58 protein-coding genes, 1 pseudogene and 1 CRISPR repeat array (2 of these 60 cut by a window edge) are annotated in these 57,671 nt (G+C 39.9%); of the genes and pseudogenes, 27 read left to right on the top strand and 32 right to left on the bottom strand.

The features are described 5' to 3' along the window. Positions 1-334, top strand: the 3' portion of a protein-coding gene (gene cas6f, locus ABE954_RS13710; protein ID WP_042844252.1) for a type I-F CRISPR-associated endoribonuclease Cas6/Csy4. It extends 302 nt beyond the left edge of the window; only the last 334 of its 636 coding nucleotides appear in the window; its start codon lies off the left edge, out of view; its stop codon occupies positions 332-334. A gap of 130 nt (positions 335-464) precedes the next feature. Beyond that, positions 465-1,273: direct repeats of the CRISPR family, unit length 28 nt; unit sequence GTTCACTGCCGTATAGGCAGCTTAGAAA. A gap of 378 nt (positions 1,274-1,651) precedes the next feature. Here the strand turns inward: cas6f and fliR are convergent. The 13 genes from fliR to fliF all read right to left on the bottom strand — a co-directional run bounded on the left by fliR (position 1,652) and on the right by fliF (position 12,591). After that, positions 1,652-2,431 carry a flagellar biosynthetic protein FliR gene (gene fliR, locus ABE954_RS13705; RefSeq protein ID WP_042844251.1) on the bottom strand — a complete coding sequence of 260 codons (780 nt, stop codon included), beginning with the start codon at positions 2,429-2,431 and terminating at the stop codon, positions 1,652-1,654. 2 nt (positions 2,432-2,433) lie between these two features. Beyond that, the gene (gene fliQ, locus ABE954_RS13700; protein WP_042844250.1) at positions 2,434-2,703 is read right to left on the bottom strand and encodes a flagellar biosynthesis protein FliQ; all 270 of its coding nucleotides are present in this window, start codon (positions 2,701-2,703) and stop codon (positions 2,434-2,436) included. A gap of 8 nt (positions 2,704-2,711) precedes the next feature. Next, positions 2,712-3,431 (bottom strand): flagellar type III secretion system pore protein FliP, encoded by a 720-nt coding sequence (gene fliP / locus ABE954_RS13695; protein WP_173424801.1) that lies wholly within the window; start codon positions 3,429-3,431, stop codon positions 2,712-2,714. A 36-nt stretch (positions 3,432-3,467) separates the two neighbouring features. Beyond that, a complete protein-coding gene (gene fliO / locus ABE954_RS13690) occupies positions 3,468-3,926 on the bottom strand; it encodes a flagellar biosynthetic protein FliO (protein ID WP_129465773.1) in 459 nt (152 codons plus the stop codon). A 22-nt stretch (positions 3,927-3,948) separates the two neighbouring features. Beyond that, complete coding sequence (fliN, locus tag ABE954_RS13685) at positions 3,949-4,365, bottom strand: flagellar motor switch protein FliN (protein WP_042844248.1); 417 nt, start codon at positions 4,363-4,365, stop codon at positions 3,949-3,951. Continuing rightward, a complete protein-coding gene (fliM, locus tag ABE954_RS13680) occupies positions 4,358-5,365 on the bottom strand; it encodes a flagellar motor switch protein FliM (protein ID WP_042844246.1) in 1,008 nt (335 codons plus the stop codon). The genes fliN and fliM overlap by 8 nt, the downstream gene beginning before the upstream one ends. A gap of 5 nt (positions 5,366-5,370) precedes the next feature. Then, positions 5,371-5,850: a flagellar basal body-associated protein FliL gene (fliL, locus tag ABE954_RS13675; protein WP_042844245.1), complete on the bottom strand. Its 480-nt coding sequence runs from the start codon at positions 5,848-5,850 to the stop codon at positions 5,371-5,373. 164 nt (positions 5,851-6,014) lie between these two features. Continuing rightward, positions 6,015-7,388, bottom strand: a complete 1,374-nt coding sequence (locus tag ABE954_RS13670; protein ID WP_371025484.1) for a flagellar hook-length control protein FliK — start codon at positions 7,386-7,388, stop codon at positions 6,015-6,017. Then, positions 7,389-7,832 (bottom strand): flagellar export protein FliJ, encoded by a 444-nt coding sequence (fliJ, locus tag ABE954_RS13665; RefSeq protein WP_042844242.1) that lies wholly within the window; start codon positions 7,830-7,832, stop codon positions 7,389-7,391. 11 nt (positions 7,833-7,843) lie between these two features. After that, positions 7,844-9,208 carry a flagellar protein export ATPase FliI gene (gene fliI, locus ABE954_RS13660; RefSeq protein ID WP_129465775.1) on the bottom strand — a complete coding sequence of 455 codons (1,365 nt, stop codon included), beginning with the start codon at positions 9,206-9,208 and terminating at the stop codon, positions 7,844-7,846. Continuing rightward, positions 9,205-9,924 carry a flagellar assembly protein FliH gene (fliH, locus tag ABE954_RS13655; RefSeq protein ID WP_042844240.1) on the bottom strand — a complete coding sequence of 240 codons (720 nt, stop codon included), beginning with the start codon at positions 9,922-9,924 and terminating at the stop codon, positions 9,205-9,207. Before fliH ends, fliI begins: the two co-directional genes overlap by 4 nt. Then, a complete protein-coding gene (gene fliG / locus ABE954_RS13650; RefSeq protein WP_042844239.1) occupies positions 9,917-10,909 on the bottom strand; it encodes a flagellar motor switch protein FliG in 993 nt (330 codons plus the stop codon). Before fliG ends, fliH begins: the two co-directional genes overlap by 8 nt. Next, positions 10,906-12,591 carry a flagellar basal-body MS-ring/collar protein FliF gene (gene fliF / locus ABE954_RS13645; RefSeq protein WP_131679923.1) on the bottom strand — a complete coding sequence of 562 codons (1,686 nt, stop codon included), beginning with the start codon at positions 12,589-12,591 and terminating at the stop codon, positions 10,906-10,908. The genes fliG and fliF overlap by 4 nt, the downstream gene beginning before the upstream one ends. 244 nt (positions 12,592-12,835) lie before the next feature. Here fliF and fliE point away from each other — a divergent pair, with 244 nt between their 5' ends. The 4 genes and pseudogenes from fliE to ABE954_RS13625 form a co-directional block, all read left to right on the top strand. Further along, positions 12,836-13,147 (top strand): flagellar hook-basal body complex protein FliE, encoded by a 312-nt coding sequence (gene fliE / locus ABE954_RS13640; RefSeq protein WP_042844236.1) that lies wholly within the window; start codon positions 12,836-12,838, stop codon positions 13,145-13,147. A gap of 870 nt (positions 13,148-14,017) precedes the next feature. Continuing rightward, entirely contained in the window at positions 14,018-14,425 is a 408-nt protein-coding gene (locus ABE954_RS13635) for an ASCH domain-containing protein (RefSeq protein ID WP_042844226.1), read from the top strand. 347 nt (positions 14,426-14,772) lie between these two features. After that, complete coding sequence (gene cspA / locus ABE954_RS13630) at positions 14,773-14,985, top strand: RNA chaperone/antiterminator CspA (RefSeq protein ID WP_042844225.1); 213 nt, start codon at positions 14,773-14,775, stop codon at positions 14,983-14,985. 7 nt (positions 14,986-14,992) lie between these two features. Continuing rightward, positions 14,993-15,115, top strand: a pseudogene (locus ABE954_RS13625) (cold-shock protein); the annotation flags it as partial. A 231-nt stretch (positions 15,116-15,346) separates the two neighbouring features. Here the strand turns inward: ABE954_RS13625 and ABE954_RS13620 are convergent. Next, positions 15,347-15,478, bottom strand: a complete 132-nt coding sequence (locus tag ABE954_RS13620) for an entericidin A/B family lipoprotein (protein WP_048606810.1) — start codon at positions 15,476-15,478, stop codon at positions 15,347-15,349. Positions 15,479-16,034: 556 nt separating this feature from the next. On the opposite strand from ABE954_RS13620, the gene ABE954_RS13615 reads away from it, so the two are divergent. From ABE954_RS13615 to ABE954_RS13605, 3 genes are all read left to right on the top strand, one after another. Continuing rightward, on the top strand, positions 16,035-16,352 hold the full coding sequence (locus ABE954_RS13615; RefSeq protein WP_129465787.1) for a hypothetical protein: 318 nt from the start codon (positions 16,035-16,037) through the stop codon (positions 16,350-16,352). 431 nt (positions 16,353-16,783) lie between these two features. After that, on the top strand, positions 16,784-17,143 hold the full coding sequence (locus ABE954_RS13610; protein WP_042844222.1) for an MmcQ/YjbR family DNA-binding protein: 360 nt from the start codon (positions 16,784-16,786) through the stop codon (positions 17,141-17,143). 108 nt (positions 17,144-17,251) lie between these two features. Next, positions 17,252-17,749, top strand: coding sequence for a hypothetical protein (locus ABE954_RS13605; protein ID WP_210787178.1), 498 nt, complete (start codon positions 17,252-17,254; stop codon positions 17,747-17,749). A 444-nt stretch (positions 17,750-18,193) separates the two neighbouring features. On the opposite strand, the gene ABE954_RS13600 is transcribed toward ABE954_RS13605, so the two are convergent. After that, positions 18,194-18,646 (bottom strand): DUF1097 domain-containing protein, encoded by a 453-nt coding sequence (locus tag ABE954_RS13600; protein ID WP_042844220.1) that lies wholly within the window; start codon positions 18,644-18,646, stop codon positions 18,194-18,196. Between the two features lie 737 nt (positions 18,647-19,383). On the opposite strand from ABE954_RS13600, the gene def reads away from it, so the two are divergent. After that, a complete protein-coding gene (gene def / locus ABE954_RS13595) occupies positions 19,384-19,893 on the top strand; it encodes a peptide deformylase (protein ID WP_042844218.1) in 510 nt (169 codons plus the stop codon). A gap of 65 nt (positions 19,894-19,958) precedes the next feature. Here the strand turns inward: def and fliT are convergent, their stop codons facing one another. The 3 genes from fliT to fliD are packed head-to-tail and all read right to left on the bottom strand — an operon-like array spanning position 19,959 to position 22,178. Then, a complete protein-coding gene (gene fliT, locus ABE954_RS13590; protein ID WP_042844217.1) occupies positions 19,959-20,348 on the bottom strand; it encodes a flagellar protein FliT in 390 nt (129 codons plus the stop codon). Further along, positions 20,338-20,736: a flagellar export chaperone FliS gene (gene fliS / locus ABE954_RS13585; RefSeq protein WP_004909969.1), complete on the bottom strand. Its 399-nt coding sequence runs from the start codon at positions 20,734-20,736 to the stop codon at positions 20,338-20,340. Before fliS ends, fliT begins: the two co-directional genes overlap by 11 nt. 5 nt (positions 20,737-20,741) lie before the next feature. Beyond that, positions 20,742-22,178 (bottom strand): flagellar filament capping protein FliD, encoded by a 1,437-nt coding sequence (fliD, locus tag ABE954_RS13580; protein ID WP_129465790.1) that lies wholly within the window; start codon positions 22,176-22,178, stop codon positions 20,742-20,744. Positions 22,179-22,545: 367 nt separating this feature from the next. Between fliD and ABE954_RS13575 the strand changes: the two genes are divergently transcribed. Beyond that, positions 22,546-23,640 carry a FliC/FljB family flagellin gene (locus ABE954_RS13575; RefSeq protein ID WP_166686875.1) on the top strand — a complete coding sequence of 365 codons (1,095 nt, stop codon included), beginning with the start codon at positions 22,546-22,548 and terminating at the stop codon, positions 23,638-23,640. Between the two features lie 450 nt (positions 23,641-24,090). After that, positions 24,091-24,804 (top strand): RNA polymerase sigma factor FliA, encoded by a 714-nt coding sequence (locus ABE954_RS13570; protein WP_042844212.1) that lies wholly within the window; start codon positions 24,091-24,093, stop codon positions 24,802-24,804. A gap of 426 nt (positions 24,805-25,230) precedes the next feature. On the opposite strand, the gene ABE954_RS13565 is transcribed toward ABE954_RS13570, so the two are convergent. Both ABE954_RS13565 and ABE954_RS13560 read right to left on the bottom strand, forming a co-directional pair. Beyond that, a complete protein-coding gene (locus tag ABE954_RS13565; RefSeq protein ID WP_187550470.1) occupies positions 25,231-25,950 on the bottom strand; it encodes a DNA-binding protein in 720 nt (239 codons plus the stop codon). Positions 25,951-26,087: 137 nt separating this feature from the next. Continuing rightward, entirely contained in the window at positions 26,088-26,534 is a 447-nt protein-coding gene (locus tag ABE954_RS13560) for a GNAT family N-acetyltransferase (RefSeq protein ID WP_129465793.1), read from the bottom strand. A 259-nt stretch (positions 26,535-26,793) separates the two neighbouring features. Between ABE954_RS13560 and cbpA the strand changes: the two genes are divergently transcribed. The 3 genes from cbpA (at position 26,794) to ABE954_RS13545 (ending at position 28,764) form a co-directional block, all read left to right on the top strand. Continuing rightward, positions 26,794-27,735, top strand: a complete 942-nt coding sequence (cbpA, locus tag ABE954_RS13555; RefSeq protein WP_042844368.1) for a curved DNA-binding protein — start codon at positions 26,794-26,796, stop codon at positions 27,733-27,735. Continuing rightward, positions 27,735-28,028 (top strand): chaperone modulator CbpM, encoded by a 294-nt coding sequence (locus ABE954_RS13550; RefSeq protein WP_042844210.1) that lies wholly within the window; start codon positions 27,735-27,737, stop codon positions 28,026-28,028. The genes cbpA and ABE954_RS13550 overlap by 1 nt, the downstream gene beginning before the upstream one ends. A 142-nt stretch (positions 28,029-28,170) precedes the next feature. Further along, positions 28,171-28,764, top strand: coding sequence for a hypothetical protein (locus tag ABE954_RS13545; RefSeq protein ID WP_042844209.1), 594 nt, complete (start codon positions 28,171-28,173; stop codon positions 28,762-28,764). A 64-nt stretch (positions 28,765-28,828) separates the two neighbouring features. On the opposite strand, the gene ABE954_RS13540 is transcribed toward ABE954_RS13545, so the two are convergent. Both ABE954_RS13540 and ABE954_RS13535 read right to left on the bottom strand, forming a co-directional pair. Next, positions 28,829-29,446 carry a bifunctional 4-hydroxy-2-oxoglutarate aldolase/2-dehydro-3-deoxy-phosphogluconate aldolase gene (locus ABE954_RS13540; protein ID WP_042844207.1) on the bottom strand — a complete coding sequence of 206 codons (618 nt, stop codon included), beginning with the start codon at positions 29,444-29,446 and terminating at the stop codon, positions 28,829-28,831. A gap of 2 nt (positions 29,447-29,448) precedes the next feature. Beyond that, the gene (locus tag ABE954_RS13535; protein ID WP_042844206.1) at positions 29,449-30,402 is read right to left on the bottom strand and encodes a sugar kinase; all 954 of its coding nucleotides are present in this window, start codon (positions 30,400-30,402) and stop codon (positions 29,449-29,451) included. Between the two features lie 226 nt (positions 30,403-30,628). Here ABE954_RS13535 and kdgR point away from each other — a divergent pair, with 226 nt between their 5' ends. Beyond that, positions 30,629-31,408, top strand: coding sequence for a DNA-binding transcriptional regulator KdgR (gene kdgR / locus ABE954_RS13530; protein ID WP_042844205.1), 780 nt, complete (start codon positions 30,629-30,631; stop codon positions 31,406-31,408). A 20-nt stretch (positions 31,409-31,428) separates the two neighbouring features. On the opposite strand, the gene ABE954_RS13525 is transcribed toward kdgR, so the two are convergent. Then, entirely contained in the window at positions 31,429-32,349 is a 921-nt protein-coding gene (locus tag ABE954_RS13525; protein ID WP_166686063.1) for a chitinase, read from the bottom strand. A gap of 487 nt (positions 32,350-32,836) precedes the next feature. Here ABE954_RS13525 and ABE954_RS13520 point away from each other — a divergent pair, with 487 nt between their 5' ends. Next, positions 32,837-33,193 carry a hypothetical protein gene (locus ABE954_RS13520; protein ID WP_166686064.1) on the top strand — a complete coding sequence of 119 codons (357 nt, stop codon included), beginning with the start codon at positions 32,837-32,839 and terminating at the stop codon, positions 33,191-33,193. 54 nt (positions 33,194-33,247) lie between these two features. Here the strand turns inward: ABE954_RS13520 and ABE954_RS13515 are convergent, their stop codons facing one another. Then, positions 33,248-35,290, bottom strand: coding sequence for a choline transporter (locus ABE954_RS13515; RefSeq protein ID WP_042844202.1), 2,043 nt, complete (start codon positions 35,288-35,290; stop codon positions 33,248-33,250). 209 nt (positions 35,291-35,499) lie between these two features. Here ABE954_RS13515 and betI point away from each other — a divergent pair, with 209 nt between their 5' ends. From betI to ABE954_RS13495, 4 genes are all read left to right on the top strand, one after another. Next, positions 35,500-36,102: a transcriptional regulator BetI gene (gene betI, locus ABE954_RS13510; protein ID WP_042844367.1), complete on the top strand. Its 603-nt coding sequence runs from the start codon at positions 35,500-35,502 to the stop codon at positions 36,100-36,102. A gap of 22 nt (positions 36,103-36,124) precedes the next feature. Further along, positions 36,125-37,603 carry a betaine-aldehyde dehydrogenase gene (gene betB / locus ABE954_RS13505; RefSeq protein ID WP_042844200.1) on the top strand — a complete coding sequence of 493 codons (1,479 nt, stop codon included), beginning with the start codon at positions 36,125-36,127 and terminating at the stop codon, positions 37,601-37,603. A gap of 39 nt (positions 37,604-37,642) precedes the next feature. After that, positions 37,643-39,322 carry a choline dehydrogenase gene (gene betA / locus ABE954_RS13500; RefSeq protein ID WP_042844198.1) on the top strand — a complete coding sequence of 560 codons (1,680 nt, stop codon included), beginning with the start codon at positions 37,643-37,645 and terminating at the stop codon, positions 39,320-39,322. 384 nt (positions 39,323-39,706) lie between these two features. Further along, entirely contained in the window at positions 39,707-41,968 is a 2,262-nt protein-coding gene (locus tag ABE954_RS13495) for a TonB-dependent receptor domain-containing protein (RefSeq protein WP_071547946.1), read from the top strand. Positions 41,969-42,025: 57 nt separating this feature from the next. Here ABE954_RS13495 and ABE954_RS13490 read toward each other — a convergent pair whose 3' ends face one another. Both ABE954_RS13490 and cutA read right to left on the bottom strand, forming a co-directional pair. After that, entirely contained in the window at positions 42,026-42,367 is a 342-nt protein-coding gene (locus ABE954_RS13490; protein WP_042844196.1) for a carboxymuconolactone decarboxylase family protein, read from the bottom strand. 350 nt (positions 42,368-42,717) lie between these two features. Then, the gene (gene cutA, locus ABE954_RS13485) at positions 42,718-43,068 is read right to left on the bottom strand and encodes a divalent-cation tolerance protein CutA (protein ID WP_042844194.1); all 351 of its coding nucleotides are present in this window, start codon (positions 43,066-43,068) and stop codon (positions 42,718-42,720) included. Positions 43,069-43,754: 686 nt separating this feature from the next. On the opposite strand from cutA, the gene ABE954_RS13480 reads away from it, so the two are divergent. Continuing rightward, positions 43,755-45,227, top strand: a complete 1,473-nt coding sequence (locus tag ABE954_RS13480; RefSeq protein WP_042844193.1) for an anion permease — start codon at positions 43,755-43,757, stop codon at positions 45,225-45,227. Positions 45,228-45,297: 70 nt separating this feature from the next. Here the strand turns inward: ABE954_RS13480 and ABE954_RS13475 are convergent, their stop codons facing one another. Continuing rightward, entirely contained in the window at positions 45,298-45,510 is a 213-nt protein-coding gene (locus ABE954_RS13475; RefSeq protein WP_166696792.1) for a 3-oxoacyl-ACP synthase, read from the bottom strand. Between the two features lie 343 nt (positions 45,511-45,853). Here ABE954_RS13475 and ABE954_RS13470 point away from each other — a divergent pair, with 343 nt between their 5' ends. Both ABE954_RS13470 and ABE954_RS13465 read left to right on the top strand, forming a co-directional pair. Beyond that, positions 45,854-46,726, top strand: a complete 873-nt coding sequence (locus ABE954_RS13470) for a DMT family transporter (RefSeq protein WP_048606911.1) — start codon at positions 45,854-45,856, stop codon at positions 46,724-46,726. Between the two features lie 236 nt (positions 46,727-46,962). Then, positions 46,963-47,283: a hypothetical protein gene (locus ABE954_RS13465; protein ID WP_042844190.1), complete on the top strand. Its 321-nt coding sequence runs from the start codon at positions 46,963-46,965 to the stop codon at positions 47,281-47,283. Between the two features lie 60 nt (positions 47,284-47,343). Here ABE954_RS13465 and ABE954_RS13460 read toward each other — a convergent pair whose 3' ends face one another. After that, complete coding sequence (locus ABE954_RS13460) at positions 47,344-48,435, bottom strand: NADH:flavin oxidoreductase/NADH oxidase (RefSeq protein ID WP_042844189.1); 1,092 nt, start codon at positions 48,433-48,435, stop codon at positions 47,344-47,346. 594 nt (positions 48,436-49,029) lie between these two features. Here ABE954_RS13460 and ABE954_RS13455 point away from each other — a divergent pair. The 4 genes from ABE954_RS13455 to ABE954_RS13440 all read left to right on the top strand — a co-directional run bounded on the left by ABE954_RS13455 (position 49,030) and on the right by ABE954_RS13440 (position 53,504). After that, on the top strand, positions 49,030-50,346 hold the full coding sequence (locus ABE954_RS13455) for a CitMHS family transporter (RefSeq protein WP_042844188.1): 1,317 nt from the start codon (positions 49,030-49,032) through the stop codon (positions 50,344-50,346). A gap of 265 nt (positions 50,347-50,611) precedes the next feature. Further along, complete coding sequence (locus tag ABE954_RS13450; protein WP_042844187.1) at positions 50,612-51,430, top strand: VanW family protein; 819 nt, start codon at positions 50,612-50,614, stop codon at positions 51,428-51,430. A gap of 227 nt (positions 51,431-51,657) precedes the next feature. Next, positions 51,658-52,365 (top strand): RNA ligase family protein, encoded by a 708-nt coding sequence (locus tag ABE954_RS13445; protein WP_042844366.1) that lies wholly within the window; start codon positions 51,658-51,660, stop codon positions 52,363-52,365. Further along, positions 52,365-53,504, top strand: coding sequence for an AAA family ATPase (locus tag ABE954_RS13440; protein WP_371025903.1), 1,140 nt, complete (start codon positions 52,365-52,367; stop codon positions 53,502-53,504). The genes ABE954_RS13445 and ABE954_RS13440 overlap by 1 nt, the downstream gene beginning before the upstream one ends. Before the next feature lie 45 nt (positions 53,505-53,549). Here the strand turns inward: ABE954_RS13440 and ABE954_RS13435 are convergent, their stop codons facing one another. The 4 genes from ABE954_RS13435 to citX all read right to left on the bottom strand — a co-directional run. After that, positions 53,550-54,602, bottom strand: coding sequence for a 4-oxalomesaconate tautomerase (locus tag ABE954_RS13435; RefSeq protein WP_071547949.1), 1,053 nt, complete (start codon positions 54,600-54,602; stop codon positions 53,550-53,552). Between the two features lie 252 nt (positions 54,603-54,854). After that, positions 54,855-56,288 carry an anion permease gene (locus ABE954_RS13430; protein WP_048606916.1) on the bottom strand — a complete coding sequence of 478 codons (1,434 nt, stop codon included), beginning with the start codon at positions 56,286-56,288 and terminating at the stop codon, positions 54,855-54,857. A gap of 205 nt (positions 56,289-56,493) precedes the next feature. Beyond that, positions 56,494-57,426 (bottom strand): triphosphoribosyl-dephospho-CoA synthase CitG, encoded by a 933-nt coding sequence (gene citG, locus ABE954_RS13425; protein WP_131679932.1) that lies wholly within the window; start codon positions 57,424-57,426, stop codon positions 56,494-56,496. Beyond that, positions 57,413-57,671 carry the 3' portion of a citrate lyase holo-[acyl-carrier protein] synthase gene (citX, locus tag ABE954_RS13420; protein ID WP_042844183.1) on the bottom strand. It continues 281 nt past the right edge of the window, so the window shows 259 of its 540 coding nt (coding positions 282-540); its start codon lies off the right edge, out of view; its stop codon occupies positions 57,413-57,415. Before citX ends, citG begins: the two co-directional genes overlap by 14 nt.

Raw genomic sequence — 57,671 nt, 5'->3', positions numbered from 1 at the left:
TCCTGTCAGTTATATTCGACGACATGTAAAAGGTCAAAACCGGATAGAAGCCGATATGCAGCAAAAGGCACGTTTATGGTCTGAAAAATCAGGTCAGTCAGTGGCGCAGTGCTTGGAAGTGTTATCTAAAAGTCGGCCGAAAGCCAATAACCGTTTACCGTTTATTTGGGTTACAAGTTTACATGCAAAGAATGAGAAAACCGGAAGCCGGCCTTTTCCACTTTTTATTGAAAAAGTGATAGCAATACAAATGCAAGCTGGGATGTTTAATTGCTATGGTTTAAGCCAGCTTTCAAATGACCAAACGTTGGTTGCAACGGTTCCTCATTTTTAACCATTATTTTTTGCTCTTTAAAAAATAACTTTTAAATCAGTATGTTATAATTATTTATAAATTAAAGGGTATTTTATAATAAATACCCTTAACTAATTGTTATAGCATGATTATTATATTAAATTGCATAGTTCACTGCCGTATAGGCAGCTTAGAAAAATTGCTTTTAAATGCCATTTCACAAGAGAAAGTTCACTGCCGTATAGGCAGCTTAGAAATTTATAAAAATCAGATGTATACATTCTTGATGGTTCACTGCCGTATAGGCAGCTTAGAAAGAGTCAGTGACCTTAAAGATTGATCCGTCGGTGTTCACTGCCGTATAGGCAGCTTAGAAAGAGCTCACTAGTTTGGAACTCACATTGTATGTGTTCACTGCCGTATAGGCAGCTTAGAAAGGCCGCCATTCACTACGCTTTTAGCTCTAATAGTTCACTGCCGTATAGGCAGCTTAGAAATGCATTAATGTACCTGTTGAATTTGGAAGAATGTTCACTGCCGTATAGGCAGCTTAGAAAGTAAATACCATCCTTTTCTTCATCAAACCAAAGTTCACTGCCGTATAGGCAGCTTAGAAATTAAATCACGGCAAATCGGGGCGACATGGTATGTTCACTGCCGTATAGGCAGCTTAGAAAACAGCGCCTAAACGAACACCGGAAATAGCTAGGTTCACTGCCGTATAGGCAGCTTAGAAATGTTGAACCGCTGCCGGAAAAAGGATCTAAAAGTTCACTGCCGTATAGGCAGCTTAGAAATACGGCGCTGTGATTCTTCGAATGAAATATCAGTTCACTGCCGTATAGGCAGCTTAGAAAGATAGACTTCGCCGCATCTTCTGCGAGCTTTGCGTTCACTGCCGTATAGGCAGCTCAGAAAAGTGGATTAAAGAGCTTAATTTATCAACTTAAGTTTACTGCCATATAGGCAGTTTAGAGAAGAATATTAAAGAATAGATATCTAGATTCTCTAATTGGTGAAAAAAATAAATGTGAGTTAAAGCTAGTTTTTTGTGAAATAAGTAGTTATACCATCTTTATCTTAAGTTAAATTTAATATCAAATATAATACGTATCTATCATTCGATAGCTTAGAAATGAAATATAGAACGGGTATTATATTACTGCCACAAAGGCAGATTTTGATTAGAGATAAATTCCTGAAAAATAGATCGGATAACCAGATAATAATAGGGATAACTAGGAGGGGTTATGAGCTTTGAGTTTGAAATAAATTGTTATTGGTTTTCAATCATCATTCGATTTTATAAATAATTTTATAAACCTGCATTTAATTAAAAAATACAAACATCACGACTCAAATAAACAAATTAAACATCAATGACAATTGCTCAAAAGCTTGGTGGATAAGGCGTTCAGTATATCGGGGAAGGATGGAGATAATTACCCCTAACATACTGATACCTATAGTTAAGGTGAGGGGGAAACCTACCACAAATACGGACAGTTGTGGGGTCATACGGTTTAGGATACCGAGCGCAAGGTTGAGAATTAAAAACAATGTAATAAAAGGCAGCGCTAACATTAACCCATTAATAAATAAGGTATTGGCAAATTGAACAAATACCCAAAAACCGTCTCTATTCAGTGGGGCTGTTTGAATGGGGATCAATTCAAATGAATTGACGATAATATAAATTAACCATAAATGGCCATCGAAGGCGAGAAACAATAAAATAGTAATCACATTGAAGATGCGCCCTAAAATAGGCATATTGGGCCCACCGGTTGGGTCAAAAAAGGTCGCGAAAGATAACCCCATTTGCAAACCAATGACTTCTCCTGCATGGCGAACTGCGGCAAAGGCGATTTGCATGGTTAAACCCATCGCCACACCAATCACAATCTGTTGCACAATGACCCATAACCCCATTGCAGAAAATAGGGGAATATTTACCACGGGAAGTTGCGGGGAAACAATCAACACGACAAAAAAAGCAAGGGCAACTCGAACCTTGGTAATGGCTTGTTTTTCATTAAAAAAGGGCGCTGTTCCGAGCAGCGCCAAAAGGCGTATGAAAGGGTAAAAACCTTGGCTCAACCAGAGCGTGAGCGTTTCACTGGTAATGGTTAACATTGTTAGCCAATAATAAAGGGTAAATTACTAAGCAACGTTCGCATATAGTCGGTTAGTAGGTTGAGCATCCAAGGCCCCGCAATGATGATCACTGAAATGACTGACAAAATTTTAGGGATAAAAGATAAGGTCATTTCGTTAACCTGTGTTGCGGCTTGCAGTAAGCTAATAATCAACCCTGCGGCTAGTGCCGCCAGTAATAATGGAGCCGCTAGCATTAAGGCAATTTTCATTGCTTCAGTGCCCATTGCCATGACAGATTCAGGTGTCATCGTTACTCCTAATTAAAAAAGCTTTGCGATAATGAACCAAGTAATAATTGCCAGCCATCGACTAATACAAACAGCATTAATTTAAAGGGAAGTGAAACGGTTGCCGGTGGAACCATCATCATCCCTAAGGCCATTAACACGCTAGCAACAACCAAGTCTATGATTAAAAATGGAATAAAAATGGTAAAGCCGATTTGGAATGCCGTTTTTAATTCACTGGTGATAAATGCGGGAACGAGGATCCGTAAAGGAACATCCTTCGCCTCTTGAATCTCCCCCACTTTGGCAATACGAGCAAAAAGCGCTAAATCGGATTCGCGAGTTTGCCCTAACATAAAGGTCCTTAACGGGGCAGTCCCTTTTTCTAGTGCGACTTCAAGGCTGATTTTATCTTCGCTAAAGGGTTGGTATGCTTCACGATAAACTTGGTCGGCAACGGGGGACATAACGAAAAAGGTCAAAAACAACGCTAAACCTAATAATACTTGGTTTGGTGGTGCAGAGGGTGTCCCTAAGGCATTTCGTAATAAACCGAGAACAATAATGATGCGTGTAAAACTGGTCATCATTAAGAGTAAGGCGGGTATAAAGCCTAACAGGGTTAAAAATAGTAAGGTTTGAACGGGTAATGACCAAGTTTGGCCTCCATCGGCTAAACTATGGCTGATAACGGCAGGGAGTGCTGCTGATGCAGAACTTGGCAATGCAAATAGAAGCACAGCAATCATCAGTAGGGATTTACGTGGTAACATGTGTGCTTCCAATTACTTATACAAAGGTGTTACTGATGCCGCATGATCCGCCGCATCTTGTTTTTTCTTTAATACGGATTGGAACGTAAGGGGCTCAATAACTGAAGATACAGTGGTTTTATTTTGTGCAGGGTATTGATGTAACAGGCTAATATTTTGAGCTGTCACACCTAATACTAAACACTCATTATTGACTTCAACCACGACAACCCGTTCTTTATTGCCTAATGAGCAACTGCTTGTCACTTTCACAATTTGCTCTTTCCCCATTTTCTTCGGGGCAAAACCCAATTTTTTAACCAACCAAGCGCCAATCAGAATCAATAAAATAATGACCCCCAATGAGCCTGAAATTTGCGTTAAGCTATTACTATGGTCGATAGCTGGCGCATTCAATTCACTGGAAGGAACGCTAGTTGACAAAAAAGGCACGGATGCTGGTGCCTGTTCAGCTTGGTTGGTTATTGCCATTTTCAGTGACTCATATTGTCTATTAACGGCTTAAGCGGCGCATACGTTCGGATGGCGTAATGATATCTGTAATGCGAATACCATAATTATCTGAAACGACGACGACTTCCCCTTGAGCGATTAAATAACCGTTAATTAAAATGTCTAATGGCTCGCCAGCTAAACCATCGAGAGAAACGACAGAGCCTTGAGACAAACTGAGTAATTTTTTGATGGTCATTTTAGTACGCCCTAGCTCAACGGATAGGCGAACTGGGATATCCATAATCATATCGATGTCGGACAACTGATTTAATGGATTCTGCCCATCAAGGTTATCAAAAGCCTGTGCACCAGCTGAGGCGGATTCCGCTTTTTTTTGCTGTTCCAGCGCTTCAGCCCATAGGTCTTCACTAGCGTGATTGGTTGATGCATCAGGAGAGTTCTTCGCCTCACTCATTGGTACTTTCCTCATCTAGAGTGTTTAAAACAGGGTTAATCAAATGTTCTACACGCAACGCATATTGGCCATTTTGAGTTCCGTATTGACTGGTTAGTACAGGAACGCCATCAACATTGACAATGAGGCGGTCAGGCTTCTCAATAGGGAGCACATCCCCTTTTTGCAGTTGCAGTAAGCGAGAAATTCGCATTGGAATGTCAACAAAATTGGCAACCAATTCAAGTTCAGAACGTTTTACTTGTGTGACGAGATTTGTCACCCAAGTTTCATTTTCTTGGTGCCCTTGTTCCATTGGTGGGTTAATTAAACGCTCACGCAATGGTTCAATCATGGCAATGGGAATACAAATACTAAATTCACCAACCGTATTGCCTATCTCAACTAAAAATGGCGTGGTTACCACAATGTCATTTGGTGATGTGGTGATATTAGTAAATTTAACTTGGATTTCGGAGCGTACATACTCCACTTCTATATCCGCTATTGGTCTCCAAGCATCGCGATAAGCCCCTAATGCTAACTTCAACATTCGGTTAATAATCCGTTGCTCAGTATTGGTAAATTCTTTACCTTCCTGACGAACAGGAAAACGACCGTCTCCCCCAAATAGATTATCAACCGCGATATAAACGAGAGCAGGCTCAAAGGTAAAGAGCGCAGTGCCCCGCAATGGTGGCATGTGAATTAAATTTAGGTTGGTTGGTACTGGTAAGTTACGAGCAAACTCGTGATAAGGTTCAATTTTAATTCCGCCCACCGTGATATCCGGACTACGGCGTAACATATTGAATAACCCCATACGGAATTGGCGCGCAAAACGTTCGTTAATGATTTCAAGAGACTGCATTCGCTCCCTGATGACCCGACGTTGCGTATTTGGGTCGTAAGGGCGAATATTATCTTTTCCTTGATTCTCTGGCACCGGCGTATCGTTTGAAGGCGCATCATCATTAAGAAGCGCATCAATTTCAGCCTGAGATAAAATATTATCGCTCATGAATATTACCGCAGAATAAAAGTAGTAAATAACACATCAGAAATATCCTGATCGGTATCCCCCGGGATCAGGGTAGGGGTGAGTGTTTGCTTAATGTCTTTCATTAGCTGCAACTTGCCTTCATGAACTTCAATATTTTTTGATTTTTGTTCTGATAGTAATAGTAGTAAGCGACTACGTACTTCAGGGAGATATTCATGAAGTTGTTTACGAGATTTTTCATTTGCAAGTCGCAAGGTTATATGAATATAGAGCACACGATCAGGGCCATTATCAGCACCGGCTAAATTCACGGTAAATGGCTCTAACTCCATAAAAATGGGTTGTGGCATGTTCGGACGTTTTTCTTCTTCACTAGCCGTTTGAGTGTTTTGCTGTGTCGTCCACCAGGTGTAACCACCAAAACCAGCCCCTGCTAAGGCAATAAGGGCAAGCAGAATGATCAACCCTTTATGAGAACTTTTTGATTCTTTGCGTGACGACATGTTAGCTGAATTCCTGTTTCTTGGATGCTAAACCCAAATGGGTTTTTTACTTTATGATCTCTAGCATTATCGCTTGATTGCTAAGAGTTAAAGGAGTGAAAAACGAAACAAAAAGGCGGTAACTCGGCGCTTTAGCTAGGAAATTACCGCATTTCGTTTACTTATTATGCAAAAGTGTTAATCCCACCTTGCCTAGATACCGACTTTTGAGCGGCAACAGAAGCTTTCGCTTCACTGATACCAACGGCACCGACCGTTGCATGAGTAGCTTGAATATGGCCATCATGTTGATGCGTGTTGTGCTGTTGATTATCTGATGAGTTACCCAAGTTATCTTGCCCCACAGAGCCTTGAGCTAAGTGAATGCCACTTTCTTGTAGCGCATTACGTAATACAGGCATCATGGACTCCATCGTGGCGCGAACATGGCTGTGAGGCGAAACAAAGTGCATGACGGCTTGGTTATCTTCAATGCGTAAATGCACATTGAGTGAGCCTAACTCTTCAGGATGTAAGCGAATTTGCGCCTGAGAAACACCTTGTCGGGAGAAAAATAACATGTGTTGGCTTAACTGTTGTTGCCAAGCTTCGCTGCCTAATTGGCTAGTGAGATGCAAGGTTGGCGCTGCGGTCGGAGCGTTCATTGCAGAGGCTTGTGCGACAGAGGTTGTTGGCATCATGCTAATTGGTTGAGTTGATGTCTGGTGTGTTGTGGCCGTGGTAAAGGCACTCGTTTCGCTTTGTGTGACAAAAGCACCTTTCCCGTTTGAACCAAGCATATCAGTCGAAAAAGTGGGTAGGCCAGACTGCGGCTCTTTATCGCTCACTTTTTTATTTAATGGCATAAAATCCGCTGTCAGGTTTTTACTACGAACGTCACGTTGATTATCTAAAGGTAAAAGGGGCTGATCGCGACGCTCATCCTTTTCGTTTTTAATAAACGCCGTTATTGCCGGTTTATCTTCTTGTTCATCAAGCACTAATTGGCTCTTATCTAGCAGTTTGTCACTAGTTAGTGTGATATCTTCAAGGTCACCATTTAGTTGCTGCATCTTTTGGTTAAACGCGCCTAACTTAGGGAGCGACTCAGCGGCAAGTTGCCCATTAGCTGATGGATGTATTTGACTAGAAAGCGATAACTTTAAATTATTGAGCCAAGGTTGTTCGCTTGAATTTTCCCCGACTAACAGCTCAGATTGTAGAGCGGTTTGTACGCCGTCACCTCTAAGATTGCGGGTGAAATTAAGCTGCTCAAGGGTGTTCTCACCATGAGTGGGTGTTTTGCTTGCCGGAGACGCGCTTGTTTTATCTGAAACCGCTAACTTATCGGCGACAATTTCTTTATTCAGCGCTTGTTCATCAACGGCCGTGTTTACAGCCGTATTTTTGGGCGCGGGTTGTTGGTTATCAAGTAGCGCTTGAAATGGTAATGCGGGAGCTTGGTTTTCGTCATCCTTGGGGCCATTTTGCTGTTCATTAGCACTTTTTATGGTCTTTGCTGGCGGTGCAACAGGTACGATAGTCGCGTTGATGTCCATTTATTGTGGTCTCCGTAAAGTCGCTCGTTGGGCAAATTCATCCATTTGTTTTTGCTCTATACGATTTTGACGTTGATGTTCGGTGTGTTCAGCGCGTTGTATCAAAGTATCAAACGCATTGACCCGTTGTTGTTTTTCTTGCCAATGACGATTAGCCTCATCCACTTTTTGTTCCCACAAATTAAGTTGTTGCTGCTGTTGTTCAATGGTTAGCTCTAACGTGACGAGAAATTGCTGGTAATTTTGCCATTTATCGGAGGCCATTCCGCTGTGCAATGTCTGGTTTAATGTTTGCCGATATTCGGTTTGATAATTCTCCAGCATGGTTAATTGTTGCGCCATTTGTGTATGAGTTTGGCGTACTTGCGCTAACACCTTTGCTGCCTCTTCGGAGGCTTCTACGGCTAAACTGAGTAATGTCGTTAAGGCATTGTTATTGGCCATTTATCCCCTCGTTACTCGCTAGGTACCACTTGCTGTAATTGCTCGCAAGCAGTTTGGTAATCACAACGTTCATCAATATCTTGCTGTAAAAACTTAGACATACGTGGGTAATATTGAATTGCAGTATCCAGCATTGGGTCACTTCCCATTGCATAAGCCCCCACGTTGATTAAATCGCGGTTGCGTTGATAGCTAGAGGTGAGTTGTTTAAAACGCTGAATTTTTCGGTAATGTTCTTTTGGGATCAGTTCAGTCATTGCACGGCTAATGGACGCTTCAATGTCAATAGCTGGGTAGTGCCCTGACTCTGCTAAAGAACGAGAAAGCACAATGTGACCATCAAGAATGGCGCGAGCAGAATCTGCGATCGGGTCTTGCTGGTCATCGCCTTCTGTTAATACGGTATAAAAAGCGGTGATCGAGCCGCCATTCTTGCCATTACCTGCGCGCTCAACGAGTGCGGGTAGCTTGGCAAAAACAGAAGGGGGGTAGCCTTTCGTTGCTGGTGGTTCACCGACGGCTAAGGCGATTTCGCGTTGAGCCATACTGTAGCGAGTAAGGGAATCCATGATCAGCAACACGCTGAGGCCTTGATCGCGGAAATATTCGGCGATACGCGTGGCATAAGATGCACCTTGCATACGTAAGAGGGGGGAAACATCAGCAGGTGCAGCAACCACCACTGCACGTTTTAAACCGTCAGTGCCTAAAATATTTTCAATAAAATCTTTAACTTCACGGCCACGTTCCCCAATCAGCCCAACGACGATGATATCGGCTTGGGTAAAGCGTGCCATCATGCCAAGTAATACACTTTTTCCTACGCCTGAGCCAGCAAACAGGCCCATGCGTTGCCCTCTACCCACAGTCAATAACGCGTTGATTGCTCGTACACCGACATCGAGCACACTACTGATTGGTGTGCGTTCAAGAGGATTAATGGGGGGTGTGATTAATGGGGCTCGCGCTTTAACTTCGAGTGGGCCTTTGCCATCTAATGGGGTGCCTTGTGCATCAAGCACTCGCCCTAATAGTTCATTACCAATAGGGAGTAAGCGGCTGGTTTGCCCGTCATCCCCCGTTGATTGAGCATAGACACGAGCACCTGGGGAGATACCTTCGAGGTCGGCTAATGGCATCAACAACATTCTAGGCCCACTAAAACCGACGACTTCACACACAACTTCGTCTGTACCGCCATTAATGGAGCGTTCAATAAAGCAGGTTGCCCCTAAGGGCATTTTAATCCCTTCGGCTTCCATGACTAAGCCCGTAATTTTTGTTAGGCGGCCATAACGGCGTACCATCGGAATGCCTTTCATCCGCGATTCAAAATCGTCAAGCGAGGCAATCCAGCGTCCCAAACGTGCGGTCATGTAAAGCTCTCCGGTGCATATAAACGGCACAATTCTTGCCAACGTGTTGCGACGGTCATATCGATTTCGCCATCTTCAGCGACCACACGACAACCCCCAATATGCAGCTTAGGGTCTGCGACTAACCGCCAACCATTCAGATTTAAGAGTGAACCAAGGTGCTGTTCAATCAACTCAAAATGATTGGGGTTAACATGTAATTCTGGTTGACCCGCAAAAATAGGTTTTTGCTGTAATAAGTTACTGATTTCCTCAAGTAATGCAGTACCATCACATACAGTAGATTGACCCAACACTTGTTTTGCAGCTGTTAATGCAATTTGTAGCAGCTTTGTGGTAACAACCGTATCAAAGGTATCAAGAGAATAATTGAACTCAGATAACAATTTTTGCCATGTCTCAATGACGGGTTGTTGCAAAGCAAGTGCTTGCTCACGCCCTTGCTCTTCGCCAGCACGTAAACCTTGTTCAAACCCGGCTTGATAACCCTCTTTTTGGCCTTGTTCATAGCCTTGTTGATAACCTGTACGCTGCGCATCTTCTTTTATGTTATCGAGCAAGTTGATTTGCTCTAAGACTTCTTTCGGCTCTAAGCATGGCACTTTTGGTGCGTCTGGCTCAGGAGCTTCATTTAAAGTTGAATTAAGATCCCATTGGTTAAGCTCACGCAGTTGCCAAGGCTGCCATTGGTCGTTAGGCGTTGTTGAATTAGACATACACATCGTCTCCACCACCGATGGCGATTTCGCCTTTTTCTACTAAACGACGAACGATAAGCAGGATCGCTTTTTGCTCGTTTTCCACTTGGGACATGCGAACCGGTGAACGCGATTCCAAGTCGTCGCGAACAATTTCGGCAGCGCGAACCGCCATATTGTTGAGGAAGTGGTCGCGCAGGGCTTGATTGCTGCCTTTGAGGGCAATGACCAGTGAGTCGGTTGACACTTCTTGCAAAATACGTTGGATACTGCGGTTGTCCACTTCGATAAGGTTTTCGAACAGGAACATTTCATCAATAATGCGTTGAGCCAATTCGCCATCGTAATCCCGCATTGCATCGATAACGCTTTCTTCTTGTTGGCTTTTCATTAAGTTGATAATTTCTGCTGCTGTTCTTACGCCACCCATTTTGCTGCGTTTGAGGTTTTGGCCGTCCAATAAGTTGTTTAAGACTTCGGTCAGTTCCGCTAGGGCTGCAGGTTGCACTCCACCAAAAGTAGCGATACGTAGCATAATGTCATTGCGTTGGCGCTCTTCAAATAATTCAAGTACGTCCGCAGCGAGGTTACGTTTCAAGTGAACTAAAATTGTGGCGATAATCTGTGGATGTTCATCACGAATAATATCGGCAACGGTTTGTGGCTCCATGTAGTTGAGGCTTTCGATACCTGAGGTGGTTTCTTGTTTTTCAAAGATATCTTCAAGTAAGCTAGCTGCGCGTTCCTCACCCAATGCTTTGACCAGTACCGAACGCAGGTAATCATTTGTGTTGATATTTAAGGCCGCGAATTGAATTGCTGACTCTTCAAATTCAGTTAGCACTTCCGCAAGTTCGTTATTGGAGATTTGGCGCATGTTAGACACCGCCATACTCAATTGTTGAACTTCTTTAGGGTTTAGATGCTTAAATACTTCCGCAGCCTGATCTTCACCGAGTGTCATTAACATTACGGCACTTTTTTCTGTTCCACTTAAACTCATAGGGATTTTCCTAACCACTGACGGATAACCATTGCCACGACTTGTGGGTCTTTCTCTGCCATTTCACGTATACGTTGGCTTTGGATCTCTGCACTAACACGCTGGCGAGTAAGACGGCGGCGTGTTTGCTCATCCATGTCTTCGTTTATTTCTTCATCTACCACGAACGGTGCTTTTGCCTGAGTTGCGACAAAAATTTCAGCATCAACTTGGGCTTGTTGTGTTTTACGATATTTAACCCATTGAGGTTTGATACCGAAGCGCCACATAAACCAAGCAATGAGGGTGATGAGCAATATTTTTCCGTAATCCAAAAGTTGTGTAATCAACTGTGGATTGGACAGTAATGATGGCTCTACTTCAACAGGCGTATCATCAGTAAATAAGGAGTTAGTGATGTTGATTGAGTCTCCTCGTGCTGAAGAAAAGCCCATCGCTTCTCGTGTTAACGCTTCAATTTGCTGTAGCATCTCTGGCGGCAATGGTTTCATTTCTGGCCCATTTTCGCCTTCTTGTGAATGGTAATTAACAATAACTGCGACCGAGAGCCTATCAACGACGCCAATTTGCCGTTGAGTATGGCTAATTTTGCGATCTACTTCGTAATTTGTGGTTTCATCGCTTTGCGAGTTAGTCGTGTTATTACGGTTATTGGTGGTTTGCTGTGCGTCTTTATTGTCTTTGTTAGTTTCAATTGGCGCATTCGGTGCGCTAACTGGTTGATTCGACAATGCCCCCGGGACACCGCCCGTGCCGCCATTATTGTTTTGCATACTTTGGCTGTTCTGGCGGGAACGAATAGCGGCGCTGTCCGGTGTTTGGTTCGGCTTATATTCTTCGGAGGTTTGCTCAACCTTGGAGAAATCCATTTGCGCGGTGACTTGTGCATGAATATTGGCACGCCCAACTAATGGTGACAAAATATCTTCAATGCGTTGTTTGAGATGAGATTCCATCTCTTTGGTCATCTTAATTTGTGCGCTATTAGCTGATTGCTGGCTGTTATCATTATTTGTGAGCAAGCGTCCCGCTTGGTCGACTATAATTACATTACTTGCAGTTAATCCTGTTACGCTACTTGAGACCATATGCACAATGGCGCTAATTTGCCCTTCGTCGAGCATTCTTCCAGGTAATAAACCTACCGTGACAGAAGCTGTAGGCAACTTTTGCTCACGGACAAATAGTGTCGGTTTTGGGATTGCTAAATGTACACGCGCACTTTGCACGGGGCTCAACGATTCGATAGTGCGAGATAATTCACCCTCTAAAGCACGCTGGTAGTTAATTTGTTCACTAAATTGGCTAATACCAAACTGTTCTTTATCTAATAATTCAAAGCCAGTATTCCCCCCTTTAGGTAAACCAGATTGGGCGAGCTTCAAACGTAATTCATGCACTTTATCTGCAGGAACTAAAATGGCGCTACCATTATCAGCGATTTGATATGGCACATTCATCTGAGTTAATTGGCTGACAATATCGCCACCATCTTTAGCACTAAGGTTACTAAGAAGTACGCGATAGTCAGGACTGCGTAACCAGAGAAGTAGGGCAACAATAATTGAAACAGCTGCAGCCGCCGCAATCATTAACGGTATTTTAGGATCAGCTTTAATACGATCAACTATTGAGGCAAAACCCTTTTTGGCCTCCCCCGTGTCTTTAGATGCGGCACTCATAAATATTCCCTGCTTGGCAGACTACTAGACGGATGAAAATACTTTTGGTGAAACAATGTTATTTCCCTCTTCGTAACGTCACTTTTTCACTTTGCTATTATTTATTGTTTTGTAGGGTTCTAATGACGGAATCAGCCTATAATTTAGGTGTTATTTATCGGCTTCAAGTTAAAAAGGGTGTGGTAGGGTAAGCTTGCTAAATAAATTTGTGACAAAAATTCACACTATATAAGAAGAGAATAAAATGACAGTTCAAGCGATTGAAGGAGTTGTATCACAATTAAATGTTGTGGCAACTCAGGCAACGAACCCAACAAAACCTATAATAGAACCCGTCGGTTTTGCTGATCATCTGGTCGCCTCTGTGAATCAAATAAATAAAACACGTAATGATTCTGCTAAGCAAGTTGAAAACTTTACGTTGGGAAAACAAGATATTTCTTTGAATGATGTGATGGTTGATATGCAAAAAGCGAGTTTAAGCCTCCAAATGGGCATACAAGTCAGAAATAAGCTGGTGGCTGCATACCAAGAAATTATGTCAATGCCAGTGTGATTTAATTACCTGCTTTAATATTATGAATTTATTGCCTTGTCATTGCTTCCTTGGGGCAGTGATGGGGCATTTCTATTCAAAATATCAATTTAGCTGGCATCATTTTCAGTTATCCACACTATATATATTATTAACCATTCAAGCTCTACTTTAGGTTGAAGAGTTGATTTTATTGTTATGGCTAGGCAATTAAAATATGGGGTTCATGGTGTACTTACGTTTAGGGTTACACGTAATTTGTATTTATCAATATTCATGCTTACCTCTGGATGTGGGAAACCATTACTTATCGATTGATAACAATTATTTATTCTGTTTAAATGATTGCATTCTGATTTGTATAGGTGTTATTTATGGAAGCTTCATTTGTTGCTATTCAATTTTTCGGGCAATTATTCCCTACGCATCCTTTCACGTTAGCTGAAAGTGTTGGGAAAGCGGTTTCCATTATTATGTTTATACATTAGTGTTGGTGCGGTGGGTTACTTGTGCTTGATAGCGTTTTGATTTTTGGCTGTCATCACAACCATTCCAGTGAGCTTATCGAGGGCATTTTTACGGCTCCCAGCGTTAACAGCCTGAGTGATTTGTCGGTTTATATCTTTATTAATGCCTTTTAATTTTTCCTGAACGGGCCTCTTTCACGTGCTTGTCCGTTAGCCATGTGATTAGTCTTGCTCCATTTCCATAACCTTCATTAAAGTTTCCATTATCACTGACTTTCTTTTCCAAAAGATTTGCGTTCTATTATCCATCTACCAAAACCTCATGAAGAAATAGTTAGGACGTTTAGTGATATGCCACAAGTATGACAAGTGACCATAATAAATATATATTGTCAGGCTAATAAAGAATATAGAGAGATTGATAATGAATACTTTGGATAAATTAAAAACTAAATACCCAAATGCATCGGTATGGTCATTCGGTGATAGCCCCGAACTTGCTGATGAGTTAGTTGCTCTTGTAGTTAATGGGCGTAAAACAGCGTCATGTAGTTCATTGAAATCCTATTTATCTGAAGATTTAATTAAAATTGGTGGCATCAATATTATCCTTAATGGGGCTAAAGAGCCTAAGTGTGTGATACGGACAACAGCATTAAAACTAATTAAGTTTAATGAAGTTACTGAAGAGTTTGCGAGGAAAGAAGGTGAGGGTGATTTAAGCTTAGATTTTTGGAGAGCGGGTCATAAGGACTTTTTTACTCGAGAAGGCTGTTTTTCTGATGATATGGAGCTAGTTGCTGAAGAGTTTGAGCTAATTGAAGTCATTTAAAAAACTTACAAGGCCCGCTTACAGTGGGTTTTTATTGGATGGAATATAAAATAAACATATTTATCCTATGCGCCGTAAACCCTGGTCATTAAACTTCTCTTATAAAGCTAGTTATTTAATGGTTAGTATAATAAAGTTTGCTATCTCTAAATATTTGTGGTCTAATTCGTTCACTGGTTTGGAAGTACAGGCCTATTTATGCTAGTCAGTTTTAAGATGTTCACCATTAAGCGCTATCTCAGATACCTCTTCATTGCGAATTCCTTCTAATTAATTCCCATAAGTAAAAATACCAAACAAACCGCACATATGCCTTATGGCAAAATTAAAAAATTAAAGGAAATTCTATGTCTAATACAATGACTGGTTCAGTAAAATGGTTTAACGATGATAAAGGTTTTGGTTTTATTACTCCTGCTGATGGCAGTAAAGATGTGTTTGTTCACTTCTCTGCAATCCAGAGCGATAACTTCAAATCTTTAGCTGAAGGCCAACAAGTTTCATTTACCATTGAAAATGGTATGAAAGGTCCAGCTGCTGCAAATGTAGTTGCGCTTTAAGGGCACAATAAAAATTTATTTTTATTTTAAATGTCCTTGCTGTAGCGGCTCACAATATCGGACTTCACAGTTTGATATTTCAGTAAGTAATCCACATGGTGCAAAATGTATTTTTTGCAAAAGTGCGATGAAAGCTCAAGCTAATTAGCTGCTAGTTAGGTCAATATTTAAAACCTCGCCAAGTGCGGGGTTTTTTGACATTAATAGGTTAGGTTTTTACGATAACTTATTATATGGCGATTAAATTCCAATAATATATATGCATGATCTTCAGATAATTAATAAAATAATAACCCTATTCATATTATAAAGGCTACATTAAGTAGCCTTTAGTGACGCTAATTCAGCCTGCCTTGGGTCACTATTGAGCCGCTCTTTGTATCGCTTCGCCTCCAGCCTCGACATCTTCACCGACGCCTTTGGTGGTATTACAGGCTGTTAAAGAGAATATAACCGCGATTGAGCATACGAATAAACTGATCTTTTTTAACATATCTTCTTCCTCTCGTTGTAAAAAAACACAAGTCATCAGATAGTGCTTATTTAATTATAGCAGAATATCAACAGTGTCATTTTTGGCTCATTTTGCCGATGTAAATAAATGAGTATTTCAGGAAATAAAAAGAACCCTGCAATAGGGTTAAGGGATCGCAGGGTATCAAGGTTTAAATACACTAGACTGTCTTATTAGTATGCTATCGAGAGTAATTTATTGCTTGGTTCTATGTACTCAGTGTTTTTAACATTCTTCAGCTGAGAATATTAATGTATAGTTATGGTTAAAAAATGACCAGAATAATTTTGTAAAGGTTTGAGCTAACGTTGCTTGGTCATTTATCCTTTACGCGAGTTTTATCCATGTCACCTAATCACTCAATTAATGTAATTGCCTGATGAATACGCGTTTTTATTGCTCTGGATGGTTATAAAGAGTACATTTTGAGCCTGTATTTCATTCATGGTTATTTGCTGTGCTAACTAAGATTTTGCGTTTCTTATGTGTTCTATTATTGGTATTGCTTGCATTTATATTTGGCGTTTCTCTGAATGTGAGTAAAAACCCGAGCGTTATTGACGGCGCAAAAGCGATGGTTGCTGATTTTATGTATCAACCTCAAGCGGCTAGTTTTAAAAATGTCACGTTTTATTCAAACGGCACTAGCATGAAAAATAAAGTGATTGGTCATGTCTGCGGCGAAGTTTTTACTTTTAAGGATGGGAGCCCTTATAAATATAAACGGTTTATCGTCCAAGTGGCCGCAAGTAAGCAGGGCTCATGCGTGTATTCTTTTCCATTATTTGATTTTGAAGGTGAAATAATGTCAGAGAATGACTTTCAAAAGAGATGGGGTGATAGTTGTGAATAAGATTACGGCTAAAAAATTAATTTTGTCCTATGTGAAGTGTTCTATCGGGTTTGCTTAGGTTAACGATTATATCAAGAAAAAAATGGCTCCGAGTAGGAGCCGAAAGGAATGTATTAAATGAGATTAACATTGGTGTTCACTATACCGCTTCTTTAGTTAGCTTATGAATACATAGTTAAAAATATGTTTCTTTTTGTAAGTTTTTAACAGCAAGAGTAACGTTATCAAAGTTAACTAGACTATATTCTTAAAAATAATTAATAAAATTCAATAAGTAATCTAGAAAGTGAGAGCTGTATTTATCTGTAGATTAGGCACTTATTGGTATTCTAGTTGTATAACCCTATTTCCAAAGCATCAAGGTATTTATTGGTTTTAATTTGCATTTTTACTGATCTAACATGGTTGCAGTGAGTTGCTGAGGGCAAAACATGAAGAGAGACGAGGTCATTGATTATATACAGAGCCATTATGGTGTAGCTCCTGAGCACCCATGGGCTAAGCTACCTAAATACCTTGTTTTTCGGCATACAAACAACTCAAAGTGGTTTGCTGTTATGATGAGTATTCCAGCAAATAAATTATATGAAGGTGGAGGGGGTAAGATAATTGACATTATAAACCTGAAAGCTGCCCCTGAATTAGTTGGTTCTTTAAGGCTAAATAAAGGTGTTTACCCTGCATACCATATGAACAAGGAGCACTGGGTGACGGTACACCTGAATAGTGATTTTAATAAGCACGAGCTTACCTTGTTGATCGATGAAAGTTATAAACTAACCTATAAATAGCGGGTTGGTTTGTAAACTTGTTACTGTATTTTTTCTTTAGCGTTATGGTATCCAGTTGTTAGTATCATTTACTACTTTCAAACGATAGATCACTAAAAAGGCATGATGATGAAAAAAATTTTAGTCGCAATGGCTTTTACAGCTTTATTAGTTGGCTGTGATAGCAAGCCTGATGCTCCATTTGGCTTAACTTGGGGGCAGTCAATGGAAAGTATCAACTTTGTTAAAGATGGTAACTGTGAAACAAAAGAAAATATCACAACTTGTAAGTTTGAAAATCAGAAGCCTTTTAATCAATGGTCCTATTCAAATGAACTCACCTTTGATAAAGGAGCGCTGGTCAAAGTTATTTCTACATTCGCGGGGATTGATGGGCGTAATCCCAGTTTCCAGAATTTTACTGAAAAGCTGAATATTGAGGCTGATTTTCTGCAAAAAAATGGTTTCAATGCAGACCTCATCACTAAGATAAAGCAAAATTGCCAAAACAGTGAGGCTTGCGATAAAACAAGTGAGAGGTTCACAACACCTATAGGTAACATTAGTATTTGGCTGACAACTAAATCAACACACAACCCTATTGGAGTTGTAACATTCACACCTTAATACTTTGGGTTATATTAAAAATAACTTGATTGGTCGTTTTTATAATAAATTTAATTTAAATATAAGCGGTATATGGTTATTAAATTAGTAAACTAATGTTATTAATTAGCAGTTAAAGCATTAATGGTTATTAATTAAGGCAGATTAATCTTAATTATGAAATATTGAAAAACACCCCAATGGATATTGGGGTGTTTTTGCTCAAAGTCATAATCTTTTTTAGTCAAAAAAAGAGTATTAATCTGATTTTTAATTGCTTCATTAATAATATTTAGTTTATTTAATATTTTGATTTAAGTAGGGTTACTTAGTGGAGATTATTAGTAATTCCTAATTAAATCATTACGTTAAGCGTTGCTGTTATACCCGTTTAATGTAATATTGAATTTGTTTGAAATTCCCTTGGTTATATTTATGTTTAAACCGCCTGAGTGGCGGTTTTTTTTACCATTTATCCGATATCCAAAGCCCACTCTTTTTCATCGCAAAACCAAAAAGTATGCCAACAAGTAATGATTGAATGGTAATTAACCATGCGCCTTGTGTTGCAAAAATAGTGCATGTCCCCACAAAAGTACCGGGTATATAAGCTAGCCACTGCTTTTTGGCTTGAATACACATAAAAAAAGCAACTAAGCCTGTAATAAAATAACCCACATAACTGGGTAGATGTTGAATATAATGGCCACTATTGAGGATCACTAACCCCCAAATAACGCCACTACTAACCGTTAAAGCAGTAATACCAAGCCCTTTAACGCCATCTTTTGGATAAGCAAAATAAGCTGTACAGCCAAGAAAACCAGCCCAGCTAATTAACCCTAAAGAGTCTGCGACCCAAGCCCAAATACCAGAGAGAATGGCGGTGGTTAACGAAAGACAAAATAGTAATTTCACAATATGCACTTTAAGTTATGTAGAGTATATCTCTAGGTTGTATGGCTCTAAGTTGATTCGATTCAGCTTTGTGTTCTTTTTAATAGCCTGATGCTGTTAATGGGTATAGCACCAAGTTAACTTATTAATAATAAGGTGATTATTGCTTGAATGAGGTGGATGCCCCCTTGTAAAGGCGAGCATTGTATAGAGATAAATAAAGCGTTGCAATTTGTATCCGCGATTATTTACGCTTAGATCAATTGCAATCGATTACATCGCACAATGGTGTAAAATATCAGCTTAGCTTAAAGGGGATAGCGCTGCGATAAGTGAACCAATATTGATAGAGTGTAAACAGGACGATGTATAGAATGACACTTTTTGCCAATTTTTGATGCAGTTTGTTAAATAACATGGTATTTTTCTGTCAAATTTCACTATACTTTGTTTTTTCAGGGAATTTTAACTCAATTTGTTCACTTTCTTTATCATTAATAGGGTGTTGAATAAATTGCGTTCAATCTAGATGTCATTTTTTGCATATTGTTAGTAAATAAAAAAGCCGATAATGTTTTTTATACTTATTCTTTTAAAAATAGCTAAATAACCTAATGTGTCAGCCTATTTAACTCTTAATATCTATTTTTACTATATTTATTAAGTGGTTGTGGCCGCCATTGTGGTGATATAGCAACTTTAGCTGAGCAATAGATTTAATTATTGAGAATAAAGACTGAATTAATAGGATTTAAACCATGGCAGTAAGAGAAATTATTGAAATCCCTGATGAGAGACTGCGTATTAAATGTAGCCCTGTGACGGATTTCGCCGCAGTTCAAACCTTAATTGACGATTTAATCGATACCATGTACAGCACTGATAATGGGATTGGCCTTGCTGCAACCCAAATTGCTGAAACCAAGTCGATTATGGTGATAGATATTTCAGAAAACCGCGATCAACCAATGGTGTTTGTGAACCCTGAAATCGTGGAAAGTGAAGGGGAAACTAGCTACCAAGAAGGGTGTTTGTCAGTCCCTGAAATTTATGCGGATGTAGCGCGTTTTCTGCGTGTTAAAGTTAAAGCATTCGATAGGCATGGCAAAGCGTTTGAAGTCGATACTGATGAGTTCTTGGCGATTGTGATGCAGCATGAAATTGACCACTTACATGGCAAAGTGTTCCTCGACCATCTATCACCACTAAAACGTAATATGCTATTGAAAAAGCTGAAAAAACAACAGCGTTTAAAACAGCAACAATAGTCGTTTTTGGTATTTATATCCGAAATGGCGTGTCAGGTCTAATGGCCTGACACACGGACTGGTTTTTATTCCATGGGGCGAATGACAATCGGGGTATCTGGCTCATCAAATTGGCCGTAGCTATTATTGAGTACCCGTTTTTGGTCTAATTGTTTCATTTCTTTGCTTAAGAAATTTAAATGCTGCTGTAAATATTCTTTAGTAATACGTTCATTTTCAATAATTTTATGCAATAACTGAATAAATTCTTCAGTGATTGGTTGTTGTTGTTCGAACGCTTGGGTCAACTGGGTGAGGTTTTCCACCGCAAGGACATATTCTGTCTCGCGGGAGACTAATGTCTCCCATTCCCCGGATTGCGCTAAGGCAACTAACTCTTCACTCAATACTAAGACATTACGGTATATTTCATGTAAATCGATAGGATTTTTATTGTCCACCTGATTATCTTTCATCCACATTTGCACCGATTTGCTGCCATGCAGAAGCGATATCGGAGAGTAATTGGTAAACTTCTTGGACATAAGCCACGTTGTTTTCGAGGTTGGCGCGAAGTAACTGCATTGTCATATACTCATACAAGCTTGCTAAATTTTCAGCAAGCTCGCCGCCAGCCTCATAATTTAACGACTGCTTTAACCCTGTGTCAATGATGTCGATAGCTTTTGAGATTTCTTTACCTTTTTCCGCCACCTTACCCTGCTGCATAAAAATCTCACCGCGTTTCAGGGCACTAAGCGCCCCTTTAAACAGAATCTGGATCAACTGGTATGGTGTCGCATTGGTAATTTCACTTTCCAAATCAACCTGCTGATAGGCTTGCTGTGCGTGTCTTTGATACATAATGTTTAACCTAAAAGTCGACCTAAAGAGTTAGTGGTACTATTGAGTGAGCTCATCATTTTGTCGAGGTTTTGGAACTGTCGACGGTGCATGTCCATGGTATTTTCGATTTGTTTATTAGTTTGCTCAATACGTTTGTCTAAGCTTTTCTTTTTCTTTTGAATACCATCGGTAGCATTGTGTAACGTGCCTTCTTTGCTGTCTAAAGTGTCTTTTAAGAAGTTAAAGTTTTCGGTAGCAAAACCAGTTTCTTTGCCGTCACCAGCAAAAAATACCTTAACGCTTGACGGGTTTTCTTTAAGCGCTTTATCTAATATTTTATTGTCAATTTCTAGCGTGCCGTCTACCTTTTGTTTAACTCCCATTTTATTCAGTAGATCTATCTCACCACTATTTTGTGATGAACGTACTTGAGTACGCATAGTACTTTGAATAACACGTAAAGTTGAATCGCCAATGAGTGGCCCATTGGTTTTATTTGGTGCTGTACCGCTTTCATTTGGTGTGTATTTAGTGAGTTCTTTCGCTAAAGTTTGAAATTCATTATAAGCATCCACCCACGCTTTAATTTTCGCTTTTGCGGGTTCAATGTCTTCGGATACCATTAAATGATCTGCTTTGTTGTCTTCACTTTCTTTTTTTAGCGTTAAGGTTAAACCAGGAAATAAATCTTTGGCTTCATTAGTTTGAGACTCAAGTTCGAATCCATCAATCGTCAAATGAGCATTCTGCGGGGCAACTTTTTGCTCCATACCAATGCCAGCCGGGTTTTTAAGTATTACATTTTTATCAGCGTCTAATTCTGACTCAACGTTTAAAATTGCAGCAAGCTCATCATCGCCTTCGACATTGATGCTAATACGGTTATCCGTACCTTCTTTTTTCGATGTGACAACGAGGTGATATTGCTCATTTTTATCTTTAATGACGGAGGCGGTAACACCTTTATCAGTTTTATTAATTGCATCGGCAAGCTCAATCAACGACGTACTTTGGTTATCAAGTTTGATAACAATTTTATCTTTTTCTTCTTTTTGTGATGGTTGAGTGATGGTAATGGTACGTTCTTTAGCATTACTGCCTAATAATTGTTTATTGTCAGAATGGCCTTTAGTCGCAATAGTTTGTGCTTTAGCTAGTTGTGTGACCAGTACATCATGGACACCTGCCACGGCTTTACCGTCAGTTTTCACATCAAAAGCTTTATATTCTCCGGTGACTTTAGTGGTGCTGATATCGCCGTATTTTTTTAAGTCTTCCGCCGCTTTTTTCAGTTTTTCTAATGATGACTGCATTTTGCCATAGGCACTAATTTGTGCGTCATAACTGGCTTTTTGGGTGGTTAATGGATCAAGTCGACGGCGTTCCATCGCTTCAATTTGGTCCATTTGCACATTTAAATCTAAGTTTGCTCCGATACCGAGTGTAGATATTCCTGCCATGTTTTCTCCTACGCTATGTCTGTGACATAAACCTTGAACATAAAATCTATTTAGACTGTTATCGGCGAAATGGAGCAAAATTTTAGACTATTCTGAAAAAGAGTGATGGCAAGAACTGAGAAGATAAAAGTAGGTAATTATTACTATTGGAATTAAATAATAAGAAAATTAATAAAAACAAATTTGTTTGCTAAAAAATTAAGGGCTAAAAAGCGGGTTATAAAGCCATTTCTGCCCGTGAAAAGAAAAATTTTCACTAAAAAGCCTAAAGGGGACTTTTTTGTAGCCGATAACCTAGTTGCTGACGAAATTCATCAAGTTAAGCATTTGGGCTTAACACATTAATTTGAATAATAAGGATCACATCATGGCACAAGTTATCAACACTAACATTTTGTCTCTGACCACTCAGAACAATTTAAACCGTTCACAAGGCGTACTAGGTTCTGCAATTGAGCGTTTATCTTCTGGTTCACGTATCAACAGCGCAAAAGACGATGCAGCTGGCCAAGCGATTGCTAACCGTTTTACTTCAAACGTTAAAGGCTTAACTCAAGCTGCACGTAACGCCAACGACGGTATTTCTATTGCACAAACCACTGAAGGTGCATTGAATGAAATCAACGATAACTTACAGCGTATCCGTGAGTTAACTGTTCAAGCTAAAAATGGGACTAATTCTAACTCTGACTTAACTTCAATCCAAAATGAAGTGACTGAGCGTTTAGCTGAAATCGACCGTATTTCTGAACAAACACAGTTTAACGGTGTTAATGTCCTGAGCGGCGAAAAAACTGAAATGAGTATCCAAGTGGGTACTAACGATAAAGAAGTTATCAAATTTAACTTAGATAAGGTTGATACAACTGAATTAGGTGTAGCAAGCGATAAATTATTTGATGTGAAAGCTGCGGGTAAAGCTACCGCTAAAGGTGCTACAATAGATGCAGCAACTGCTAATGGTGCGATTGCAGGTGCAACTGGTTTCGGTTCAGGTATTACAGCGATCAGTAAATATCAAGAAGATGGCGTAGATGTTACGGACAAATTTGTTGTAACGAAAGATGATGGTACTGAAGTTGTTGCGTCACTGAAAGTAGGTACAGGGGCAGATGTAGATAAAGCTGTTATCGATGTTGAAGATGGTGAATTTAAGGTTACTGACGGTAAAGCTGGATTAGATGTTAAAGATGATGCACTAGCTGTTTTAGATAACGCTATCAACAAAGTTGATGAAAGCCGTTCTAAATTAGGTGCGATTCAAAACCGTTTCCAATCTACCATCAACAACCTGAACAACTCTGTTAACAATCTGAGCGCAGCACGTAGCCGTATTGAAGATGCTGACTTCGCAACTGAAGTTTCTAACATGAGCCGTGGTCAGATTCTGCAACAAGCAGGTACTGCTGTATTAGCACAAGCTAACCAAGTTCCACAAGGTGTTTTAAGTCTGTTACGTTAATTCGTAATTGGTGGATGATATTGAAGGCCAGCGATGCTGGCCTTTTCTTTGCCCGTCATATTAGCCGTCATATTTCGCACCATAGCGTTGTTGGCTTCATAAGTTCATCCGAATCACGTACTTATGTACGCTCATCGGTATAAACTTATTTGCCGCCTAGCTATAGCACGAACTATATAGGCTAAAGAAACATGTTTTTAAAGCCAAAACACCAAAAGCTAAAAATGGTTCAAAAATTGCTTCTCAACAAAACCACCACTCTCACTTGTATTGCCAGTAAAATTCCCTAAAAATTGTGTTAAAACAATAATTAACATTGTAATCATTCAAATTTCACCTATTTAGGATAAGGCAAATAAAGCCCTATTTATTGCCTTACTCTACGGATTGAATTCAAATCCAACACTGATAATGAGTACCTTTTATAAAGCTTGAAGGGTGATTCAGGTTGTGAGTGATTTGTATACTGCCGAAGGTGTGATCAATAAAAATAGCCTATGGGAGCGTTATTACCCTCTAATACGCCATGAAGCCCTGAAACTGCAAGTCAGACTACCTGCCAGTGTTGATATTGACGACTTAATTCAAGCGGGGGGCATTGGTTTATTGCATGCATTGGAACGTTTCGATGTTACCCAAGGGGCGTCGTTTGCCACCTATGCGGTGCAACGTATTCGAGGTTCGATGCTCGATGAGCTGCGTAGCCGTGATTGGGTGCCGCGCAGTGTGCGCCGCCAAGCGCGTGAAATGACCAAAGCTATTGGTGCGTTGGAGCAATCGTTAGGGCGCAGTGCTACCGAGCCGGAAATCGCCAAAGCACTGAATATCGACCTTGCGGAGTATCGTCAAGCATTATTAGATACGAATAATAGCCAGTTGTTTTCTTATGATGAGTGGCATGAGGTTCACGGGGAAAGCTGTGAGCCGCAAATGGATGAAGATGATGGCGGCAACCCATTGAGTTTGTTATTGGATTCCAGTTTACGCGACCAAATTGCAGCGGCTATTGAGCAATTGCCTGAGCGTGAGAAAATGGTGCTAACGCTGTATTACCAAGAAGAACTGAATTTGAAAGAGATTGGTGCGGTGTTGGATGTGGGGGAGTCTAGGGTGAGTCAACTTCATAGTCAGGCCGTGAAACGACTTCGTGGCCGCCTTAAGTGATGCTCCTCGATGCTCGTCATACTTCGCATTGTGGGGGTGTCGACTGCGCTCGGCTACTCGGGTCACATACTTGTGTATGCTCCCCGAGATATCCTCACTGGTCTTCTACCCACAACACGAATTATTTAGAGCATCCGCATAGGGTGAATTTTTAATAAAACCTAAATTGAAACTGTTTTTTTAGATATTCCCTGAGTTTTCGATACTTGTGTATGCTCCCCGAGATATCCTCACTGGTCTTCTACCCACAACACGAATTATTTAGAGCATCTGCATAGGGTGAATTTTTAATAAACCCTAAATGAAAACTGACTTTTTTAGTGTTTTCTGTATTAGCTAATGAATTAGCTAGAACATTGGAGTTAAATAAATCTATTTTTTAAAACACCTTGGTGACTTGCGGCTTATTTTTGTGTTATCTCGCAGCTAAACGCGAATAATGCCATTCTCTTTTTTGATATATTCGATGCACACTTTTAAAAGTGACTCACAATAAAAAGCCATCAAATCCAGCTCCTCATCTAACCATTGGTTTAATTGTGCTTCGGTCACGGTATACACATCATTATCGTAAATTGCGGGTTTAGTGTAGTCCTCATCAAAATAACAGCCTATTTTTTCATCATATAATATCGTTCCCATTAACGTATGATGTACTTCAAGGGCACTTTCGAGGGTATTGATGGCGTCAATTTCTTCATTGGTCATGACAGAAGCATCAAGCAGGTAATCCCAAATATTTTGGGGGCAATGGGCTCGTGTTTGAGTCAAATAAAAGCGCGCTAAGGCAGTTTCTTCAACGGGTTCAGGGTAGGGGATAATAAAAGAAGAATACGTAAATGTGAATTTTTGAGTCAGTAGTCCTTCAAGGGCGGTGACCATATTCTCTTCATGTTCGTAATCGGAATATAAAGCGTAGGATAAAACGCGCAGGTCAAAATAACATTTCATTTTATCCATGACTGTGTGGCATTTCGATATGGCATAAACAGCATGTTTTACCGCTTTTTCATAATCATCAATGCCTTCATATTCTCTAAAGGTTTTAAAAGGAATAACTTGGCTTTTATTTGCTGCTTTAACGGCGCGTATTCTTAAAAGGATAATACTAAAGATAAGGAGTAAGACAGCTAAAAAATAATACATATTGCATCCTGACTAAAAGGTGTACGCGCTATCGCAAACTCACTACGCCACACAGGTGGCGAGGTGACATAAGTGAAATATTATACGCTATTTACTGATCTCGACGCAAAAGAAAGGCTATGTAAATAGTCTATTTATCATTCCCCATCGGTTAATTTAGCCAAAAAATTCTCTGCTGTGGTGTGCCACGCTCTTGGAGATTGAGTAAACCCCAGTCTTAGGTACTCGGTGAGGTTACTGTCGGTCGAAAAAAATAAAAGGTTGCATTCAGAAGGCAGTTCTTCAGCGGCAAGGCGCATTAAATGACGGTCGATACCGTGCTTTTGATAATTGGTATCTATGGCAAGCTCACAGATATAGCAGCAAGAACTAAAATCGGTGACCGCTCTTACAAAACCCACAACTTGTTCTTCATCCCATGCACTAATTAATAAGTCCGCATTATTTAGCATTGCATCTAATTTGGTTAGGTTATCGGTAGGTACGGTTTCTTTAAATGATGACTGATGGATTAAGCGAATAAAATCCTCAATGTTAATGGCAAAATTCATTTTATAGGTCAATCGGTTGGCGATGGCATCCATAAATTCCCCTTGCAAGACGTGAGCTCTCTTATAGGTTTAGCTCTAAATAGCGAAAATTTCCTGTTTTTGTGGGATGTTATCGATTTGCATCTTCATTATTTGCCAATATATTTAATATTTATCATTGTTCTACTATTCCAATTGCCATATAAATGTCTTAAGTTAAATTCAAGGTAAGTCGTTATGTTTAGCCCATTTAAGCAGTAAAGCTAAACACCATATGAATTCTATTCAACAGATAAGTGAACGAGATATGACTATGGAACTAAAGGATTATTACAGCATCATGGGTGTAAAACGCACCGATGATTTAAAAACCATTAAGACCGCGTATCGCCGTTTAGCGCGAAAATATCACCCCGACGTCAGTAAAGAATCGGATGCCGAAGCCCGCTTTAAGGAGATAGCAGAAGCGTGGGCGGTATTAAGTGACAAAGAAAAACGCGCCGAATACGATGAAATGTGGGAACATCGAAATGACCCTTATTTTAATCAAAGGCACCAAGGTCAACAAAGCCAAGGCTATTCCCAACAAGGGTTCGATGCGGGGGGCTTTGATGATATTTTTTCATCGATGTTTTCCCAACGCGCACGTGGCGGCAGTACAAGGCAAGCACGCAGCCATCGTGGCCATGACTTAGAGGTTGAATTAGCCGTTTTCCTTGAAGAAAGCCAAGAGTCACATAAACGCACTATCAGTTATAACTTACCGGTCTACAACGCTTTTGGTTTTATCGAAAATGAAATCCCTAAAACACTCAATGTGACCATCCCTGCGGGGGTAATTGATGGGCAACGCATTCGCTTAAAAGGGCAAGGGACCGCGGGAGAAAATGGCGGTGAAAACGGTGACTTATGGATAACCATCCGTATTGCGCCACACCCCTTATTCGATATTAAAGGCTATGACCTAGAAGTGGTTGTGCCATTAGCCCCTTGGGAGGCGGCGCTCGGAACTAAAGTTACTATACCAACCTTAAAGGACCCGATTGTTATTACGGTTCCCGCCAATAGCCAAGCGGGGCAAAAATTGCGACTTAAAGGTAAAGGGCTGAAACATAAAGATAGTGCAGGGGATTTATACGCCATTATAAAAATTGTAATGCCCGATAGTAATGATGCGGAATCGAATGCATTGTGGCAGAAGTTGGCGGAGGCTCAAACGCATTTTGACCCACGTAAAAATTGGGGAGGTAAATAATGGAACAGTTAACCACATTAACCGTTATTGATTTCTGCTTTCATACGGGGATTGCTGAAGATGAATTACAGGAAATCGTCGGGCTTGGGATTGTACAACCTATTGAAATTAGAGATGAATGGTTATTTGACGACCAAGCCGTGGTGGTCGTGAGAAGGGCGGTACGCCTTTATCATGAATTAGAGATTGACTGGCCGGGCATCGCAATGGCAATGAGCCTGATGGACCAAAATGAAAGGCTACGGCGCGAAAATGAGATGTTGCGTTTACAGTTGCAGCGTTTTATTGGTTAGGTTTCTGATAATTTAATGACTATTGAGCTTTTTATATAGAGTCTGTTTCATTTTGGCCTTATGCATTGAATTAAAGTATAGGGCCAATTCACTCAATATCTATAAAAATTTAATTGTATTGTGAACGATATAAGAGGTTTTTATGTTAACTACTGATTGGCGACCTGAATGGGGGAATATTTATTCATGGGTTGCAATGGATAAAAACGGTTATTTAGCATTTATGCTGAATAATTGCTGGGGATGGTTACCCAAAGTGTATATCAACATACCTAATATTAGTGAGTTATATGTTGATTTAATAGAGTTTATATATTGTGAATCGGCTAAATATGAAAATAGCATACAGAAAAATGGTGGTTTTTCAGTTGATCTATTTTCCTATTGGAGATACAAGCATTATTCCCAAGAAACTGTTTTTACCAGTTATAAAAATTGCTTAGATGAAGGTAATAAACTGACAGATGCTTATCTTGCAACACAAAAGGGAATATTTGTATTTGAAGGCATTGAAGGCTATAACCAAGGGGAAGACTTTCCTGTGGGCTATGATGGTGAAACAAAAATGGGAGATTATTTTCGCCATTTAGTGCCAACGATTTATGCGACAATATCAGATATACCTATCCCTCTAAGGCAATACATTGTCGTTTCTGATACTTTAGATTTTACCAAAGATAGATTGTTAGATAATGACAAAATCAGCGAATATTTTACTCGAATGTATTCTATCTAAGCCGTTAGCAAAAAGCCCTTACCATCCAGTAAGGGCGCAATAACAACGAGATTTTTATTATTAATTAAATAGCCGCTGCTTCAGCAACTAATTTTGCAAGTTCATCCCAGTTTTCACTGTCAATTAATGCATTTGGTACCATCCACGAACCGCCGCACACTAATACAGACGGTAATGCGGTGTATTCTTTAATATTTTTCATGCCGATACCACCTGTTGGCATAAATTTAACAGGGTAAACGGCGCCGAGTGCTTTGAGCATCGCAACCCCACCAGAGGCTTCTGCAGGGAAGAATTTTAAGGTGGTGAGGTTAAACTCAAGAGCTTGCTCTACCAAGCTTGGGTTATTGACGCCCGGAATGATAATCACATTTTTTTGTTGGCAGTAGGCAACAATTTTCGGGTTAAAGCCTGGGCTGACAATAAAGTCCACGCCTGCTTCAATGGCTTGGTCAACTTGCTGTGTGGTTAATACGGTACCTGCTGCGATCAGCAACTCAGGGTAGGCAGCGCGCATGTTTTTGATAGCTTGTACCGCGGCTGGGGTGCGGAAAGTGACTTCTGCGCACGGTAGGCCATTTTCCACCAACACTTTAGCTAGTGGCGCCCCATGTTCTGCGTGGTTAATGGTGATCACAGGGACAACTTTCAGCTGCTTAATTTTTTCAATTAATTGATTCATGATTAAACCTTTTCAATGGGGGCTAAAGTAATGGTTGGCATGGCCTCGGATGGAATAATCGCTCCCCGGTGTTGGATGACGCTTCCAGCCAGTAAATGACCTGTTTTTGCCGCATCGCAAGGGCTGCCACCTAAAATGCGGCAAGCTAGGTAGCCGGCACTAAAGGAATCCCCTGCGGCAGTTGTATCAACAACATGGCTAATTTTATTTGCAGGAATTTCAAAGCGTTGGTTATCAATAACCACAAAACAAGCATCAGCCCCGCGTTTTATCACGATTTCATTAACGCCATATTGTTGAGTGCGAAGAATTGCATCGGTTTCGTGATTGTCACCGTATAGCAATTGTTCGTCATCAAAGGTCAAAAAAGCGATATCGGTTAGGCTTAAAATTTGCTGGTAAGCTTGCTGTGCCGCTTGTTTTGAAGGCCAAAGAGCTGGGCGGTAGTTATTATCAAATACAATTTTTGCGCCATGCTGTTTGGCTTGCTGTAAAATTTCTAATAACAATTGGCGTGTGGCGTCAGGTAAAATAGCTAAACTAATGCCACTTAAATAGATGAATTGTTGTGCATTAAGCTGTTGCTGTGTGTGTGCTTTGCTATTTTCATCTAACCAAAATTTTGCTGCTGCGTTATCACGCCAGTAGAAAAAACGGCGTTCACCATTGGGGGCGGTTTCAATTAAATACATACCCGGTAACCGTGTATCAGAAATAAACACATCATCGGTATTGATCCCTTCTTGCTGCCAGCGGGTAAGCATTTGTTGGCTAAATGGGTCTTTCCCTAAACCAGTAATATATCGGGTTGTCACTCCGTGTTTCTGAGTTAAACGTGAGAGGTATAACGCGGTATTTAGCGTGTCCCCACCAAAAGTTTGGCTGTAAAGCTCACCCGATTTTTGTAATTCAACCATGCATTCGCCAATGACGGCAACTTGCGGATGTGTACTCATATTTACCACCTGCGCGATTACGACTTAGTAAACTAATACTGACCTGATAGAGCTATTAAAACTCATTTTATTCATAACTTCAAATAAAAATGAAACGCTGTTTTAAAAATATTGAATCACTGTTCTTGTTTTTCTGTGACCTGCCTATTATGCTATTTAGCCTAGAGTGGTATTGGCTGGTTTCGCTATAATATCGCTATCAATTGAATTGGATGATGGAAAAGAAATGGATAAGACGACTCAAACGGACGCCGTTTCAGCTGTAGTCAAAGTATTTAGCATACTTAGCGCTCTTGGTGAACAAAAGGAAATCGGTGTATCGGAGCTTTCCCAGCGTTTGCTGATGTCAAAAGCGACAACATTTCGTTTCTTACAAACCATGAAACAGCTGGGGTATGTGGAGCAAGAAGGTGAGGCAGATAAATACTCACTGACATTGAAGCTTTTCGAATTAGGGGCGAAATCCCTCGAGTACGTTGACCTGATTGAAATTGCAGATAAAGAAATGCGCCAGATTGGCCGACTCACCAATGAGGCCGTGCATTTAGGCGCATTAGATGAAGACGCTATCATTTATATTCACAAAATAGATTCTAGTTATAATTTACGTATGTATTCACGGGTCGGTCGCCGTAACCCGTTGTATTGTACCGCGATAGGTAAAATTTTATTGGCTTGGCAAAGTGAAGACGCTATCCGCTGTGCATTAAAAGATGAATTATTTACCAAAAAAACCAATACCACGATTTTAACGTTGGATGATTTGCTGGCGGAATTAGCCACCGTTCGCGAATGTCATTATGCGCAGGATAGGGAAGAACAAGAGCTTGGCTTACGTTGTATCGCTGTCCCAGTATATGACCGGTTAGGGCATGTGATTGCAGGGCTATCCATTTCATTTCCAACGATCCGCTTTGATGAACAATGTATTGATGATTATGTTGAATTACTAAAAACGGCGGGGCGTAATATTTCAGAAAAAATGGGTTATCACCAATACCCATAATATTGGTGATAACGGGTTATCTATGAGTTAAGTTTTTGAGTAAATAGTTCTGTATATTGAAAATCATAGGTTTGTTCTGGGTTACCTGAGCTTGTTGCTTCTGGGTAGGGTTTATTACCAGGACGGTCACGGGTTAAGCTCCACATCGACACGAGGTTCAAACCTATTTTTTTTGCGAATTCGCTTAGAATGTCGGCATCATGGAAACTGAACATAGCATGGTCATCATTTAGGCCAATCATCGGGGTAATTTGAACGTAATTATACATTTCCTTATCTTCTACCGATGGGTAGAAAGGTTTTAATTGGTTTTTAATACTGATGGCAGCCTTGATAGCGGCATCGCCCAAGCTAATGATGTTTGGGTCATAATAATCCATTGCCATTCCATTAACTTTCATGACCAAACCTGCTTCTACAGATTTTTTCACTAATGCTAATCCAGTATTTGTTAACCCTGTCGGTAGGGTGGGTAGGGTTAGGCTCAAGGTGATTTTTGGGTTATTGTCGACAATCACTTTTAAAGCAGAAAATGCATTATCAGCATCATAGAGGCCATTTTCGAAGTCTAAATCTATATGCGATGCGTTTAGTTTATCGATAGCTTCTTGATAGGTTTTGATCAGTTCTTCTTGTGTCTGTACCAATGAGACATCTTGATTAGCGGCTCCTCCGAATGACACTGCAACTTTTACCCCGCCAGCAATAAGTTCGTCACACAAGGGTTTAGCCCAGCTTATTGGCATTGTGGGTTGGGCGGACCATGCCGCTTGTCTATTTCGGTCCGCAGTTAAAAAACCAAGGTAAAGTATATCAACCCCATATTGGATTGCAGCTTGGCTGTATTTAGCATTTGGCCTGCCATCAGGGTAGTTTTGCCAATCGTTCCAAGTGGCATCGACACTGACATCGATATAAGGACCAAAATAGGTTTTATTCATTGTATATTCCTAGTCTAATGAGTTAGATAAAGTGAAATTGGTGCCCAATACTAACTAATAGGGCAAGGTCACTTTTATAGAAAATAGGCTTAGGAACAAGACTAAAAATTATTAGTAATCTAATAGGTTACAGTCCTATTATGATCATGATAATGGAGGTAATTCGATACAAATTATTAGGTTAATTTGAATGATGGTAGTTAGTCTTTTTTGCATCTTGGCTTATTTCATATCATCACATCATTGGTCTTTCATGTGAGGGGTAATTATTAAGAACAATTGGTTGTGATTGAGGTGAACTGTATTTATATTACTGATGCATGATTAATGTCATGTTAATAGTATCTATATCAATCAATTGATTTGATGTTTTATTATAATTAACATATTGAATAGTAAGATTTGATTATATTTTATTTTAATCATTTCTGGATGTGATAATTCTGCGTTATATAATACTGACTTACAGACACAGTAGGATATTCATATGTTTAAAAAGATTATTTTTGTTATTTTTCTTAGTTTCACTACTTACGGCTTTGCCAGCGATTTTACCTTTAAAGAAAAATCACCCGCTGATCGCGAGTTTAATCAAGACTACCAAGGTGCTAAAAAATTACAGGCACAACAAAAGTTTGTCTTTGATCCCAAGAAGAAACTTCCAGCAGAGGAACAAAGTTATCAAGCTTTATTAGACCAACGTAATGCGGATGAAAATTCAATACTACATCAGTTTAATGCTTGTGATGCCAACCCTACGGGAGCAGGGTGCCCAAACTCTAGGCCTTGGGTGAATGACCGACAACAAATGAAGAAAATGTTGGAGCAAGCGGGGCGCTACTGATAAGCAGTTTTACTGAGAAATAAGGGAGCAATAGGCTCCCTTATTGATTTTAAGTTAACTTGATTCAGGGAAAGTCAATGTTGCTCCCGGAGCTTCACGGCTTAAGTGAATGAAATTCATATGTTTTTCATATTGGTCGAGAATATCGCTAATTACCTGCTCTTTGGTATAATCCATTAAATCATTCCCTTGGGAACCCTCCCATAAGAAGGTTTCTAAACGGTAATAATGGGATTTCCCCGAGCGGGCGCGATAAGTAAAGCCAGGAACAGAATAGCGTTGCGGCCAGACTTGATAGATAAAGCTTTGTTCATCATCAAGGTCAACGGTCAGCTCTAAATGTTCTAACCGTTCATCTGCAATTGGTGGCATCGTATTAAACTCCACTTTTGCTCCCCTTAAAGATAACTCTTTCGCCACTTCTTGCATCGCAGGGATACAAACTAAATCAAGCATCCGTTGCGTATAAGTCGTACCGGGGAAGTTCATCACACGGCCTAAACGTTGTTTCCAATTGAGGGTACCATTGCCATACAGTGGTGCGGGTGCATTGGTGTTTAATGAGCTAACGCGCCTAAAATCTTCGACTTTTAATGACTTATATAACCCTGCCATAATGAAGAAAATGACGAAGCTAAAAGGTAGCCCCATGATCACCGTGGTATTTTGTAAGGCAGCAACTCCATCAGTCATTAGCATTCCTAGAGTTAGTAAGCCAATCGCGACGGACCAAAATATACGCAACCAATTAGGTGCATCATTATTGATATCACTGAGTTTCGAGGTGAAATTCCCTAATACTAATGAGCCGGAATCCGCAGAAGTAACATAAAAAAGTAACCCTGTGATGGTGGCGATTGAGGCGGTTAAACCAAAGCCAGGATAGAGCTCAAGTAGGGAATAAAACCCTTTTTCAGGGGCTTCGAGTACAGTTTGTGCTAACTCACTATTGCCATGAATGATTTCATATAAAGCACTATTTCCGAAAATGGATAGCCACAATAAAGTGAAAACAAAAGGAATAATTAAAGTACCAATCACAAATTGACGGATCGTTCGGCCACGAGAGATGCGGGCGAGGAATAACCCAACGAATGGCGACCATGCCACCCACCAAGCCCAGAAGAACAGTGTCCAGCTATTCATCCAATCAGTTGGGCGGTCAAATGCGAAGCTATTGAGTGTCATCCCCATAAAGCGGTTGACGTAATCCCCTACATTGAGCACTAACGCATTGAGCAAGAACTCAGTATCACCGACAAATAATATGAATAAAATCAAGCCTAAAGCTAGAAGCACATTGAGCTCGGAGAGTATACGGATACCCTTATTAACCCCAGAGGTCGCTGAAATCACCGCCATGACAACGGATAGAAAGATCAAGCCAGTTTGTACCGTTAAGCCTTGCGGTAAGTCAAACAACACTTTTAGCCCATAATTGAGTTGTACTACCCCAATACCAAGTGTCGTTGCGATACCAAAGATAGTCCCCAGTACTGCAGCAATATCAACGGTATGGCCGATAGGCCCCTCAATGCGTTTACCAAAAATAGGGTAAAGTGCAGACCGAATGGTCAGAGGTAAATTATAACGATAGCTGAAGTACCCTAAAGCTATACCCATTAATGCATACATAGACCAGCCCGTTAGGCCATAGTGGAATAGTGTCCACACCATCGACTGACGGGCTGCTTCTAAGGTTTCTCCATCGCCTGTTGGCGGAAGCATATATTGAGTGACGGGTTCAGCTACAGAGAAAAACATTAAATCAATACCAATCCCCGCAGCGAATAGCATTGCAGACCAGCTAAGAACGCTAAATTCAGGTTTGGATTGCTCAGGACCGAGTTTGATATTCCCAAAGCGTGATGTTGCAATAAAAATAACAAAAACAATGTACAAGGTTGCCGCTAATAGGTAATACCAACCAAAGGTTTTTGATACCCAACCTAAGGTGGCGACGATCCACTGATTTGCTGTTTCGGTCATCAGAATTGTAAAAAAAGAAAACGCTAGAATAAGACCAGCGGAAGTGAAAAAAACCACAGAATTTAATTTGTCTTTCTGCTGATTTTTCGAACTATGTTGAGTTGTCATCGGCAGTTCCACATTTTTATTTATTTAACAGGTTAAAATTACTTTTCACTCTAACTAATTGATTAATCAGTGTGAATTTGGTTTTCCTCCATATCCCTCCTGCATATATTGTGAATTAATTGTAAAATACAATAGAGAATATTGATTGAACATTCAATTAAAAAAACGTTTAATAAAAGGGAACAGTGTATTTTTTAGGTTTAAATACTATGCCGAAGGTAGGAATTAAGTCGATACGTAAACAGCAGTTAATTCAGGCCACTTTGGCTGTGATTAACGAAGTTGGAATGCAAGAAGCCAGCTTTGTGTTAATCGCCCGTAAAGCTGGGGTGTCTACAGGTATTATTAGCCATTATTTTCGAGATAAAAACGGGTTACTTGAAGCGGCTATGCGCCATATTCAATACCAACTTGGGCTTGCAGTTGCGATGCGCTTAAGAATGCTACCGGATGCAGAGCCAAAATTGCGAATACAGGCGATTGTTGAAGGTAACTTTGACCCAACACAGACTAGCGAAGCCGCGATGAAAACGTGGTTAGCATTTTGGGCTAGTAGTATGCACCAGCCTAACTTAAACCGACTACAACAGGTGAATGATAGGCGGCTTTATTCGAATTTAAGTTATGAATTTGGGCGGGTATTAAGCAAATCCGATGCGCGGATGGCTGCAAAAGGGCTTGCAGCGCTAATTGATGGTTTATGGTTACGGAGTGCTTTAAGTAATGAAGTATTCCCAGTCCTAGAGGCACTGAAAATCACTAATGAATATATCGATATGCAACTTCATCGGGCAGAGGTAACAAAAACCTAAATATCAATTCAAAGGAGATAATATGCAACATCCACCAATCCATAAGCTTTATATTCATGGTGGTTACGTCGATAGCTCACAACCAGAATGCAGTCAATTTTCGGCAATCAACCCCGCAAATGGGGAGGTCATTGCCAAGTTACAATCTGCTAGCCTCGAAGATATTCAATGGGCAGTAGAAAGCGCCAAACAAGGCCAAAAGGTGTGGGCGGCAATGACAGCGATGGAGCGTTCACGAATTTTACGCCGCGCTGTTGATATTTTACGCGAACGTAATGATGAGCTGGCTTATCTTGAAACCTTGGATACCGGTAAACCGTTATCTGAAACTCGTTATGTCGATATTGTGACAGGGGCTGATGTCCTTGAATATTATGCTGGGCTAGCACCGATGCTGGAAGGGCAACAAATTCCGTTACGTGATAGCGCATTGGTTTATACCCGTCGTGAGCCATTAGGTGTTGTTGCTGGTATTGGTGCATGGAATTACCCAATTCAAATCGCTTTATGGAAGTCGGCGCCAGCGCTTGCAGCTGGAAACGCGATGGTGTTCAAACCGAGTGAAGTGACTTCGTTAACGGCTTTAAAACTGGCTGAAATATATACCGAAGCAGGTTTACCAGCTGGGGTGTTCAATGTGGTCACTGGAGCAGGCGGGGAAGTCGGCCAATGGCTAACAGAGCACCCAGATATTGCTAAAATCTCATTTACGGGTGGGATAGCTACGGGTAAAAAAGTCATGGCCAATGCATCTGCTTCATCATTGAAAGAAGTCACCATGGAGCTTGGTGGTAAGTCACCATTAATTATTTGTGATGATGCAGATTTAGATAAAGCTGCTGATATCGCTATGATGGCTAATTTTTATAGCTCAGGCCAAGTCTGTACGAACGGTACACGGGTATTTGTGCCTAATTCTCTTAAATCACAATTTGAACATAAAATTGTTGAGCGTGTTGCGCGGATTAAAATCGGTTCTCCTGTTGAAGAGGGCACGAATTTTGGGCCATTAGTCAGTTTTGCGCATATGGAAAATGTACTGCGTTATATCGAATTAGGGAAGCAGCAAGGGGCTCGTTTGTTATGTGGTGGGCAGCGTTTAGTGGATGGTCACTTTGCTGATGGCGCTTATGTTGCTCCTACGGTATTTACAGATTGTGATGATGAAATGCAAATTACTCAGGAAGAAATTTTTGGTCCAGTAATGAGTATTTTAGGTTATCAATCGGAAGAGGAAGTCATTGCTCGTGCCAACAACAGTGTGTATGGGTTGGCGGCGGGGGTTATTACTCAAGATTTAACGCGAGCGCATAGTGTAATTAATCAATTAGAAGCAGGTATTTGCTGGGTTAATACATGGGGCGAATCTCCTGCACAGATGCCCGTTGGTGGCTATAAACATTCAGGTGTTGGTCGTGAAAATGGCGTGATAACGCTGCAAAATTATACACAAATCAAATCTATTCAAGTTGAACTTGGGGAGTTTTCATCGGTTTTTTAATCACATCATTTTAATTTGACTGAAACAGAGGAGATAACAATGGTCTATGACTATATTATTATCGGTGCTGGTTCAGCCGGTAACGTTCTTGCTACCCGCCTGACAGAAGATCCTGAAGTTACTGTGCTGCTCCTTGAAGCAGGAGGACCGGATTATCGGTTCGACTTTCGCACACAAATGCCAGCGGCATTAGCGTATCCATTACAAGGTCGACGTTATAATTGGGCCTATGAGACTGACCCCGAGCCACATATGAATAACCGCCGTATGGAGTGTGGTCGAGGAAAAGGGCTTGGCGGCTCATCACTGATTAATGGGATGTGTTATATCCGTGGAAATGCGATGGACTTTGATGGCTGGGCTGAAGCTCCCGGTCTAGAAGATTGGCGCTATTTAGATTGCTTACCGTATTTTAGAAAAGCGGAGACGCGGGATATTGGTCCAAATGATTACCATGGTGGTGATGGGCCCGTAAGTGTAGCTACGCCTAAAAATGGCAATAATGTGCTATTTCATGCAATGGTTGAGGCTGGGGTTCAAGCAGGCTACCCGCAAACTGATGATTTAAATGGCTATCAACAGGAGGGGTTTGGTCCTATGGATCGCACAGTGACCCCTCAAGGACGTCGAGCAAGTACGGGGCGTGGTTATTTAGACCAAGCGAAAGGGCGAAAAAATTTAACGATTGTGACTCATGCAACCACTGATACTATTGAGTTCGAAGGAAAAAAAGCGGTTGGTGTGAAGTATTACCCAGGTAACAGTACAACTGCAACGGTGATAAAAGCGCGTAAAGAGGTGTTATTATGTGCAGGGGCGATTGCATCGCCACAAATATTACAACGCTCAGGGGTTGGTCCTGAAGATGTATTGGCGGAGTTTAATATCCCTAAAGTACATGTTTTGCCCGGTGTTGGGCAAAACTTACAAGATCATCTTGAGATGTATTTGCAGTATGAATGCAAACAGCCAGTTTCATTATACCCAGCATTAAAGTGGTATAATCAACCGATGATTGGTGCTCAGTGGCTGTTCAAAGGGACGGGAATTGGTGCCAGTAATCAGTTTGAAGCGGGCGGTTTTATTCGTACTAGTGATAAGTTTGCGTGGCCGAATATTCAGTTTCATTTCTTACCAGTTGCAATTAATTATAATGGTAGTAATGCAGTTAATATGCACGGTTTCCAAGCTCATGTCGGCTCAATGCGTTCTCCTAGCCGTGGGCGAGTACGTTTAAAATCATTAGACCCTAGGCAACACCCGAGTATTTTATTCAACTACATGTCATCGGAACAGGACTGGGAAGAGTTTCGTGCAGCTATCCGTATTACCCGTGAAATTATGGCTCAGCCAGCTCTCGACCCATATCGTGGTGCAGAGATAAGCCCCGGTAAACAGGTGAATACCGATGAAGAACTGGATGCTTTTGTTCGAGAGCGCGCTGAAACCGCATTTCACCCCTGTGGTACTTGTAAAATGGGTAATGATGAAATGGCAGTTGTTAATGGTGCAGGGCAGGTACACGGTATTGAAGGGTTAAGGGTGATTGATGCATCAATAATGCCATTAATTATTACCGGTAATTTGAATGCAACGACGATTATGATTGCTGAAAAAATAGCAGATAAAATACGTAATCGGGCACCACTACCTGTCAGCCAAGCGGATTATTTTGTGGCGGGGAATACGCCGGTTAGAAAAACGCCTTTAAGGGGGTAATAAGGCACTAGCATATTATTAAACCCGGTTTTTGGTTATTCAACAGCGGTTGATAGTTATATCAGCCGCTTTTTTTATGGGGTGAAATCATAAAGGAATTAATAAACAATAGTTATATTAATGAGAATGCAAATGATATTCATTATGATCTTGATCATTGTTATTATTGGTGTATATTTCAGGATAATTGATTAATACGAGGAAAAAATCGCCCTTAACCATTCAATAAATAAGGTTTTTGGTGTTAGCTGTATTTATCTAATTGCACTTACATCTCACTTTTAATTGACGAATTAAAGTATAGCAGGGGATATTTTCAAGCTGCTTGTACGATATTTCTTCATTTGTATTAAATATTCATTAATTAATGAAGGCATTACTTAAATGATATTTCAAAATAAAAATATAATTAGCTTACTTGTTATATGTTCTTCAGGGACGGTTTTAGCGGATGAAGCCAATACAGCACAGCAGAAAGATAAACTTCTCGTTACTGCGAGTAAAATAAAGTCAAATAGTAAGCGAATAGAGACTAAAGATATTTCGGTAGTAAGAGGCACAACTAATTCGGATATATTTGCTAATGAGACCTCTCTTCAAATAAATAATGCCAGAAATGAAGCAGGTGCTTTAGATATTGGTATTCGAGGTCTACAAGGTAATGGTCGAGTGCCTATTATTATCGATGGTAGTTTGCAATCGACGAATACATGGCGAGGTTATCAAGGTAGCACCGATAGAACCTATATTGATATGGATTTGGTTGATACCATAGAGATCGAAAAAGGAGCATCGATGAGTAAATTCTCCGGCGGTGCTATCGGTGGAACAGTTAAATTAAAAACGTTATCTGCTAATAGTATTATCCCCCAAGGAGAGCAGTTCGGGTTTTTATTTAAAGGAAATATTTATAACAATAACCGACGGCCTTCTATAGCATCAGAGGAAGGGCGGGAGTCAGAGTATCGGTTATCTAATGGTGTTAAAAATAGTCATTTTAATAATGGTTCCATAACCACTGGTATTGCCTATAGAAATGATAAGTTTGACGTGTTAATTGCGCATAGTGACAGAAAACAAGGCAATTTTTTTGCAGGGAAAAATGGTTATCATAAATATTCATCCACAGATGCACCGATAAAACCCGGGCAAGAAGTGGTTAATACGAGTTATGAAAGTCAGTCAACATTATTAAAGACGAATATTTATCTTAACCCATATTCTAGTATTGAATTAAATTATCGTCGCCACGAACAGCAAGCTGGCGAAGTTTTAGCTGCTTATTGGTATCAGTATGATAATAAAATGCCACAGTGGTCGTTAGGAACCGCAAATATAGATACCGCGTCATTAAACTACTCGTATAAACCTGATTCTTTATGGGTTGATATGAATTTAGGAGTATGGTGGACGAAAGGTAAGTTTAAGCAACGTAATGGTACATCGGATAATGTAAATGCTCATTATGGTGATCAATATAAACACCGTTATACCGATGAGCGGCTTGGATTTAATTTAGAAAATACTTCCGAGCTTGCCGCGTATCCCATCGGGATTACATATGGTGTGGAATATATGCAGCAGAAATCAAAGCCACTTAGTAAGACTTATCAGCCGATATGGACACCCGACGGAACACTAGAGGGGGACGAACTGACGCCGGTAACACGTAATGCGAAAGGTATTAATACATCCGCATTTACTAACGTTGAGTACCAAGGTGATTGGGTCACGGCGCTGGCGGGTTGGCGCATCCACTCGTTTGATGTTGATGACCATGTTCAAGGGAAAAGCCTTCATTACGGGCCAAAGAATGATTTATTCGGTGAATTGCGTTTTCATATGACGAATGAATTGGATATTTATACTAAATATTCAGATAGTTATAGAGAACCTAGTTTATTTGAAACAACGGCATCCGGTCAGACTTACTCTTATAGCCCTAACTCCCCACTAAAACCTGAGCATGCCAAGTCGTTTGAGGTTGGCATGAACCTTGAAAAAAATAACTTGATTGCCGATGAAGATGTTGCCGAGTTGCGGGTGGCGTATTTTAATAATGATATCAAAGATTATCTTTCACAAGGTGTGAACCCTAAATTGGAGGATTGGTCATCACCTTACGTCATAACCAAAAACTATGACAGGTTTAAGCTTTCAGGTTATGAGGTTGAATTAAAATACAATTCAAATTATGCATTTGGTTCCGTTGATGCCACTTTTTATAACAATGCAGAACTTTGCTCTCGGGATGAAATGGCGCTAGGGAGTCTACCATCTGCTTGTAATTCGGTTGGTTTTGCATGGGGGTTATCACCTTCACGTATTCCACCCAAGAAAGTTGTCACCGGAATTGTTGGGGTAAAAATGTTTGATCAAAAATTACAAACAGGTTTACGTGTACGTTATAACTCAGGGAAAGATTACCCACAAGAATGGCTTGCTGGAACAGCTGCAGCACCTGTTACCAAGCTGTATTCCACGACAACATTTGATTTGTTAGGTAAATACTCTATTCAGAAAAATATCCATGTGAACTTTAATATTGATAACTTGACGAATCGTTATGCATTTGACCCAGGAACCGTTATTTATATGCCGATTCCAGGAAGAACCTTCAGGCTTGGGTTAGAAGCGACTTTTTAAATTGCAATCAATTTAGTTGTCTCTGAGCCAGTAGGTTCAGAGACAACATTAATATATTTATTTACTTGTAAATTGCTTGTATGCACTCATGGTCTCTGCTGCGTACATTGCAGAAGGCCCACCCCCCATAAAAATGGCCACACCGAGTGCTTCTGCTAACTCTTGTTCGGTAACACCTAAATCAACCAGTATTTTGGTGTGAAAACCAATACAGCCATCACAACGATTTGCCACAGCAATACCGATAGCAATCAATTCCTTTGTTTTTTTATCTAATGCACCATCTTGGCTACCTGAACTAACTAGGTTAGAAAAATTTTTCATCACATCAGGAATATGCTTAGCGAGTTCAGGCAAATTTTGGCTGATATGAGTTGTTATTTGTTTGAAGTCTGACATTTTTTCCTCACTATATTTATGTTATTTATATTATATAATTTAATATAATGTAATCATGTAAATGATCAACCGGTATTTGCGTGAAATATAAACAATGAATTAAAATATGTTAAATTTAGCTTATGTTGGGTTTTTGGGTTTGGTGGTGAGTTTAAGGCGTATAGAAAAGTGTTCTGGAATTTTAGGTAAAAAAAACCCTCCAAACATTAAGGAGGGAAAATAAATATAAAGCGAGCCTATTGGTATACCACTAATTATGTATAAACCATACCCGACCAGTAAAATAATTTTGTAAAAAAATAAATAAGCCGCTGAGCTGTAAAATAATGTTTATTAATTCATGTAGATAGCTATTTTTTAACGGAATTAATTAACCATTGTAAATAATTATCTTCGACTTGGCTTGGGTCAAGACGAATAAGTTCTGGTGTTTCGTATGGGTGAATTTCTTTTATTGCATTAAATAAACTGAGCTGATTATCGTGTGTTGTCTTAATCAAAAGCAAAATTTCTTTATCTTGTGTAATGTTACCTTGCCAAAGATATATAGATACCACTTCTGGTAATAGTGAAACACAGGCTGCAAGGCGATTCGCTAAAATATGTTGTGCAATTTTAATTGCACTTTCATGGCTATTCGTTGTACATAGCACAATGCAAGGTTGATGATTACTAGTGGTATAAGTGTTCATGGTAGACATTTAATTTCCTTATCAGTCATATTTAGAAATGAAACTACTATTAATGTTAGATTAAATATTCACACTGTGTATGGAAACAAGGCATAATATTTATAGTTATTTCTAATTGGAATTATTAGGTTAGGTAACAATACTTTTAATAAAGAGAGTCATATTGGTTTAATTCGGTTATCTGGTTTGTTTTTAAGCTGTGTAAGTATTATTACTGTTCATTTTGGTTTTTTTTTAATCAATTGTGCGTGGTGTGGTATTTTTATCCACTCAAAAAAATAACACTATTTACTATTTTTATTTTATTAATTCGATTCAGCCTGCAAAAATAGAGGAAAAAACATAAATAAAATTGAAATTTTAGTATATTAGGTAATATCGAAATAATTTACTGATTACAATGAATAGTTAACTGTATTGACATCATCAAATGTGAGAATTATTAATTCGCTGTATAGGTTCACTCTTTAAAATAAGAGTGTGGCCCTCTATTTTTTTAAAAAATGAGTCAATATAACCTTATAATTATATATTACTTATTGTTACAAAATAGTCTGGCTATTTTTAATAAAACCAAGCTACTCACTGATAATGATCAAAGTTTTTGAGCTGTATTGTTAACATAATGATAAAAATCAGAATATATAACTGAAATTAATCTGTATTTCCATCTTTATACGTACATGGATAACCTTATGAATAAGTTAACACCTTTAAAGCCTGTACCGACCTTAATCGCAGTTGCCATTACGCTAATAATTTGGTTCTTGATCCCTGTACCTGAAGGGGTTAATCCAAATGCTTGGCACCTTTTAGCATTATTTGTTGGCACAATTGCCGCCATTATAGGTAAAGCATTACCTATTGGTGGTGTTTCTATTGTGGCTATTTCTTTAGTTGCTGTAACCGGAGTCACTAATCCAGAATCAACCAAAGGCGCTATTGCTGACGCATTAAGTGGTTTTTCCAATGACTTAATTTGGTTGATTGGTATTTCTATTATGGTTTCCATGAGCCTAAATAAGACAGGTCTTGGGGCTCGGATAGGTTATTATGTGATTTCCCTATTCGGTAAAAAAACACTCGGTATAGCTTATTCATTAGCAATTGCAGAAACCATTCTTGCACCAGTAACGCCAAGTAATACCGCTCGGGGCGGGGGGATTATTCACCCCATTATGCGTTCTATTTCGGATAGCTTTGGGTCAAAAGCTGAAGATGGGACCTCAAGTAAAATAGGGCGTTATTTATCGCTGGTTAATTACAATATTAACCCCATTACCTCTGCGATGTTTATTACTGCCACTGCACCAAACCCATTGATAGTAAGTTTGATCATTAGTGAAACTAGTCAAAGTAATGAATTGACTTGGGGTATGTGGGCAATAGCTGCATTTGTACCTGCCATTGTGTCATTAATCTTAATGCCTTTGGTGATCTATTTTATGTATAAACCAGAAATTACCTCAACACCTGATGCCCCGAATTTTGCTAAAGAGCGTTTGAAACAGTTGGGTGCGGTTTCATTACCCGAAAAAATAACCCTTGCTGTTTTCGGGCTACTATTATTGATGTGGGCTGGTGTGCCCGCCATGGTTTTTGGTCCAGCCTATAGTGTTAATGCTACCACTGCTGCTTTTATTGGTTTGAGTATTTTATTAGCAACAGGGGTTATTAATTGGGATGATGTGCTGAAAAATAAAGGGGCTTGGGATACGGTAGTATGGTTCTCTGCTTTGGTTATGATGGCGACCTTCTTAGGCAAACTAGGCTTAATTAAATGGATGTCAGTGACTGTTGGTAGCACGATTGACAGTATGGGAATAAGCTGGGTGTGGGGGATGCTAATCCTTGTTTTAATTTATGTTTATTCGCATTACTTCTTTGCAAGTACCACAGCGCACATTACAGCAATGTATGCGGCATTTTTCTCCGCAGGTTTAGCACTTGGTGCCCCGCCAATGTTATTAGCTTTAACGTTAGCTTTCTCATCTTCACTAATGATGTCATTAACGCATTATGGTACAGGGACAGCGCCGATTATTTTTGGTTCGGGTTATGCGACGTTAGGCGAATGGTGGAAAACGGGTTTTGTCATGAGTGTTGTAAATTTAGCCGTTTGGTTCTTTATCGGTAGCATTTGGTGGAAATTCTTAGGTTACTGGTAATAGTGAAAAATTTACCTAGTTAGAATAAAAAATCGGGCGAACAGCCCGATTTTTTATTGGTGTTTTTAACTTAAAAAAATAATGTGCTAATCACAGTAATGATAGCCGCGACGATTAGCGCAATTAACATCACATGCCCCCAACTGATCATATGGGGAGATTTCATTGCATGTTGCCATAATAAGCTTATTTCATCAGCATGTGCATATTTGCGAGTATTAATGGCATTTTTAACGTTATTAACTATATCAGTGGCAGTGTCGGCATTTTTTTGCATCATCATGATTACTTGCCTTTTATTAAGGTAATGATATGTGGCTTATTTTGTCTGCTGTGATTATTTCAGATATGTAAAGTCAGAAAAATTGATGGGGTTTTATACAAACTTCCTCCTTTTTTACGATAAAACTCGGTTTCAGTTAAATAAATAAGGGAAAAGGAAGTTTAAGCGCTAAATTAGCTTCATTAAGAGGAAATGGTTACTCATCTAAGGTCATATTTATGCTTTTTGGATAAGTATTTTTTTATTTGGAAAATGAATTAACAAAGCGAATAAATATGATTGGTTTGCCTACAAAAGCCAGTATGATGTAAGTGCTTGAGGGTGAATTTATTTAGAGGAACACATGTATTCGCAAAGAAAGGCAGAATTTTTCTTAGTGCTGACCACGATAATTGCAGCTTGGGGGTGGGTTTTTTCTCGCGAAGCTGTACAGGGAATGCCTATATTCGCCTTTCTCGGCAGCCGCTTCTTATTAGCCGCCATAATTTTACTGCCATTTTGTCGCGGAAAGAAAAATAAAGTAACTCTTCAACAACTGCCAAAAATATTAATGACAGGCGGTTGGATGGCATTGAATATGGTGTTATGGATCTACGCAGTGGCAACAACGGATTCGATAGGGGAAGGGGCATTCATTATGAGCCTAGCCATGCTATTTGTTCCTTTAGTTGCGTGGGTCATTTTAAAAAATAAGCCAGTGCGTTATTTTTGGCAAGCCCTTCCTGTTGCTGTAGTGGGTTTGGCGTGCTTAACTTTATTTAAGGCACAACTTGAATTTAAGGCGAGCCAACTATGGTTTCTTTGTGCTGCTATCGTCCAAGCTATTTATTTTTGTTATACCAGCTTATATACCAGAACCGTGCCGCTTTTACCTTTAACGACAATACAATTAGCTTGCACAGGTACTGTAGGCTTGGTGCTATCCATCTTTTTGGAAGAGTGGCCTGCCAGTATTACTGCACCGACGATGATGTGGTTTATTGCAAGTGTGGTGATAGCGACGAGTTTACGGTTTATTTTACAGCTTATTGGCCAGAAAAACACAACAGCTGCAAACGCTGCAATTATTATGATCCTAGAGCCTGTTATGACAGTATTTGTTGCGGCTATTTGGTATCACGAACGGATGCCTTTGATTCAAATCGTGGGTTGTATATTGATTTTATGTGCTTTATTTTATTATCGTTGGCGTTGTTCAAATTCGCTACCTAAGTGAAATTAAATTATAAAAATAACTTAATGATTGCAGATCTTTTATAGGAAAACGTCTATGATTAATAGTAACAATCATAGATAGGAATATTTATCTAAATTAGAAGTTCTTATTTTGTATATTAAGATTAATGGTGTTGTAAATATAAATTATCTATCCAAAATAGCGAAGTACTAAGACGATAATTTGTTTATTGTTGTCTTCTTGGGTCAAGCGCTTAATGAGAAAATGGGCATAAGATGAAAAAATTAGCATTAATATTGGGTATGGTTGGGGCAGTAGCTGTGTTATCTGCATGTTCTGATGAAAAGGCAGAAATTGCTGAATATAAAACTAACTTTGTGAATACTTGTGTTGCAGGGTCAGGGAATCCACAGGGCGAAACAGCAAATGCTGTTTCAGCGATATGCGGATGTGCCTATGACAAAACAATTGAGAAATATGGCTTAGCTGAATTTAAACGTATTGATGGTGAATTGGCTAAGTCAGGTGATGCAGAACCTGAATTCCAAAAATCCATGATCGAATTTGTTCAGCAGTGTTCGCAAAACGCACGTTAGTCGCTTTAAACCCGCAGTTTGATGGCTATTCATCGTATAAGTGCTGCGGGTTTTTTATTTCTATTTAAATAAATTTTTAAACTGATGTGGTGCACAACGTAAATATTGTGGTGCAACATTAACTTGCTGATTTAATTCACAAGCAGCTCTCCATGGCCAGCGTGGCTCAAATAAAATCCCCCGCCCAATAGCGACAAAATCCGCTTGATGAGTCGCCAGAATAGCCTCTGCTTGTAATGGCTCTGTAATAAGGCCAACAGCAATAACAGGCATCATAGTATGTTCATTAATTGCTTGAGCCAATGGAACTTGGTAATTAGGGCTTAAAGGAATTTGTTGTTCCGCAGATAGGCCACCTGAGGAGACATGGATATAGTCACAACCTAAATCTTCTAATATTTCAGTAAGCTCGATAGATTCGGGAACGCTCCATCCGTGTTCAAGCCAGTCAGTTGCGGAAATCCGTACGCCAACTGCAATATTTGGGCTAATTGTTTCTCTAATTTCATGAAAAATATTCACTAATAAGCGACTTCGGTTCTCGAAGCTCCCCCCATATTCATCTTGGCGTTGATTTGAAACTGGGGATAGGAATTCATGCAATAAATACCCATGAGCTGCGTGAATTTCAATGACGTCAAATCCAGCTTGTTCTGCTCGTTTTGCTGCATCAATAAATTGTTTTTTGATTTCAATAATTTGTTCAATAGTTAACTCACGTGGTAGGTAGTTATCACCAAAAGCAAGCGCGGATGGTGCAACGGTTTGCCACCCATGAGGGTCAGTTGCTTGAAGGCTTTTTCCACCAAACCAAGGTAAATCAGTAGAGGCTTTTCTACCTGCATGGGCTATTTGCACTCCTAAACGTGCATTCGAATATTGCCTAATATCTACCAGCATTTGCTGCATGGCGGCCATTTGTTCATCATTCCACAGCCCTAAATCCTTGTGTGTAATACGTCCTTCGGGCGTAACTGCACTAGCTTCCATAATGACTAATGAAGCACCAGACAAAGCGAGGTTCATATAATGCGCCTTGTGCCACGGCGTTGGCATCCCATTGTCTGCTGAATATTGACACATAGGTGGAACGATAATTCTATTTTCTAGTGAAACTTGGCCTATTGATGCGGATGAAAAAAGATGACTCATAGGAACATTCCTTTTTAGATAACTTTAGTTATTCTTATATTATACCTAGTTTATTTTGGTCTTTTTGTGAGATGGTGTGATATTGCAAATCAACCTTACCTTTACATAAAGTTGAAACTAAAAAGCAAGTAGTTTTTTGGATCTTTGAAAAACATAAAAAAAAGTATAAATCCCTGTGTTGGTGGCTAAAAAATAGCTGAAATACTTAAAAAAATAGCATAAAAAATAAAATAGTAGAGTAAATATATTATCTTGGTATTTATAATTCTGTCACTTATAAATTAAATAAATAATCACCAATATATAATGGTTTTAATTTCACCTTATGGTTTTAATGGTTGTAATAGAAAAATACACTGGTTTTTTATTTTAAATAGTGATTTTAATTAGTGTGAACAAGTTGTTATCGCAGCAAAAATATAAAAATAGCCTTGCACTTGTCTCTAATGGTTTATATAAGCAACATACTGATATTGAATCAAATAGACAATTTAATTACGCAATTTGCATAGTCGTAAAATAGCATTAAATAATTAGGCTAGTTAATTAAAGCTTATTTCACCTGAAAAATATAATTCTAAGAAGGAAGTCGATGTGTTAACAATTATTGGTATTTTAATCATTGTATCTATCGTGACATTGCTCATGATGGGAAAAGTGAGCCCTATTATCGCAATGTCCTGTATACCATTTATTGGTGCATTATTTGCAGGATATTCTGTAGCGGAAATTTCAGTTTTCTTCGAGAGTGGGATTAATAAAGTCTCGAAAGTCGCTGCAATGTTTTTATTTGCCATCTTGTTTTTTAGCTTGATGAAAGATCTCCATATTTTTGACCCATTAATTCGGATAATGGTCAAAATGACTCGTGGAAATATTGTTGTTGTTTGTATTATGACTACCCTAATCGCGGGTATTGTCCATTTAGATGGCTCAGGAGCAGCAACATTTTTAATTATTATCCCTGCATTATTACCTTTATATCGACAGCTAGGTATGAGCCCATATTTAATGTTATTACTGATGTGTGCAAGCATGGGGGTGATGAATATGGTGCCTTGGGGAGGGCCTTTAGGGCGCGCCTCTGCGGTCACTGGAATTGACGCATCAACTTTATGGCAGCAACTTATACCTGTTCAATTAATTGGTATGGGTGGCGCTGTGGTATTCGCTATTATTATGGGTTTGCGCGAGAAACGCCGCATAGCTTCCGCACGGTTGAAAGGGACGACGCCGTATGAGATGGATTCATTATTACCTGCGAGTGAAGAAATTGGCGAAATCAATGAAACTATCCAAAAGCCTAAAAAGCCATTAATTAATGGTGGTTTAATTGTTGCATCGGTGGTGTGTCTGGCATTTGGTTTATTATCAGCTCCATATGTATTTATGATAGCACTATCAATCGCACTGATGGTGAACTTCCCTAACCCTAGAGACCAAATGAAGGTCTTATCTGCTCATGCGCCACAAGCACTAGGTATGGTCGCGATTATACTTGCAGCTGGAGCATTTTTGGGGATTTTATCTGAAGGGGGAATGCTTGAGTCGATAGCAAAAGATTTAACTGCTATTTTACCAATGGAATGGGTATCAAAAGTGCATATCTTTGTTGGTATTTTGGGTGTGCCGATGGATATATTCACCAGTACAGATGCTTATTATTTTGCTTTATTACCGATAATTCAACAAATTGCAGCCACTGTAGGGGTAGACCCATCTGCTGTTGTTTACTCTATGGCTATTGGTAATAATGCAGGGACTTTTGTTAGCCCATTTTCACCGGCAGCTTGGTTAGCCATGGGGCTAGCGGGGATTGATATGGGGCGTCACCTGCGTTATTCATTTGGGTGGATTTGGCTATTTAGTCTATTTTTACTTGGCGCTGGTGCGGTACTCGGTCTCTACTAATTGGCTTTCGCGCCGCAGTGTTGTTGGCTTTAAAAGTAACCCCTAGTCATACATTGGTATGTTCTAGGGGTTACTTTTTGTCGCCTAGTTGCAATAGCATCAGATTAGAATACATCCAGTTTATTTTTTGGTTTGTAATCTGTAGTCGGTACAGGTACCAAGGTGATTGAATAGCTATATTGCGAATTATCAGATAGTTACTATGTCGTAAAATTTACGGTTATGACATGATTTATTGGTTAATTATTATCAATAAGGTTTTGTTATGCGTCGGCCACTTTCTTCTTATCATCCTATCCTCTATTGGCTGCGTGTGACTCAAAAACGTCTAGCTCGAAGACTGCATTGGGCATTTTCCTCTCAATATTATGCGAAAGCGAAATCTTCTGAACGTCTTGAATATCGCTACAATAAGCACACATCCAAATTAATCCGCAAATTAGGTGAGTCGGATTTACGTTTGCAGTACAACAAAGTGACTAACTTGCGCATAGCCATTAAAGCCATGAATGGTATTACGATATACCCTGGGGAGTATTTTTCCTTTTGTCGATTAGTGGGAAAGCCCACAGCGCGTAGGGGGTTTCTTGAGGGGATGGAATTATCATTTGGCGAAGCTCGTAGTGGTATTGGTGGTGGAATTTGCCAGCTCAGCAACCTAATACACTGGATGATTTTGCACTCACCATTACAGGTGGTTGAGCGTGCTAATCATAGTTTTGACCCTTTTCCTGATGAGGGCAGAGTATTGCCGTTTGGCTCAGGCGCTGCCATTTTTTATAATTACATCGACCTTGTCTTTTACAACCCAACTCAAAGTGCATTTCAATTGGTTTTTAATATTGCTGAGCACCAACTTGAAGGGGAGTTGTTATGCAGTGATCCGCGAGAGGCGAAATACCATATTTATGAGAAAAACCATAAATTTACCCGTGAAAAAGGGGTGATTTATCGCCATAATGAAATTTGGCAAAAAGTGACGACTAAAGGGCAAGAACCAGTCACTTTGCAAGATAATTGTTTGTACTGCAATAAAGTCGTAGTGAAATACCCTATTGATGAAAGCCGAATTGTTATCGAATAACTGCGTTTTTCATGAGTTTAGGAATAAATTGATAGTTTTTTCCTTGACAGTTAAGTTAGGATCTCACTGAATATAACACAAACAGGCCTAGAGAAAACGCTAGGCAGCATCAATATGAGGCCGACACTCGGACTAGATATGTAATACCAACACTTGATTTCTCAACAATAAAAGAAGCAAATCTTGCAAAAGATTTGTTGTGATTTCTATTCTTTAGAGAAAGCATGATGAATATGCAATCAAGAAAGTATGGTAGAACGTATCATTATCCGTTCTCACCCGGTACGACTAGTGACGATCGCATCAATAGCGATTGGTGGTCGCACATCCAAAATATTGGGCAATTAATTCACACAGAAAAACTCGATGGCGAAAACAATTGTTTAAATCGCTATGGTGTGTTTGCACGCTCTCATGGCGCGCCAACACAATCTGCATGGAGCCAACAGATACGTCAGCGTTGGCAGTTAATTAAAGATGATTTAGGTGATATCGAACTATTCGGTGAAAATCTTTATGCTGTGCATTCCATTGAGTATCAGCATATTGAAGACTATTTTTATCTGTTTGCCGTTAGGCAAGGGGGTTATTGGCTTAGTTGGGAAGAAGTGCAATTTTATGCAGCATTATTTGATTTCCCTACGGTGCCTCAGTTGGATTTATCATTGAATAAGAATATGTCTGAGCAAGAATATACCCGTGGATTAATAGAAGCCGCATCCCAAGATAGCCAATTTATTGCCTATGATACACATACAGGCAAAGCATGTAGCATGGAAGGTATTGTTAGCCGTGATAGCCAAGCCTTCCCAGTAGATGATTTTATGTCGCATGTATTTAAATATGTGCGTAAAAATCATGTCAAAACAGATATCCACTGGAAGCGTAATTGGCAAAGAGCCAAACTGGCTTTTGAATATCAAGGAGGGCAATGATGAGCTGGCAATTGACAAAAAACCGCGATTGGTCGCAGCTTGAAGCTCAATTTGATTTTATCCGCGACATGCAAAATGTACCACAAGATAGCTTGCACCATGCAGAGGGTAATGTGGCTATTCATACCCAAATGGTGTTAGCCGCGCTTGAAAGTTTGCCTGAATATCAGCAACTATCACCGTTTAAGCAGCAGGTGGTTTGGACTGCGGCATTATTGCATGACGTAGAAAAGCGCAGTACCACACGTGAAGATGAAGAGGGGCGAATTCATTCACCGGGGCACGCTAAAAAAGGTGAGTTATCTGTACGGAATATATTATTTCGTCAAATAGAAACACCTTTTGCCATTCGTGAACATATTGCTGCATTAGTGCGTTTTCACGGCTTACCGTTATGGATAATGGAAAAACCAGACCCTGAGCGTACTTTATTTGCCGCCTCTTTACGTGTCGAAATGCCGTTGTTGTGTATGTTGGCGAAAGCGGATGCAATAGGCCGAACTTGTGAAGATAAAGCTGATTTACTCGCTAGAATTGAGCTGTTTGAATTATTTTGTCGTGAGCAAGATTGTTGGGATAAGCCTAAATCATTTGCCTCTTTAGCGGGCCGTTTCCAATATTTTCATTACCAGAAGGGCACGGCAGATTACCTCCCTTTTGAGGAGTTTGGTAGCGAAGTGATTATGTTATGCGGTTTACCCGGTATGGGGAAGGATCACTTTGTAAAACAGTTTTATCCACAAACTCAAATAATTTTCCTCGATGATATTCGTCGAGAACATAAAATTAACCCTGCAGATAAAAATGCACAAGGGTGGGTGGCTCAACAAGCGAAAGAGCAAGCTAAAGGTTTACTGCGCACTAAAACGGATTTTATTTGGAATGCGACTTCGTTAAGCGCTTCTTTGCGAGCCAGTATGATCAGCCTATTTGAACGTTATCAAGCAAAAGTTCATTTAGTTTATTTGGAAGTGCCATTCAAGCAATGGCGGCAACAAAATCAACAACGGCAATATGCTGTTCCAGATAATATTATGGAAAGAATGGCAGGCAAGTTGGAATTACCCACTCCCGATGAAGCGCACCAAGTTTCTTATTATATTAATAGTGAGTTTGTTGAGTTGTTCGGGGAGATATAGCATGGTTTACCTGCCTCTAGGTAAGAGGCAGGTTCTCATTTTGTATTATGGAATAAACGCATCACCTTCAAATAACTTCCTTGCTGTACGGATAATTGATGCCTGTAGCCCCTCAGGAAAGTCACTTTTTGGAGTTAATGAGACTTCAAACATTCCACTGAGATGCTCAATAGCGATATTTTTCATATCCACAGAATCAATATATTGTTTCACGATACTGTCAGGTAAAAGGGTACTGGTGGCAATAGCAATAGCGCCGGTTACAGCAAGGGCACCATGACATTTATGAGGCATAAAATAGCGTACGTTGATGGTACCACCATGGATAGCAGGAGAGACCAAAATAGGTTTGGGGATCACTTTTTTGCTCACATCACCTAAACCCATTGCTGCCCCCGCTTTAATGCGAATAGCTTCCAATTTCTGCATAAATTCGCTATCTGTTTCTAATTGTTCAGCCGTCTCATAACCGGTTTTATTCATCTGAGGGGCATCAATGAGTACCACAGGCGTTGCCATATCGATGCAACTCACCTCAACACCGTCAAAGGTATCAATTGAGTGCCCAGTTGGCAGAAGTTTCCCAGTTTTAGTACCGCAGGCATTTAAAAATGTTAGCGCAACAGGTGCTGCATACCCAGGTACACCAGCAATTGAGGTTTCACCAAGGTAATTCACTTCGCCATTAGGTGTTTGTACTGTTGAATTAATAAAGGTATTGGTATTCACATTACGAATTCTTACCGTGGTCGTGTCATGATGAATAGGGACTAAGCCTTTTTCAATGGCAAAAGGGCCAACCGCACACAGGATATTACCGCAGTTCGGCGCTGTATCGACAATCGCTTCCATAATAGAAACTTGTGCAAATAAATAGTCTATATCAGCGTCAGGGTGAGAAGAGGGGCCAATAATGGCGACTTTACTGGTTTGTGGGCTACCACCTCCAATGCCATCAATTTGTAAAGCATGACCAGAACCCATCAATGCAAGAATGAGTTTATCGCGCTGTTGAATATCGTTGGGAAGAGAATCTGCGAGTAGGAATACACCTTTCGAGGTGCCGCCACGCATTAATGTGCAAGGGATCTTTTTCATCTGTTTACCCGTTATATTTCCCGCTGTGGCGGTGTTGGCTACACTCAGTTACCCAAGTCACATACCTTTGTATGCTCCTTGGGATGCCTTCATTTGCCGCCTAGCCACAACGAGAACTATTTAGGGGAAGCCGATAAATATTTACGCGATAGCTTAAAGGCTGCAAATAACCATAGAAGCGTGAGAAATAATGTTTAGTTAAATTGGGCACAATAATCATTGTGCCCATACCGTTATATAAAGGCGTGAGGATTAAATTAACCCAGTGTTAATTAAAATTTCCCACCAACCTAAACCGATAGTCATATGAACAAGTAAGCTAATGAATGCGACAAGGCCACCAATAATCCACCAAGAGCGAATATCGTTATAACCCGCCCCGAATACGATAGGCGCAGCCGCACCACCATAGTGAGTTACACTACCACCGTAGGCATTAGAGAAAAGTAAGCCTAGAGCCAGTAGCATTGGAGGTGCACCAGCTACCATACCGACTGTCGCGAATACTGGAACCATCGCGGCGACATATGCACCACCAGAGGCAAATAAGTAACGTATCGCGACACTGATAAACATGATGACGAAGAAGGCAAGCATGGCTTGGTCGCCGAAAGAAAGGTATTGGCTCATGGTATCAGCTAGCCATTTAAAGAAACCCGCTTTAGTCAGTACGCCAGACATACTGATGATCCCACCGTACCAAATCAGCGTGTTCCAGCCGCCTTTGTTTTTTAAGACATCATCCCAAGTAACAACACCAAGGATCAGGGTTAATGCCATGACGGCAATAGCAACACTGGATGCGCTTACGCCGATTAAGTCGGAAAAAATCCAGCCACAAAGCGCAATAATAAATACAATGCTGAGTAATTTTTCACGCATAGTCATCGGGCCTAATTCTTCAAGGCCTTTTGCCGCGATCTCTTTGTTATTTACTTTTTTTAATTCTGGTGGGTAAAGCTTATAAATCATTAAGGGAGTTAAAATCAGCATGATTAAGCCGGGAACTGAAGCGGCGAGTGCCCATCCACCCCAACTTAAATGGATCCCCATGATGTCGGTCATCATCGCTAATGCTAAAGCATTCGGTGCCATGGCAGTTAAAAACATATAGCTGGTGGTTTTAGTCACCATATATACGTTAACCAGTAAATAGTGACCTGCTTTACGAGGGCTTTTTTCTGGATCTGACCCTAAAGCAACCGCGACACTATTGATGATAGGAAAAACAATTCCCCCAGCTCGTGCAGTATTCGATGGGGTAGCAGGAGCAATAATTAAATCCAGAATAGCAGTGACATATCCTAACCCAAGCGTTGTTCCGCCTAGCTTACCTATTAATATATACGAGAGACGTTTCCCGAGACCGGTAATTACAAATGCGGCACTCAGTGTAAATGCAGCAAATACTAACCATGTGGTCCCAGACGCATAACCGCTGAGCACTTCACTTGCTTTGACATCTTTAGTACCTGTAATACCAATAATGACAGCACTTGCTGCAATAGTGGCTAATAAGATAACGGGTTCTGAATAGGGTTTTAATACTAACCCTACAATGGCGGCAAGATAAAGACCAAATAATAACCAAGCAATATGTGGGAGCCCAGTTGGTGTTGGTATTAAAGCAATGATAATTGGAATCGCTATTAATATAAATAGCTTCCATATTTTTTCTTTTTGCATAAGCCAATTTCCTTGATTAAATCAATATTAAATTTATTTAATATTAAATTGAATGAACTTTAATATTAGGAATTTGTTAAAATAACAATTTTTAATATGGCTGCATCTTGAATGAAAATAATAAATTGGTTTTATTAGTAATTCATTCTAAAGCGGATGTTTTTTATTAATAAATATTTAATTGGTTTTTATTTACTTAATTAATTTAATTTTTCTTATTTCTTCCTATATTAATAATGTTGAATTTTTGTAATGTTAAACCGTGATGTTGATTTGCTAATCGGGAAAAAAACCAAGTCAATATTAATAAGTCTGCGCTGCCGCCGGGGCTGACATTCTGTTGAATACATTCATTATCGAAATTTTTTACAAAAATTAAATCATTGTGGGTATTAATCCCTTGATGTAATAATTGTATAGCGCGTTGTTTTACCCACTCTAACCCTTGAATACCTCCACGATTAACAATATTAGTGTCATCATTCAGGCTCATTAATAAAATTAAGGTATCAAGTAGGGCAATATCGTCTGCTTTATCTTTTGCGAGTTGTTGTAAATAGTAAGGGAGTGCATGTTGAGTGACTAACGCGTAACCATTTTGCGCTTCACCTCGAGCACCTGTTAGCCCGTATTGCTGATATAGGCGGTGCCCTGCCGTTGGGGTATCAGTTGGTTTTTTTAATTCATCGGTAATTCCAACACACATTCCTGCCACTAACTGACTAATATATTGAGGCAGCACGGGTTGCTGTAAGGCAATTAAACGGCCGATTGCAGTTAATACCAACCCTAGGGAAAAAATACTGCCTTTATGCGTATTTACACCTTGAGTTGCACGGAACATGGCCGTTTCACAATTAATACCAATACTACGGATATTGATTAAAACGTTTTCTATCGGTAAATCTTTATGCTGAGCCCCTGCGAGTAGAAAATAAGGGAAATATTTTGCAATTGCATTGGCACTTAAGTGAAAATCGGTCAGTGCCATATCTTTATGGGCACCTGTGTTATGTTTATCGACTAACCCCGGTTTAGGGGTTAAATTCACTTCAGCGAGCAAAGCTTGCCAAGCTAATTGGCTGTAATGCTGAACTTGTTCTTCAGTGATAGAGTTTAACTGTTTAGCGTGTTGCATTAGCTAACTCCTCAATACGGTTAAGGATCTCACCAAGTGGGTGTGTTCGATGTCGAGCACACACCTTAGCTTCATTCTCACAAACCAAACAACGCCTTGAAGAGAGGTTTAATTGTGAGCGAGAATACTGCTGTCCGTTCGCATCAAAAACGTCAAAATCCCATAGCCGTCCCACTGGCGATAACTCTTCAATTTCAATTAACGCTTTTTTAATTTCAATTGCATCGACATCAACAGCAGCCAAA

Source organism: Providencia sp. TYF-12 (assembly GCF_041344805.1).
GTDB classification, from domain to species: domain Bacteria; phylum Pseudomonadota; class Gammaproteobacteria; order Enterobacterales; family Enterobacteriaceae; genus Providencia; species Providencia huashanensis.
Note: the sequence above shows the minus strand (reverse complement) of the source record. Positions and strands in the feature narration are given on the sequence as shown.

Coding starts and splice junctions, on each gene's coding strand:
- fliR (WP_042844251.1), bottom strand. CDS start 2,431: ATGTTAACCATTACCAGTGAAACGCTCACGCTCTGGTTGAGCCAAGGT.
- fliQ (WP_042844250.1), bottom strand. CDS start 2,703: ATGACACCTGAATCTGTCATGGCAATGGGCACTGAAGCAATGAAAATT.
- fliP (WP_173424801.1), bottom strand. CDS start 3,431: ATGATTGCTGTGCTTCTATTTGCATTGCCAAGTTCTGCATCAGCAGCA.
- fliO (WP_129465773.1), bottom strand. CDS start 3,926: ATGGCAATAACCAACCAAGCTGAACAGGCACCAGCATCCGTGCCTTTT.
- fliN (WP_042844248.1), bottom strand. CDS start 4,365: ATGAGTGAGGCGAAGAACTCTCCTGATGCATCAACCAATCACGCTAGT.
- fliM (WP_042844246.1), bottom strand. CDS start 5,365: ATGAGCGATAATATTTTATCTCAGGCTGAAATTGATGCGCTTCTTAAT.
- fliL (WP_042844245.1), bottom strand. CDS start 5,850: ATGTCGTCACGCAAAGAATCAAAAAGTTCTCATAAAGGGTTGATCATT.
- ABE954_RS13670 (WP_371025484.1), bottom strand. CDS start 7,388: ATGGACATCAACGCGACTATCGTACCTGTTGCACCGCCAGCAAAGACC.
- fliJ (WP_042844242.1), bottom strand. CDS start 7,832: ATGGCCAATAACAATGCCTTAACGACATTACTCAGTTTAGCCGTAGAA.
- fliI (WP_129465775.1), bottom strand. CDS start 9,208: ATGACCGCACGTTTGGGACGCTGGATTGCCTCGCTTGACGATTTTGAA.
- fliH (WP_042844240.1), bottom strand. CDS start 9,924: ATGTCTAATTCAACAACGCCTAACGACCAATGGCAGCCTTGGCAACTG.
- fliG (WP_042844239.1), bottom strand. CDS start 10,909: ATGAGTTTAAGTGGAACAGAAAAAAGTGCCGTAATGTTAATGACACTC.
- fliF (WP_131679923.1), bottom strand. CDS start 12,591: ATGAGTGCCGCATCTAAAGACACGGGGGAGGCCAAAAAGGGTTTTGCC.
- fliE (WP_042844236.1), top strand. CDS start 12,836: ATGACAGTTCAAGCGATTGAAGGAGTTGTATCACAATTAAATGTTGTG.
- ABE954_RS13635 (WP_042844226.1), top strand. CDS start 14,018: ATGAATACTTTGGATAAATTAAAAACTAAATACCCAAATGCATCGGTA.
- cspA (WP_042844225.1), top strand. CDS start 14,773: ATGTCTAATACAATGACTGGTTCAGTAAAATGGTTTAACGATGATAAA.
- ABE954_RS13620 (WP_048606810.1), bottom strand. CDS start 15,478: ATGTTAAAAAAGATCAGTTTATTCGTATGCTCAATCGCGGTTATATTC.
- ABE954_RS13610 (WP_042844222.1), top strand. CDS start 16,784: ATGAAGAGAGACGAGGTCATTGATTATATACAGAGCCATTATGGTGTA.
- ABE954_RS13605 (WP_210787178.1), top strand. CDS start 17,252: ATGAAAAAAATTTTAGTCGCAATGGCTTTTACAGCTTTATTAGTTGGC.
- def (WP_042844218.1), top strand. CDS start 19,384: ATGGCAGTAAGAGAAATTATTGAAATCCCTGATGAGAGACTGCGTATT.
- fliT (WP_042844217.1), bottom strand. CDS start 20,348: ATGAAAGATAATCAGGTGGACAATAAAAATCCTATCGATTTACATGAA.
- fliS (WP_004909969.1), bottom strand. CDS start 20,736: ATGTATCAAAGACACGCACAGCAAGCCTATCAGCAGGTTGATTTGGAA.
- fliD (WP_129465790.1), bottom strand. CDS start 22,178: ATGGCAGGAATATCTACACTCGGTATCGGAGCAAACTTAGATTTAAAT.
- ABE954_RS13575 (WP_166686875.1), top strand. CDS start 22,546: ATGGCACAAGTTATCAACACTAACATTTTGTCTCTGACCACTCAGAAC.
- ABE954_RS13565 (WP_187550470.1), bottom strand. CDS start 25,950: ATGTATTATTTTTTAGCTGTCTTACTCCTTATCTTTAGTATTATCCTT.
- ABE954_RS13560 (WP_129465793.1), bottom strand. CDS start 26,534: ATGGATGCCATCGCCAACCGATTGACCTATAAAATGAATTTTGCCATT.
- cbpA (WP_042844368.1), top strand. CDS start 26,794: ATGGAACTAAAGGATTATTACAGCATCATGGGTGTAAAACGCACCGAT.
- ABE954_RS13550 (WP_042844210.1), top strand. CDS start 27,735: ATGGAACAGTTAACCACATTAACCGTTATTGATTTCTGCTTTCATACG.
- ABE954_RS13545 (WP_042844209.1), top strand. CDS start 28,171: ATGTTAACTACTGATTGGCGACCTGAATGGGGGAATATTTATTCATGG.
- ABE954_RS13540 (WP_042844207.1), bottom strand. CDS start 29,446: ATGAATCAATTAATTGAAAAAATTAAGCAGCTGAAAGTTGTCCCTGTG.
- ABE954_RS13535 (WP_042844206.1), bottom strand. CDS start 30,402: ATGAGTACACATCCGCAAGTTGCCGTCATTGGCGAATGCATGGTTGAA.
- kdgR (WP_042844205.1), top strand. CDS start 30,629: ATGGATAAGACGACTCAAACGGACGCCGTTTCAGCTGTAGTCAAAGTA.
- ABE954_RS13525 (WP_166686063.1), bottom strand. CDS start 32,349: ATGAATAAAACCTATTTTGGTCCTTATATCGATGTCAGTGTCGATGCC.
- ABE954_RS13520 (WP_166686064.1), top strand. CDS start 32,837: ATGTTTAAAAAGATTATTTTTGTTATTTTTCTTAGTTTCACTACTTAC.
- ABE954_RS13515 (WP_042844202.1), bottom strand. CDS start 35,290: ATGACAACTCAACATAGTTCGAAAAATCAGCAGAAAGACAAATTAAAT.
- betI (WP_042844367.1), top strand. CDS start 35,500: ATGCCGAAGGTAGGAATTAAGTCGATACGTAAACAGCAGTTAATTCAG.
- betB (WP_042844200.1), top strand. CDS start 36,125: ATGCAACATCCACCAATCCATAAGCTTTATATTCATGGTGGTTACGTC.
- betA (WP_042844198.1), top strand. CDS start 37,643: ATGGTCTATGACTATATTATTATCGGTGCTGGTTCAGCCGGTAACGTT.
- ABE954_RS13495 (WP_071547946.1), top strand. CDS start 39,707: ATGATATTTCAAAATAAAAATATAATTAGCTTACTTGTTATATGTTCT.
- ABE954_RS13490 (WP_042844196.1), bottom strand. CDS start 42,367: ATGTCAGACTTCAAACAAATAACAACTCATATCAGCCAAAATTTGCCT.
- cutA (WP_042844194.1), bottom strand. CDS start 43,068: ATGTCTACCATGAACACTTATACCACTAGTAATCATCAACCTTGCATT.
- ABE954_RS13480 (WP_042844193.1), top strand. CDS start 43,755: ATGAATAAGTTAACACCTTTAAAGCCTGTACCGACCTTAATCGCAGTT.
- ABE954_RS13475 (WP_166696792.1), bottom strand. CDS start 45,510: ATGATGATGCAAAAAAATGCCGACACTGCCACTGATATAGTTAATAAC.
- ABE954_RS13470 (WP_048606911.1), top strand. CDS start 45,854: ATGTATTCGCAAAGAAAGGCAGAATTTTTCTTAGTGCTGACCACGATA.
- ABE954_RS13465 (WP_042844190.1), top strand. CDS start 46,963: ATGAAAAAATTAGCATTAATATTGGGTATGGTTGGGGCAGTAGCTGTG.
- ABE954_RS13460 (WP_042844189.1), bottom strand. CDS start 48,435: ATGAGTCATCTTTTTTCATCCGCATCAATAGGCCAAGTTTCACTAGAA.
- ABE954_RS13450 (WP_042844187.1), top strand. CDS start 50,612: ATGCGTCGGCCACTTTCTTCTTATCATCCTATCCTCTATTGGCTGCGT.
- ABE954_RS13445 (WP_042844366.1), top strand. CDS start 51,658: ATGAATATGCAATCAAGAAAGTATGGTAGAACGTATCATTATCCGTTC.
- ABE954_RS13440 (WP_371025903.1), top strand. CDS start 52,365: ATGAGCTGGCAATTGACAAAAAACCGCGATTGGTCGCAGCTTGAAGCT.
- ABE954_RS13435 (WP_071547949.1), bottom strand. CDS start 54,602: ATGAAAAAGATCCCTTGCACATTAATGCGTGGCGGCACCTCGAAAGGT.
- ABE954_RS13430 (WP_048606916.1), bottom strand. CDS start 56,288: ATGCAAAAAGAAAAAATATGGAAGCTATTTATATTAATAGCGATTCCA.
- citG (WP_131679932.1), bottom strand. CDS start 57,426: ATGCAACACGCTAAACAGTTAAACTCTATCACTGAAGAACAAGTTCAG.